Genomic DNA, 57,671 nt, shown 5'->3' with positions numbered 1-57,671 from the left:
TGACGACCTGGATCCGCCCATGGAACTGCGCACCCCGGCACAGGGAACAAGTTCCCAGCCGGTGTGGATCGGACTGCCGTTCAGGCAGGACTTCGACGACGAAGGTGAACTCGGCTGGCAGACTGATGCATTGTGCGCGCAAACGGATCCGGAAGCCTTCTTCCCGGAGAAGGGCGGATCCACGCGCGACGCCAAGAAGGTCTGCGGTGCATGCAATGTGCGGTCGCAGTGCCTGGAATACGCGTTGGCAAACGACGAACGGTTTGGCATTTGGGGTGGCCTTTCCGAGCGTGAGCGCCGGCGGCTAAGGAAGCGAGCAATCTAATTCTTCAGGAAGTACATGTCACTGCCGTTGTGGTGTCCCACAACGGCAGTGCCTATCTCCCCAGAACCCTGGCTGCCCTCGCGGACCAGACCCGGCCCGCGGACTCCCTCATCGGAGTGGACACCGGATCCCGCGACGACTCCGCCGTCCTCCTGGAACGGGCCTTCGGCGCAACCAATGTGAGCACCTTTCCGCCCGGCAAGAGCGGCATGGGCGGCGCCGTGCGCGCCGGGCTCAACAAGCACACGCCCTGGGAAGGCCAGTCCCAGCGCGCCGCCACAGAGTGGGTCTGGCTGCTGCACGACGATGCGGCCCCGGCCCCGGAGGCGCTGGCCGAACTCCTCAGTGCGGTGGAGCGCGCACCATCCGTGACCGTGGCCGGCTGCAAGCAACTGGACTGGCACTCGGAACGCCGGCTGATCGACGTCGGACTCTCCACCAGCCGTTGGGCCGAGCGGCTTACCCTGATCGATGCCGACGAACTGGACCAGGGCCAGTACAACGGCCGCACCGACGCGTTTGCGGTGAACTCGGCCGGCATGCTGGTCCGCCGTGATATCTGGGAACTCCTGAAGGGCTTCGACCCCGCACTGCCGGGCACCGGCGACGACGTCGACTTCTGCTGGCGCAACCGCCTCGCCGGGCACCGCGTGGTGGTAGTTCCCACTGCACGGATGTTCCACGTGGCCCACCGGCCGCATGCCCAGGGAAACGCTTCCGCGGCGCGAAAAGCCCAGGTCCATCTGCGCCTCAAGCACGCCCCGCTGTGGAAGGTGCCTATCCATGCGGTCGGTGCGCTGCTTGGCAGCATGTTCAAACTCGTGCTCAGCATTGCGGTCAAGGATCCCGGGCACGGTTTCTCCCAGCTTGTGGCCACATTCGCTGCCCTGGCCCGGCCCGGTGCCGTGGCAAAGGCCCGCCGGACCGCGGCAAACAGCCGACGGATCCGGCGGTCCGTCATCAAGAAGCTGCAGACGCCACGGCGTGAAGTCTGGAACCACCGCCGCTCCCTGATGGAAGCCCTGGGCGCCGACAACTCCACGGCCGATGGCCTTGTCCATGACCCCCTGGCGGACCAGCCCACGGGGGACTCATCGGATGACTTCGCTGCCCTGACCACCACCGAACGGGGATGGGTGGGGACAGGCGCCATCGCCGCCATCATCATCGCGTCCGCAGCTTCCCTCACAGCGCTCAGCGGGATGTTCCGGGCCGACGCTGTTTCCGGTGGAGGCCTCATTCCGGTGTCCTCCACCCTTGGCGAAATCTGGCACCACGCCTCCAGCTGGTGGATCAGCCTGGGGGCAGGGCTTCCGGGCAAGGGCGACCCCTTCGGCTATGTGCTGTGGATCCTTGGCCTGCTCGGCGGGGGAGACGCCAACGCGGCCATGGCCTGGCTCCTGCTGCTCGCCGCCCCGCTTTCCGGCCTGACCGCATGGTTTGCGGCCGGGGGCCTGACCATCCGGCGCCGCTTCCGCCTCGTTGCCGCACTCTTCTGGGCGGCCGCTCCTGCCTTGCAGATAGCACTGAACCAGGGCCGGGCCGGTGCCTTGGTGGCCCACATCATGATCCCGCTGCTCGTCCTGGCACTCCTGCGTGCCACCGGGTCCGCTGTGGGCCACGGACGGTTCATTGTCCCGTCCCCGGGTGACGGGCGTTTCACCGAAAAACCACCCGCACGGCCTGGGATCAACGGCATGCCGTCCTGGACTGCTGCCGCCGCCGCAGGGTTGACGCTGGGTGTTGTGACCGCGTCGGCGCCTTCACTGCTAGTCCCGGCCGTTGTGGTTATTGTGCTCTGCGGGCTGATGCTTGGCCGTCGTGGCCGCACCGTGTGGTGGGCTCTTTTGCCCAGCGCCGCGCTCTTTCTTCCCTTCGGGCTGTCCGTTATCGACCGGCCGCGGGCATTGCTGGCAGACCCCGGTGTTCCGCTGGGATTCGAGGCGGCCCCGCTGTGGCAGCAGTTCCTGGGCCAGCCGCTGCTGTTCTCCGCCGACGGTGGCCTGTCCGGCCTTCCGTTCTTCAGCGGCCAGGCGATCCCATGGGCACTCGTGCTCGCATTTCTGCTGGCCGTTCCCGTCCTGCTGCTTGCCGTTGCCGCCCTGTTCCTCCCGGGTATGCGCAGCAGGACAGCACGTGTTCTCTGGGTGGCGGCTCTGGTGATCTTCGCCGGTGGCCGGCTCGCAGGGCACGTTGCCACCGGCGCAACTGCCGACACCCTCGTGACCCCGTTCACCGGACCAGCCGTCTCCGCCGCAGGGTTCGCCCTGCTCGGAGCCGCCCTGATTGGTGCCGAGCGTTTGCTTGATGCCGCGGACCGGGCAGCCTCGCCCAGTATTCGGCGCAACGTGGCCCTTCGCTCCGCGACGGCCCTTGCCATGGTGGTGCTGCTGGCCGGTCCGCTGGCCGGCATGGCGGTGTGGTCGGCCCAGAACCTGCTACGTTCCTCAGCCGTTGCACTCCCGGCCGACGTGCCGGCAGGGCCCGCGCTGGGAACGCCACGGCTGGTGCAGCCAGGCAGCGCCAGGACGCTTCCCGCCACCGCCATAGACCGTGGCACCGGACCGGAGCAGACACGCACGCTGCTGATCGGCACCCAGGAGAACGGCTCCTTTGACGCGGCCCTGATGCGTGGCGCCGGGACCACCCTGGACAGCTTGTCAACGATTGCCGCCGCCCGGAACATCCTGGGCGCGCCCGACCAGGAGACGGTCAGGGAGGACGACGACGTCACGGCGTCCATCCGCAGCGTGGTGGCCACGCTGGTGGCCGGCCAAGGCGTGGACCCCCGTCCCGAGCTCGAGCGCCTTGGTGCCGGATTCGTGGTGCTGCGCTCGGCAGATACCGCCGCCCAGCTCACGGCCAGCAGGATGGACGCAGTTCCGGGGCTCGTTGCCGTCGGCCAGACGGATGTCGGCTGGCTCTGGCGGATCACGCCGCTGAACCCGCCGGTACTGCAGCCCGCCGACGTACCCCATCGCGTCAGGATCGTGGACGGCACCGGCGCCACTGTGGCACTGGTGCCCTCCAAATACGACGACGTCGACACCCCCGTCGCCGAGGGACCGGAGGGGCGGCTGGTGGTGCTCGCCGAACGGGCTGACCCGGGCTGGAGCGCCTGGTTCGACGGGCGGAAGCTCACTGCCACAACATCCGGCTCGGCCCAGGCCTTTACCTTGCCTGCCACCGCCGGCCAGCTGACCATCCGCTACGACACCCCGTGGGCCCTCTGGTCCGGAATCGCACAGATCACGGTGATAGGACTCACTGTGATGCTCGCCATTCCCATGCCCGCGCGCCGGCCCAACACAGGGCTCTCGAGGGACGAGGGATCTTTGCGTAAGGAACATCAGAATGCATAAGGACGCAGCCCGCAGGACCCCTCGCAAGCAGATGCTGGCAGGCCTGGTCTCGGCCGTGGCGATTGTGGCCACAGCCGGCGCGGGACTCGCAGCCTCCTCGGTCGCCCCGCAGCCGGCGGGGAGCCGCAGCATCCCGGCCGTGCTGGCTGCAGTTCCCGCAGGCGCCAGCACGGGGGTATGTCCTGGCCCGGCCCGCCTGCTCGAAGGAACAGAGGCGGGCACCGACCCCCAGTTCAGCCCCGAATCCGCGACCGCCAAGAGCGCTGTCACGGGCGCCGTCCTGAGCGCCCCCGGCGGTGTCCTCCCCGGCAGCAGGCTCGCCGCCCTTGACGGGACGCCCGCCGTCGAGATCGCCAAGGACGGCAGCCAGCCCGGCCAGGGGACAGGTCCCCAGGACCTGACCGCCGGCGTCGTCGCCGGGCACAGTGTGGATGATGCCAGCTTCCTGAGCGCCGACGCCCAGGCAGGCCAGAAGCCCTCAGCCGCCGGGCTTATGAGATTCACCGCCACCGACGGTGACTTGCAGGGCTCGGCGGCTGCCAATTGCCAGCCGCCCGCCAACGACCTCTGGCTGTCCGGTGCCAGCACCACCGTGGGCCGCACCTCCCTTCTTGTCCTCAGCAACGCCTCAAGCACACCTGCCACCGTCAGCCTGGAGCTCTTCGGCAGCAAGGGTCAGATCCGGGCCCCGGGCAGCAGGGGGCTGCTGGTCGCGCCGGGAGGTACCCGCTCAATCGTGCTGGCTGGCCTGGCCCCTGGTGAAGCCCAGCTCACCGTCCATGTCCGGAGCGCCGGCGGTCCGGTGGCCGCGTCTATCCAGCAGAGTGTCCTGAGGGGACTGACGCCCGGCGGCGTCGACTTCATTGCTCCGGGCGCCGCACCTGCCGCACGGCAGGTCATGACCGGAGTGGACATCCAAGACGCCGGCGCGATCTCCGCATTGACGGGAAACAGCGGCTTCAACGACGCCGGCCCCGCGCTGGCCATCACGGTTCCGGGACCGTCGGACGCGGTAGTGGAGGTCAAGCTCTTCGGCCGGGACGGCCAGAAAGCCCTCCCCGGCGGCGGCGTTGTCACGGCAAAAGCCGGGTCCGTCACCGAGATTTCCCTGGCTGGCGTCCCCGCCGGCCACTACACGGTGTCCACCAGTTCGGACGTGTCATTTGTGGCCGCAACCCGCGTCACCCGGGGCGTCACGAACGAGAAGGCCTCGGACGTCGCCTGGGCTGCCTCCGGTGTCCGGCTGGGAAGCCAGCATGTGGTGCCCGTGCCCCATGGCGGTGACCGAACCCTCGTGTTCGGCGTCCTCGAGAACCGGGCCACGGTCTCCTACGCTGCCATCACCGCGGACGGCAAGATCCGCGCGGCCGCCACTGCCGACGTCGCCGGCGGCACCACAACGTCCATCAAGGTCCCCGAGAAGGTGGACGAGTCGGTAGTGGTGGCGTACGTTGTCTCCGCGTCAGGTGACGCTGCCTACGGCGCGCTGCTCCTGCAGCAGGACGGCCGGGACGACATCTCCACGGTCGCCTTCACGCCGGCGGCTTCAGGGCAGGAAAAGGTGCCGGTCTCCCTGGGGTACTGACAGGACAGTACCGGCGGCGTCAGTACCGGCGGCGGTAGACCGGATCCAGGGTTTCCGGCGCTACGCCGAGCATTTCGGCGGTGTGTTCCACGACGACGTCGTGCACCAGGTCCTGGAGTTCCTCCCGGCTGGCGCAACCCTGCTCAACTACCCGGCGGTACAGGGTGATCACCGGGCCTTCCTCTGCCGTGGCGGGAGTGTAGGCGCCCATGGGAGGCGGTGCGGCGTCGGCCACCAGTTGCTCCAGCTGCGGGGGTATTTCGTCGACGGCAAACCGGACGCCGTCGAGCGTTTTGCCCCAGATGTCGTGGAGCCGCTGCGCGGAATCCAGCACCATGTCGTCAAAGCGGTCCGACCGTGTCCTGTAACCGGGGTGCGTTGGCAACACCAGCTCCCCGCGCAGGCCGCGACCGTGGCGGTTCCGGCGGCGCATCGCAAAGCTTCGGCCGGGCGAACCCGAACCCGTTTCTGCGGCGCGGTCATCCGGGTCAGCCAAACGGACCGTAAAAGCTGAATCATGGTTCGATGACTGCATACCTTGACTGTAAACCCGGGCGCAGAATTACGCGACATAACCCCGGTTTTCGCGCCAAGGCGCGGCGCCGATTCGGCAAATACTCCGAACAAGTTGGGATACGGAGTAGTCTGTGATGTCGTGGTAGCTATCCGTCAATGTTCAAGGTCAGCCTGCCGTCAGTCGGCGGTGGCAACTTTGACGTACGTCTATGCCGACTCCACCGCCGTCCTGGGTCCGCTTGCCACCTACGCCGAGCCGCATTGTTACGATTTGTGCGAGCAGCACGCCGGGTCGCTGACGGTGCCCCGCGGCTGGGAAGTGCTTCGCTTGGCGATGCCCACAAGCCCGCAGCAGCCCGGACCGGACGACCTCCTGGCCCTCGCCAACGCGGTCCGCGAAGCAGCGGCCCAGCCGCCCAAGTCGCAGACCACGCCGGGTCAGCGTGGCTCGCATTCAGCGCTGGAGGCCCCGGCCGGCACCGAAGGTGTCCGCCGGGGGCATCTGCGCGTCCTGCGCGAACCTTCCTGAGGCGGATCTGGCGGTAGGCTGGAACCTGCTAATCAGTCAGCCAACGGCGCGAACGCGCCCCTGTCGGGAGCACCAATCATGCCAAAGATCAGTCCTGAACTGTTGTCCGTCCTCCGCTGTCCCGTGACCGGATCGCCCCTTGTCCAGGAAGGCGAAGAGCTTGTGTCGACGGCGGCGGGAGATTCGGGCGTTAAGCTGCGCTACCCGATCGAGGACGGTATCCCGCTGCTGCTGCCGCCGGAACTTCTCCAGGCCGCCACGGCTGCCGGCTCGGACCAGCACGATCACGCCGTCCGGCCGGCCACGGACCCAAGCCCCGCCACGGACAAAACCGCAGCTACTGCCTAGGCAACGCCTGGACAACACGTACCACCACCAGCGGTCGACTTTCGCGCAGAGGCTTCAACGCCGTCGCCGCCGTCGGACAAAAGCAAAGGAACCCCATGACATTTGACTACAAGGTAGCCGACATCTCGCTGGCCGAAGCCGGCCGCCACCAGATCCGCCTGGCCGAGCACGAGATGCCAGGCCTGATGTCACTCCGCAAGGAGTTCGGACCCACCCAGCCGCTGAAGGGCGCCCGGATCGCCGGATCCCTTCACATGACGGTCCAGACTGCCGTCCTGATCGAAACCCTCACGGCCCTCGGTGCCGAGGTCCGCTGGGCCTCCTGCAACATCTTTTCCACCCAGGACGATGCCGCTGCAGCCGTCGTGGTGGGCACGGGAACGGTCGAGGACCCGCAGGGTGTCCCGGTGTTCGCCTGGAAGGGCGAGACGCTGGAGGAATACTGGTGGACTGCACAGCAGATCCTGGCCTGGCCCGGCGCGGACACCGATCCGGAGCTCGGCCCGAACATGATCCTGGACGACGGCGGCGACGCCACCATGCTGGTCCACAAGGGCGTTGAGTTCGAAGCTGCCGGCGCTGTACCGGCGGCAGGCGAAGACGAGTCCGAGGAAGGCAGGATCTTCCTGGACGTGCTGCGCGCCTCGCTGCAGGAAGACCCGCAGCGGTGGACCCGGATCGGGGCCAGCCTGCGCGGCGTCACCGAGGAAACCACCACCGGCGTGCACCGCCTCTACCAGCTGGCTGAACAGGGCAAGCTGCTGTTCCCGGCCATCAACGTCAACGACTCGGTCACCAAGAGCAAGTTCGACAACAAGTACGGCATCCGCCATTCGCTGCCTGACGGCATCAACCGCGCCACCGACGTGCTGATGGGCGGCAAGGTGGCCGTCGTCTGCGGTTATGGCGACGTCGGCAAGGGAGCCGCAGAGGCATTCCGCGGCCAGGGTTCCCGCGTCATCGTCACAGAGATCGACCCCATCTGTGCCCTCCAGGCAGCCATGGACGGCTACCAGGTGGCCAAGCTGGAGTCGGTGCTGAGCCAAGGCCACATCTTCATCACCACCACAGGGAACAAGGACGTCATCCTGGCCGAACACATGGCCGGCATGCGTGACAAAGCCATCGTGGGCAACATCGGCCACTTCGATAACGAGATCGACATGGCCGGTCTGGCGCGGATCCCCGGCATTAAGAAGGTGGAGATCAAGCCGCAGGTGCATGAGTGGGTGCTCGACGCCGGGACCGCCGAAGAGCGCTCCATCATCGTCCTGTCCGAGGGACGCCTGTTGAATCTGGGCAACGCCACCGGCCACCCGTCCTTTGTGATGAGCAACTCATTCGCCAACCAGACCATCGCCCAGATCGAGCTGTGGACCAAGCGGGACCAGCCCGAAGGCGAACGCGAATACAGCAACCAGGTCTATGTCCTGCCTAAGATCCTGGACGAAAAGGTTGCCCGCCTGCACCTCGACGCCCTCGACGTGGAGCTTACGGAACTCTCCAAGGAACAGGCCGACTACCTGGACCTGGACATCGCCGGACCGTACAAGCCCGAGCACTATCGTTACTGACGTGTGATGCCCCGGGTGCAGACCACGCCCGGGGCTGTTATGTCCAAGCATTAAGATCGGACTATGGAACCTGTTGTTAAGCCACGCCGGCGGGGGACCGCCAAGAAAATTCTCTTGGTGGCAGCCGTGTGTGTCCTTGCCGCAACGGGCGGCGTCTTCGCCGCCGTCGCGCCGGGTTTTGCGCGCGGTGGCCTGGAGTCCGAAGCCAGCTCGGCAGTCCGGTCCGTGCCGGGCGTCGCATCGCCCGTGGTGGCCCCGGCCAAGGTGGACGTCACGCCAGCCAACGCCGCAAACCAGGTGAACCCGGCAATGCCGGTGTCGCTTAAGGTGGGCAACGGCAGGATCGAGAGCGTCACGCTGACCAGCACCGCCGGCGAAGTAGTCCACGGCACCTTTGCAGGGGACGGCAGCACCTGGACAGCGACAGACCCGCTGAAATTCAACACCGAGTACAGCTACTCGTATGTGGTCACTGACGGGGCGGGACGGGATACCAACACAACAAACTCGTTCAGTACGGTTTCGAGCACGCACGAGGCGGATGCTGCCATCTACCCGCTGGACGGGATGAAGGTTGGCGTGGGCCAGCCGCTGCAGGTCATCTTCAGCGAACCGGTGGTCAACCGGGATGCCGTGGAAATGGCCATCAAAATCACCTCCAGCGCAGGGCAGGCCGGGGCCTTCCACTGGTTCAGCGACACCATGGTCCGGTACCGCCCGGAAGCCTTCTGGGCGGCGAACTCCACCGTCACCATGGACATGCAGCTTTTCGGCGTGGACCTCGGCAACGGCCAGATTGCCAACTTCAACAAAAAGGTCACCGTGAATTTCGGTGACAAGCGGGTGGCTATCGCCGATGCCGCCGCACACACTTTCACGCTCAGCGTTAATGACCAGGTAGTGAAAACCCTCCCGGTCAGCATGGGCGATCAGCGCTTCCCGTCAGCGCGCGGCTACGCGGTTCTGATGGAAAAGAACCGCTATGACCGCTTCCGGGCGGCCAGCATCGGACTCAAGCCCGGCGATCCGGCCTACTACGGCGAAGTGGACGTGGAGTATGCCATCCGCCTCACCCTGAGCGGCGCCTACATCCACCAGGCGCTGGAGTCCGCCTACCCCTTCATCGGCAACACGAACGTATCGCACGGCTGCATCGGATTCGCTCCCGACGGCGCCGCCTGGGTATTTGAGAACATGACCACCGGCGATGTGGTTCAGATCATCAACACCGAAGGCGACTACGCCGCCGTCGACGACGGCTATGGCGACTGGAACATCCCCTGGGCGGAGTACAACAACTAAGCACCGTTTGGCCCAGGACCAGGACGAGGTTAAGGCCTATGGCCCGAACGGCAGGCGGTCCAACCGCTCCGCCGTGGCCGCGTTCCGGCGCCGGGCCTGCTGCAGCCGCGCGAGTTCACGGTGACGGCGTTCGGCGGTGACGGCCGCCAGGTACTGGTCCGGGCTGGTTCCCGGGGGCGGCGGAGGGGCCACATGCCCGGCCAGTTCCGTGGCGATCGACGCTGCCATTCCGGCGGCGGACAGCGGTGACATGCGTCCGGCCTGCCGGATGAATTGGGCGGCCTGCCGTGCGGTCGCATCCGGGATCCGGCCGATGTCCGCAGCTGTGGCCCAGCCCTGAAGCTGTGGGGGAACAAAGACGCGGACCGGTACCTCTGCCGGCACGCGGCGGCGCAGCGCATACGTGCCGGCAAGGATGTCACCCAGCCGCTTGGAGCGGCTGTTGAAGAGGGCGACGCCGATGGCGAGGCCACCCAGGGTGAGGTAGATTTCCAGGAATCCAGTCAGCCCCCGGATCACGGCGTGGCGGAACCGGATGGCGCCGCCGTCGTCCCTGACCACACGCAGGCCGGTCGCCAGTTTTCCGAGCGAGAGCCCCCGGGTGAGGGTCTCCACGGCTACCGGGACAATCACGAAGCAGAAGACCACGCTCACCAGCGTCAGCGCCCGCATTGCTGCCTCGTCAAGGTCCTGGCCGGCGGCTGCGACGCCCAGCAGGATCAGGACCAGCAGGATGATGTTGAACAGGACATCCAGCAGCAGGCCAAGGGCACGGGCGGCGAAGGATGCGGGGCGCAGTTCCAGGACAACGGCCTCGCCGGTGATTATCGAACTCAAGCGGATACCCCAATCCCTGGTCAGCCATCCTGCGGACCTTCACAGTCTATGGCGGCTAGGCTGTTGCCGTGGATATGGATGCCTTCTCCGCCGCCAACGGGGACAAGTGGTCAAGGCTGCACCAGCTCGCCCATAAGCGGCGCCTCAGCGGCGAAGAGGCCGATGAACTGCTGCGCCTTTACCAGTCGACGTCGGCCCACCTTTCCTTCATCCGGTCGATTGCCCCGGAGAGCGGCCTGTCGGCTTCCTTGTCCGCCACCCTGGCCCAGGCCCGGACCCGTTTCACAGGCGCACGGTCCAACGTGATGGCGGACCTGGCCCGGTTCTTCGTGGCTGCCCTGCCGGCGGCTTTGTACCGCCTGCGGTGGCTGACGGTGGCCTGCGGCGCCGCATTTATCCTGGTTGCCGGCGCCTACGCGCTCTGGATCGGGACGTCCCCCGAGGCCCTGCGGTCCGTTGCCTCCGAGGCTGCGGTCCGGCAGTACGTCGAGAAAGACTTCATTGGCTACTATTCGGAAAATCCTGCGGCCTCGTTTGCGGGGGCCGTCTGGACCAACAATGCCTGGATCAGCGCGCAGGCGGTGGCCCTGGGCATCACCGGCTTCTGGGTACCCATGATCCTGTTCACGAACGCCCAGGGCGTCGGGATCGCCGCCGGAGTTTTCGCCGCCGTGGGCCGGCAGGATGTCTTTTACAGCTACATCCTGCCGCATGGCCTGATGGAACTGACGGCTGTTTTTATTGCCTGCGCGGCGGGCTTGAGGATCTTCTGGGCCATGGTGTCCCCGGGACCACGGACGCGGGGACGTGCCGTGGCGGACGAAGGCAGGTCGCTGATCACCGTGGCCCTGGGGTTGGTGCTGGTGCTGTTCGTTTCCGGATTAGTGGAAGGTTTTGTCACGCCCAGCCCGCTTCCGGTGTGGGCCAAGATCGGCATCGGCCTGGCGGTGCTGGCTGCCTACTGGGGCTACGTCCTGATATGGGGACGGCGGGCCTATGACGCCGGTGAACGCGGCGACTTGGTGGCTGGCGACGCTGGATACAGTGAAATCGCCGCATGAATCCGGGAGCGACGGGGTGGCTCCTCGCCCTTGTGGAGGAGCGGGCGGTAGGCTCGATATCAGATACACGGCGCTGCCCGGATCAGAGCCGGCGGCGTGGAACCCAACGGAAGTGACGCTGCTGTGAACGACAATTCGCCGACCCCTGCCAAACGCACGGAGCCGCAGCCGGATCCGGACCTGGATACTTCGTCGGACTCGGAAGAGCCGGCTTTTGCCTGGCTGAAAGACTCCGACTCCAGCACTCCCGACGTGTCCCCAGCACGTAGCGCCGGTGCCGGGCAGGGCGGTGTCACCCAGCCCGAAAGCCGCGCCGGCCGCAAAGCCGCGGAGGCCGCCGTCGAACCTCCCGCCGCGGTACCTTCCGTAGAAGAGTCGCTCCGCAAAGAACCGTCCGCCCAGGGCGCCACCCGAAACGGTGCCCACTTCAGCGAGCCGCTGCCCACGTCAGCGCTGCAGGTCCGTCCGCCGCAGGAGGAAGTGGAGCGCCGCAACGCGGAGCGCGAAAGCGCAGCCAACGCCAAGCCCGTGGCCCCGCGCATCTGGCAAGTCCTGCTGGCCCTTTTCTACCCGGTGATCCTGCTCGTGCTGGCCGTCCGTGCGGTCACCAGCCCGCTGTTCCTGTGGGCCGAGTACAACAGGCCCGGGTTCCCGGGCGACGGGTACGGGTTCAGCACCGACGACCGGATGACGTACGGTTCCTACGCGGTTGACTACCTCAGCAACTGGGCGGGGCCGCGGTATCTGGGTGATCTGGTCAATCGCAGTGGCGGGGACCTTTTCAAGGACGGCGAAGTCGGCCACATGGCGGACGTAAAAGTTGTCATCCTTTCCGCGTTTGGCGGGGGAGCACTCCTGATCGTCCTCAGCCTCGTGGCCATCGCCTACCTGCGCCGCCGCAGCACCGGCGGTGTGCGCCGCGGACTCTTCGCGGGATCCATTGTTGCGCTGGCGATCATTCTGGGCCTCGGCGCATTGGCCGTGCTCGGCTGGCAGCAGTTCTTCACCGAATTCCACCGGATCTTCTTCGCCAGCGGTTCCTGGACGTTTGCCCTTGAAGACACGCTGATCAGGCTGTTCCCGGGCCAGTTCTGGATCGATGCCGGTATTGTCATCGCCGCGCTGGTCCTCCTGGTGTCCCTGGTAACGCTCATCCTCACTTGGCCCACCCGCCGTCGTCGCGGCCTGGCCAAGGATGAGCCGATAGCCGCTGAGGCGTAGCCCCAAGCAACTGCACGTGCTCAGCCGTTTATTTTGGCGGGCAGGTTCTTGCGGCCGGTGATGGTCAGGAAGCCCTCCCGGTCCAGCTCGCCGAGGTCCCCGGTACGGAAGAACCCGTCCACAAAGGCCTCTGCGGTGGCCGCTTCGTTGGCGTGGTAACCCTTGAACACGCCGATCCCCTTGACCAGCACTTCGCCGTCCTCGGCCACCCGGATGGTGGTGCCCGGCAGGGGGACGCCCACGCTGCCCACCCTGGTCCGGGCGGGCGTGTTGGCCGTACAGGGGGCGGTTGTCTCGCTCAGCCCGTAGCCCTCAAGGACCGGGATCCCGGCGCCCCGGAAGAAGTGCGCGTCCTCAGGTGCCAGGGGGCCGGCCGCCGATACCGCGTAACGGACCCGGCCACCAAGGAGCTGGCGGAGCTTCGGGTACACCAGGCGGTCAAAGACGGCGTGCCGCGCCCGCAACGCCAGCCCTGGTCCGCTGCCCCCGCCGCGGGCGACGGTGTCCTGTGCCGTGGAGAAACGGACGGCGGCGGCTGACGCTGCCCTGAAGATCCCCGCGTTCCCGGACCCGGCAGCCTGGTGCGCGGCGTCCGCCCGGACCTTCTCGAAGATCCGGGGCACCGCCAGGAGGAACGTGGGTTTGAACGTGCCCAGATTCGCCCGCAGATCAGCAGGACGGCTGACGTGTCCCAGGGTGGCGCCCGCATGGAGGCACGCCACCTGGGCGGCGCGGGCGAGCACATTGGCCAGCGGCAGGAACATCAGGGTGCGCGCATTCTGCCCCTTGAGGATCTCCGGGAGAAAGGCGACGACGTTGACGGCCACGAGTGCAAAGTTGCCGTGGGTGATCACGCAGCCTTTGGGCCGTCCGGTGGTGCCGGACGTGTAGGCCAGGGACGCGACGTCGTCCAGGCCCGCGGCGGAGCGGTGGCGTTCCAGCTCGGCGTCCGTGACGCCCATTCCGGCAGCCGAGAGGCTGGCGAGGTTCGGGGCGTCGTCGTCGTCATCCATCCTCACCACGGGGACCAGCCGGTCCTTGAGCAGGATGGAAGACTCCATGATGCCTGTAATAAGCGACACCTTGCCGCGGTCCTGCGCGAACACGCGGCGCGCGCCGGCGTCGTGCAGGATCCACTCCATCTGGCCGGGGGTTGAGGTCTCGTCGATGGGGACGCTCACGCCGCCGGCAAACCAGATGGCGAAGTCCACCAGGGCCCACTCGTAGCGGGTGGCGGACATGACGGCCACGGTGTCGCCGGGCTCCAGGCCGCCGGCGATCAGTCCTTTGGCGAGGGCACAGACATCGTGCAGGAATTTTTGCGCCGGAACGTCGGTCCAGCCGTTGGGGCCTTTGCGCGCGTAGAGGGCGTGGGCCGGGTTGGCGGCTTCCCGCTGGCGCAGGAGATCGGTGACATTGCTGCCGGGCTCCAGCTCCACCAGGAGGTTTGTGCTCGCTTCTCGCACGGGGGCGTCTCCGTTCCGCTGCCTCAACGCAGTTCGCGGCTGGTCAGGGTTTCATGCAATCCTGCCTTAGATCCAGGACGGCATCCACATCCGGTAGCGCCATTCCTGATAGGGGATGGTCTCCGCGGTCCACACCGGGTAGAAAAATGCGGACAACAGGACTGCCCCGGCGACGAAGAGTGCCACCAGGTAAACACCGGCCCGCCGGCGCCAGAGCGGGTCGGTGTCCCGGCCCAGGACGAGGCCCAGGCAATACACCAGCGCGAGCACCAGGAAGGGCTCAAAGGAGACGGCGTAAAAGAAAAACATGGTCCGCTCCGGGTACAGGAACCACGGCAGGTAGCCGGCGCCCACGCCCGCAAGGATCGCCCCTGCGCGCCAGTCCCGGCGCCCGGCCCACCAGAACAGCAGGACCACCAGCGAGATGGCCGCTCCCCACCAGATCATCGGGTTCCCCACCGAGAGAATGGCGGAGGCGCAGTTGGGCACGTCGCATCCCGGGGCGCCCTGCTCCGGCTTCTGGTAGAAGAACGACGTCGGCCGGCCCATCACCAGCCAACTCCAGGCGCTTGCCTCGTACGGGTGTTCGGAGCCCAGTCCCTGGTGGAACTTGTACGCCTCCAGATGGTAGTGCGCCAGCGAACGCAGGGAGTCCGGCAGCCAGCCCCACTCCGCTGAGGGGTTGCTCTGGGCCCACCTCCGGAAGTAGGCGCCCTCGGAACGGAACCAGCCCGTCCAGGTGGCGGTGTAGACCACCGCCGCAACCGGAACCATGCTGGCAAAGGCAGGCAGTCCATCCTTGATGATTCCGCCGCTGACCCAGCCGCGGATTCCCGCGACGCGCCGTGCGTTGAGGTCCCACAGGACCGTCAGCACGCCGAAGCCGGCGAGGAAAAACAGGCCCGACCATTTGGTGCCTATGGCGAGTCCCATGCACACGCCCGCGGCGAGACGCCACCAGCGGATCCCCAGCCACGGTCCCGCCAGCAGTTGGCTGGCTGCGGGCCGAGCGTTCCGGGACGCGGCCGCGAGCCGTCCGAGCCGTGCGGCCAGCCGCCGTCGTCCGTCATCGCGGTCCAGCAGCAAAGCCCCGAAGGCCGCCAGGAGCCAGAACATCAGGAAGATATCCAGGAGGGATGTCCGCGACATCACCAGGTGGTGGCCGTCGACGGCGAGCAGCAGGCCCGCGGCGGCAGCCAGCGGCACTGAGCGGAACAGTTTCAGTGCAATCAGCGTGAGCAGCAGGATGGACAGGGTTCCGGTCAGTGCGGCCGCGAACCGCCAGCCGAACGGATTATCGGCTCCGAAGAGCCACATGCCGCCGGCGATCATCCACTTGCCCACGGGCGGATGGACCACGTACTCGGGAGTGTCCAGGAGGATGGCCGGGTTGCCTGCGTTGAAGGAGTCGTTGGCCTTGTCCGGCCAGCCCCGTTCGTAGCCGCTGACCACGTAGGAGTAGGCGTCCTTGACGTAGTACGTTTCATCGAAGACCAGGCTGTGCGGCGTGTCCAGCCGGACAAAGCGGAGGACGCCGCCGATCACGGAGGTCAGGGCGGGCACCAGCCAGAACCAGAGACGCAGCGACGGCGGGTAATCCCGCCAGCTGCGCGTGCTGCCGTTCAGGCGCTCGCGGAGGGCTGTGGCAGAGAAGGCCTCCGCCGGACGGGCGATCCACGGGCCTCGTGCCGGCGCGATGGTCTGGACGGCCTCGGCAGGCCGCATGGAGGTCTGCGTCACGAGCCCCATGCTACCTTTTGCAGCTTGGGCCGCCGGCCAGCAGTACGCTGGGGGAGTGGACCCTAACCCCAGCACCTTCGCCGATTCCCGCCCCGCAGAACCTTCCCTTGCCGCCGGGGAGGAGCCAGAGACAGAGGTTCACGTGGCAGCGGACCCGGCTGCAGCGGCACCCGTCGCCACGGGGCCGGGCCGGATTGTACTGGCGGCAACGCCCATCGGGAATACGGGAGACGCGTCGGCCCGCCTGATCGAGCTCCTGGGGACGGCGGACATCGTGGCCGCCGAAGACACCAGGCGCCTGCACCGCCTTGTCCAGAGCCTCGGAGTCACCGTCGCCGGGCGGGTCATCAGCTACCACGAGCACAACGAGGCCACCAAGACCGCGGAACTGCTGGAGCACGTCCGGTCCGGCAAAACCCTGGTCATGGTCACAGACGCCGGCATGCCTTCGGTCTCGGACCCGGGGTTCAGGCTGGTGGAAGGCGCTGTGGCAGCCGGACTCACCGTGACCGCCGTCCCTGGCCCGTCCGCGGTACTGACCGCCCTGGCACTGTCCGGTCTGCCCACCGACCGCTTCTGTTTTGAGGGATTCCTGCCCCGGAAAGCCGGCGAACGGGCCTCGCGGTTGGCGGACCTTTCGGCCGAACGCCGGACCATGGTGTTTTTTGAGGCCCCGCACCGGCTGGAATCGATGCTGCGGGCCCTGCGCGAGCGTTTCGGTGCCGAGCGGCGGATCGCCGTCTGCCGGGAACTGACCAAGACCTACGAGGAAGTTATCCGCGGGACGGTCGGGGAACTGTTGCTGTGGGCCGAAGGCAACGAGGTGCGCGGCGAGATTGCCGTGGTGCTGGGCGGCGCCCCTGAGCAGGCGCCGGGCACCCCCGAGGACCACGTGGCGGCCGTCAACGAGCTGGTGGCCCAGGGAATCCGGCTCAAGGAAGCCGTGGCCGCCGTAGCCGAGGACGTCCGCGTCAGCAAGCGGGAGCTGTACTCGGCGGTCCTCGCGGCACGCTGAGCGTACTAAAGGCCAGCTGTGCAGCTGCACAACGAAATCTCGCTTCAGCAGTGCGTCCAGGCGTAGACCCTCTGGCGGCCGCGGCAGTAGTGTGACAGTAAATCAGCCAAACGGCAGGCCGCCCAGGCCCTGCGCCAAGGCTGAACCAAACCTTACTGACGAGGGAGTCACCGTGACTGTCACCGCACAGCCAGCTGTTACCGCGGAGCGCGAAATCGCACTGCTGGCCTCTGTTCCCACCGGATTGCTGATCAACGGCGAATGGCGCCCGGCGGCGTCAGGCAAGACATTCGACGTCGAGGACCCCGCCACGGGCAAGGTGCTCCTCAGCATCGCTGACGCCGGCGCCGAAGACGGCAAAGCTGCTTTGGACGCGGCCGCCGCAGCGCAGGAATCGTGGGCGAAGGTCCCGGCCCGTGAACGCGGCGAAATCCTGCGCCGTGCCTTTGAGATGGTTACGGCCCGTGCCGAGGACTTCGCGCTGCTGATGACCATGGAAATGGGCAAACCGCTGGCCGAGGCCCGCGGCGAGGTCGCCTATGGCGCCGAGTTCCTGCGCTGGTTCTCCGAGGAAGCTGTCCGTGCGTTTGGCCGCTACTCGGTCTCGCCCGATGGCAAGTCCCGCCTGCTGGTCACCAAGAAGCCGGTGGGCCCGTGCCTGCTGATCACGCCGTGGAACTTCCCGCTGGCCATGGCCACGCGCAAGATCGCCCCTGCTGTCGCGGCCGGCTGCACCATGGTGCTGAAGTCGGCCAACCTCACGCCGCTGACCTCGCAGCTGTTCGCGGCAGTCATGCAGGAGGCCGGCCTGCCGGCCGGAGTCCTGAACGTCATCCCCACGTCCACGGCAGGGGCCACCACCGGCCCGCTGATCAAGGACCAGCGCCTGCGCAAACTCTCGTTCACGGGCTCCACCGAGGTGGGCCGGCGCCTGCTCGCCGACGCGTCCGAGACCGTCCTGCGGACCTCCATGGAACTCGGTGGCAACGCCCCGTTTGTGGTGTTCGAGGACGCGGACCTGGACGCCGCCGTCGCCGGTGCCATGCTGGCGAAGCTGCGGAACATGGGCGAAGCCTGCACCGCGGCGAACCGGTTCATCGTCCACGAGTCCGTCGCCGACGAATTTGCCCAGAAGTTCGCCGCGAAAATGGGTGAGATGACCACCGCCCGGGGCACCGAACCGGAGTCCAAAGTGGGTCCGCTGATCGATGCCAAGAGCCGGGATAAGGTTCATGAGCTGGTGTCCGATGCCGTGGCCTCCGGCGCCAAGGCTGTCCTGGGCGGCGCCCCGGCCGAGGGCCCGGGCTACTTCTACCCGCCCACCATCCTCACCGGCGTCACCGAAGGCACGCGGATCCTGTCCGAGGAAATCTTCGGCCCCGTCGCCCCGATCATCACCTTCGGCACCGAGGACGAAGCCGTCCGCCTGGCCAACAACACCGAATACGGTCTGGTGGCGTACGTCTTCACGCGCGACCTGAACCGCGGCATCCGGATGGGCGAACGGCTCGAGACCGGCATGCTCGGCCTGAACGCCGGTGTCATCTCCAATGCCGCCGCACCGTTCGGCGGCGTCAAGCAGTCCGGGCTGGGACGTGAAGGCGGCCTCGAAGGCATCGAGGAATACCTCTACACCCAGTACATCGGCATCGCGGACCCCTACGCCGGCTGAAAGGATTGACCTCCGGCTGACAGGATTATCCTCCGGTCAGCCGCTTCCTCCACCGCCAGTAGGGAGCCGCCGCGGCGAGCCGCTATTGGCTACCACGCGGCCGGAACAAGCCGCCGCGTGCCCTCGACCAGGAGCGTGCGGCGGCTTTTGCCGTCCGGCGCGCCAGCCTGTTGAGCCCTCTGAACGGGGCAGCCAGGAGCCAGGCCCACCGGCCCAGAACCGACGGCGGGAGCCAGTCGGCACGGAGGCGTCGAGGGAGCGAGGCGTTGGCACGCAGGGAATGCTGCACCGCCGCGATGCGTGGGGCAATGGCCCCTGTCCTGCCGCGGCCGGCTGTGTCCTGGACAGGCGGGCCGTAGTGCCGGCGTTCAAAGTCGGAGGTGAGGCTGCGGATGGCTTGGTGCGCGGCGTCGTCCATGCCTCCATGTTCGCCGAGCAGCGATGAATGGCGGAGCCGTGTGGAATACGTCCGGGCTGTTTCGCTGGCGTCCGGTGGCAGTCCGTAGTCGGTTCCGAGATCACGGATTTCGGCCCACGCCAGCGGAATCACGTCCTCCCGCGCCCGGCCCTCGGTGCGGAGCCACCGGGCACGCCGCCCCATCCTCACCAGCCGCGGCGAGGCCGCCAGCAGGACGAGGCCCAGCGCGGCCGCCGTCCCCAGCAGCCATGGCAGGAGCAGCTGCCCGAGGTCCCCTGCGCCGCCACCTGCACCGGGGAGGGGCACGGCCGTGGCGCTTGGTGTGGGGGTCGGGGCGGTTGCGCCGGGAAGGAGGTCCTCGTTATTACCCAGCGAACCGGGGATGCCGGGTGTGCTGGTTTCCGTGGCGTACGCGGGTATGACACCACGCGACGGCGTGGGTTCGAAGGGCACCCACCCCAATCCCTGGAAGTAGAGCTCGGGCCAGGCGTGGGCGTCCCGGGCGTCCACCTCATACTCCGGCAGCGCCCCTTGCCCGGCCACTGAAACCGTGGAACCAGTGCTTCGGCCCGGCGCGTAGCCAACCGCGATGCGGCTGGGGATACCTTCCAGCCGGGCCATCACGGCCATCGCGGACGAGTAATGGATGCAGTATCCGCTCTTCTGGGTCAGGAAATCGGCCAGCACCGAGAGCCCGTTACCGTCGTAGCCGCCCTGGACAGGTGACTGGAGCGAGTAGGTGAACTCCCCTGAGCGAAGGTATTTCTGGATGGCCATGGCCTTGGCGAAGGGTGTGTCACTCGAAGCTGTCACCGTGTCAGCCGTGCTGCGGACGATGTCCGGGACGTTGCCGGGAACCCTGGTGAAGTCGGCCGGGATTCCCTGCACGGCCTGCGACGACTGTTGAAGGAGGGTGGCCGTGAGCTTCGGCGCCGTGGACACCACAAGGTATTGCTGTGACCGCGTGTTGGTGTTGGAACCCTTGACGGCCAAGGTGGCCGGGTCCCATGTCCAGGCGCCATTGAGCCCGCGGATTGTTTCCGGCGCGTACGGCAACGGCAGGTACGGGCTGGTGAACGTGCCCGTATCCACGGCAGTCACCTGGCGGAGCTGCTCCTCGGCGACGATCTCGTGGCCCGTCTCAAACTGTCCGGCCACGGGGCGGCGCTCTGCGTCGCGGTCATCAGGTCCCCAGGATTCGCCGTCGAAATTGTCAACTGTGACGGACCGCAGATACAGCGGCCCGGCCGCGTTGGTGGCATAGGTGATCCGCCCGCTGCCGGCCGGTGCCCGCAGGCTGTTTCCCAAGGTAATTATGGGGTTCAAGCCGGTCCCGGCGCCCCACGGGTTCAGCCGGGAGCCCTGCGGAAACGTGCCGTGGTCGAACCCGGGGATGGCCGCCGGCACTGCCAGTGTTGCCACCAGTGCCACGGTTCCGGTCAGCATGGCCCGCCGGAACTGGCCGGGATTCCGGCCGCTGTCGGCCGCAGTGCGGGAATCCGGTGCAAACCACTGGCTGAACGCGAGGATCAGGAGGTACCCGGCCGCCGTGGCAGTGAAGCCCCAAACCCCCACGCTCTGGGGCTTCACGGTGGCGGGGACTACCAGGATGGCCAGCAGGCCCAGTCCGGTTGTTGCCGGCATGCCAAGCGGTACGGCCAGCGCATCGATGAGGATGGCTGTCAGGCCCAGGGCTGCGCAGCTGACCATAACGATTCCGGCGTTCGGGGCCACCGGGGCACTTTCCGCAAGTACCGTCTCGCTCGCCCGGCGGACGAACCTGTCCACTTCAGCCAGGGTTGCCCCGGACGGGATGAAACCGGCAATGCCCGTGCTCCGGAAGAACGTCAGGGTGAGAATCGCGATCAGGGAGGCAAAGCCGCCGGCAGCCACCACGAGAGGATGGGCCCGCAGCGCGCGGAGCGTGGCGATGGTCAGGCAGACCACCACCACCGTGGTCAAGAGGGGCAAGTACCAGGCCCAACCCCGCAGGACACCGTTGAGGGAAATCGCGGCGCCGGCCACGGACAGGGCGACGGCGCCGGCCATGGCCCAGTGGTACGCCCCGACCCGCGTCCGTGCCGGAACCTGGCCCGGGGCACCTGTGGCTGCCTGCCCGCGGGACGCGTTGCGTTCCGGTGCCAGTGTCACCGTCCCACCGCCGCTCCGCGGCGTACGTCTGCCGCTGCCGTGGCCGGCGCAGCACCACCCTGGTCGAAGTGCGCCCAGGCGTCCGGGACCGGAACCGAGGTTGGCACCGCCACTGCCCGCCAGCCGCCCCGGCGGAGGGCCTCCAAAGAGTCCTCGGAATCCGCGGGCCTCTCGGAAACGATGATGGCGAAGGCATTCGCGCCATAACCCGCCGCCGGAGCGAGGGCTCTGGCCTCGCTCGGAGAGATCCTGCCGAGCACGGCAATAAGGGGCCCCCGCATCCGGTGGGCGGAGAGTTTGTCCATCAGGTGATCGTCGAAAACGGCCGGTCCGGCATCCTGGCCACCGTGGTCCCGGGCAGCGTGGTGCGGACCGGACAGCTGGATGGCGGCGAGGCTTTCGGCGATCGACTGGAGCCCGGACACTCCGCTGAACTCTTCCGCTTCCGGTTCCGGTGCGGACGGGGAGCGGAGGAACGCGGGTTCGCCGCGGGGGCCCAGGAGGCGGAGGGCGTAGTTCCGCTCCGACAGGTGCCTGCAGATGGAGATCGCGGCCACCACGGCCCACTCGAACGTGCCGCTGGTGATCATCTCGTGGCCGTCCACGGCCGCATTGCCCCCGAAACCGGATCCGTGCCCGCCGGAAAATGCCGCGAACCGTTGGTCAAGGATGATGGTGGCCTCCGGCGTCGTGACGGACTCCTCCTGGCGCACCATCAGGGCGCCGTGGTGCGCGGTGGCCGCCCAGTGCACCCGGCGCATGGGATCGCCCGGGCGGTATTCGCGGGTCATGACGTCATCGTCGCTGGGGTTGGCGCGGGTACGGGTTGCTGTGATGCCGTCGTTGCCGCGGGCTCCCGCGAGGCCCGTCACGGGAAGCTCGACGGCGGCGGGCGTCACGGTGAGTGTGTCGCCGTCGTCAATTGACCGCCTGTGCAGGGACAGCCCGAACGGATCCGTGAACTCTGCGGTTACCGGGCCGATCAGGTACTGTCCGCGTTTGGTGGAGCGCAAGTGGTATTCGTACCTGCTGGTCCCGCCCTTGGCCGAGCGGGCGGGGAAATGGAAGGCCGGGGACTCGCCGAACCGTGGCGGCAGCCGTTCCTCCATGATCGCCCGGCCGCCCCCGTAACCGGTCCGCGCCACGGCGAGCCGCACTGTGGTGGCGGCGGAGGTCTCCACCGGGGACGGGTTGAACTCGCGGTAAACCTGGAACCGGGGCTTGAGGAGCCTGATCCCGGCCAGCGAAACCAGGGGAAGGACGATGAGCAGGACACTCAGACTCAGCAGGTCCCGCCGCCCCATGATCTGCGCAGACAACAGGCAGACGGCGCCGGCGGCCAGGAGCCCCCAGCCACGCTGGCTGAACAGGTGCCGGGGCAGTCGGTCACGCAGCGCCATATGACGGCCCTGCCTAGTGGTTCCGCCGCAGTCCGGCCGGCGGGGCCGGGTTGTTCACCGGGTCCTGGTTCACCGGGAGCCGGGAGAGGATGCCCCGGATGACGCTGTGCGGGGTCTCGCCGGCGCCGGCCGCCTTCCGGTCCAGGATGATCCGGTGGGCCAGCACGGATTCCGCCACGCTGACGACGTCGTCTGGCAGCACAAAATCACGGCCGTCCAGCGCCGCCGTGGCCTTCGCGGCCCGGAGCAGCTGGAGCATGGAGCGAGGGCTGGCGCCCAGCCGGAGCAGGGGGCTTTCGCGCGTTGCGCGGCCTACTGAGACGGTGTATTCCTTGATGGCCTGGGAGACGTAAACCTGTTGGACCGTGGCGATCATCGCTGCGACGTCCGCCGAGGTGACCACAGCGGAGACCTTGGTCAACGGGGAGGTTGCCTGATGGGTCTCCAGCATTTCGATTTCGGAGTCCTTGTCCGGATAGCCCATGGAAATCCGCGCCATAAAGCGATCGCGCTGGGCCTCGGGGAGTGGATAGGTGCCTTCCATCTCGATCGGGTTCTGGGTGGCCACCACCATGAACGGTTCGTCGAGTTTGTACGAGTCCCCGTCCACGGTCACCTGGTGTTCCTCCATACACTCCAGGAGGGCGGATTGGGTCTTGGCGGACGCGCGGTTGATTTCATCGCCAATAACAATGTTGGCGAAGACGGCACCCGGGCGGAACTCGAACAGCCGCGACGCCTGGTTATAGATGGACACGCCCGTCACGTCCGAAGGCAGCAGATCAGGAGTGAACTGAATGCGGCTGACCGTGCAGTCAATGCTCCGGGCGAGGGTTTTGGCCAGGAGGGTCTTGCCCACACCTGGCACGTCCTCCAGGAGCAGATGGCCCTGGGCCAGCAACACCGTCAGGGCAAGCCTGGCCGCATCCGACTTTCCGTCAATGACGGTGTTGATCGAGGCCAGGATCCGCTGGCTGGCCGCGTGGAATGAGTCCGCGTCCATGGCTGCTGCCTTGTAACCGTTGAGATGGCCCACCTGCTCCGTCACGGGGGTAAAGTTCCGGCTGGCAGGGGTTACCTCGTTGACGGCGGTGCGGCGGTGGGAGTCCATCTGCAACCTTTCAGTCCGGGGATCACCCGGAACGGGACAGCAGGCCTGCCTTCGCCCGGCGGTGGGCGTTCGCATCTGTTCGTACCAGCCTACTAACACAACTGCCCTTGCTGACAGAGAGTTCCGGGAATTCTGCCGCGATCCGCCGCCGCTAGGCTTGAGGGATGTGCAATTCGCTGATTCCCGCCGCTTACCGTGCCGCCGGGGCGGACCCTGCAGACGCCGGCCGGCAGGCGCGGCAGGACTATCCGCCGGCGCCGGAGCCGCTGCCGGTCCCCGTGATGGACAACCATACGCACCTGGATTTCCCCGATGGCGAGAGCCCGGTGGGCATCGCCGCGGCGTTGGATGCGGCCCAGGCGGTCGGAGTGCAGGGGGCCGTCCAGGTGGGCTGCGACCTGGAGTCCTCCCGGTTCACGGTCCGCGCCGTTGACCTGGACAGCCGGTTGCTTGGGGCAGTGGCATTGCACCCCAACGACGCCCCGGACTATGCCAGGCGCGGCGAGCTGGAAGATGCGCTGGCGGAGATTGAGCAACTGGCCGCCCACCCCCGGATCCGGGCTATCGGCGAGACCGGCCTTGATTTCTTCCGCACCGAAGGGGAGGGCCTGGCCCACCAGCGCTATTCGTTCCGACGGCATATCGATATTGCCAAGCGCCTGGACCTGACGCTGCAGATCCATGACCGCGATGCGCACGACGACGTCGTGCAGGTCCTGCGCGAGGAGGGGGCTCCGGAGCGGGTTGTGTTTCATTGCTTCTCGGGTGATGAGGCGCTCGCCAGGATCTGCAATGCCGCAGGCTGGAACATGTCCTTTGCCGGCACGCTGACCTTTAAGAATGCGGCTAACCTCCGCGCCGCGCTGGGAGTGGCGGACCCGGACCTGGTGCTGGTGGAAACGGATGCCCCGTTCCTGACTCCGCATCCGCACCGCGGCCGTCCCAACGCCAGTTATGTGGTGCCGTACACCGTCCGCGCCATGGCCGAATTGACAGGAACTGACCTCGCGGAGCTCTGCACCCGGATTAGCGAAAATACCGTGCGGGCGTACGGATCGTGGGACTGACCTGGGCCTCGTCACATTGCTTGGTTCACATACCTCGTATGTAAATTTCTTGGCCGCTTTATAACGCTACGGTTACAGTGGAGAACTATTAGCCGGGGTCGGGGAAGGCCTTCGGATAATTTCACTTCATGCGCAGCAGGACCAGACAGGGCTTTGATGCCCTCTGCCTGCCGCGCGGAGTGTGGCGGCGCAACGGTGCCCGGAGCTTGTCCCCAGGGTCATGCGCCGGCTATTTCACTGCGTTTTTCCCCGTGCCCGGATGGATCTAAAGTTACGGGCAATCGTGGTCAAGCTCTTCACAACGGACGGTAAGTTCAGTTTTATCAAGGTGGGCACCCAACTGGTGGTGCTGTGTGCACTGGTGTTGGGGCTCGTGGCCTTCGTCGGAAATAACAAAACCGTTACCCTCAACGTCGACGGAAAAGTGACTTCGGTCCAGTCCTTCGGCGGCACCGTGGGCCAGGTCGTAAAAAGCGCCAACGTAGAACTGAAGCCGGCTGACCGCGTCTCGCCCTCGGCGGACGCCAAAGTGGAGAACGGCACCGTGATCAACGTCAACATGGCCAAGGCCGTGAAGGTCAGCCTGGACGGTTCCGAAAAGACCATCAACACCACGGCGCCGGATGTTGCGGGCCTCGTCACCGAACTGGGAGTGGCCAGCTCCTCCTCCGTTTCCGTCCCGAAGGACGCCCAGCTCGCCGTGGCCGGATCGTTTGTCTCCATCTCCACGCCCAAGACAGTCAGCATCGTTGCCGACGGCAAGGCCTCCACGGCCACCACCACCGCGGGGACCGTCGCCCAGGTGCTGGAGGACGCCGGCATCACCCTCGGCGTCGACGACCGTACTTCCCAGCCGGGCAACGCGCACGTGGTCAACAACATGGTGGTTAAGGTCTCCCGGGTGGATACCAGCCAGACCGCGGCCACTACTGAAGATGTTGCTTTCGACAGCATGACCACTGAGAGCGCTGAGCTTCTCAAGGGCGAGAAAGAGGTCACCCAGGCCGGCGTGGCCGGCAAGGTGGATAAGAGCTTCAAGCTGGTGATGGTTGACGGCCGTGAAGCCTCGCGGACGCTGGTCTCCGAAACTGTTTCCGTCCAGCCCGTGACGGAAAAGGTCACGGTAGGCACCAAGGCAAAGCCCGCAGCCGCCGCCGGAATGAACACCGGCGCCTCGGCCCCGGCCATGATGAACGAGGCCATGTGGGACAAGATCGCCCAGTGTGAGTCCACCGGAAACTGGTCCATCAACTCGGGCAACGGCTACTACGGCGGCCTCCAGTTCGACATCCGGACCTGGATCGGCTCCGGCGGCGGCGCCTACGCCCCTAACGCCAGCCTCGCCACCAAGGCACAGCAGATCGACATCGCCAACCGCGTGTACGCACAGCGTGGCCTGCAGCCGTGGGGCTGTGGCTGGGCCGCTACGAGCTAGGCACCAATGAGCACCTGCGCTGGCGGCAGCTGACCACAGCCGCCAGGCAAGCAGATGACAGCGGCCGGCCCCGGATTGTCCCGGGGCCGGCCGCTGCCGTTAAGCGGAAACATACACCGCGAAACACGCATGATCCGCGCGGAAAGCGGATGGCCCGTCACCGCGGCCGGGATAGGATGCCTAGGTGACTGAACCGACTGCCGCCGCGCCCGCACCCCTCTTCGGTGCTTCCGACATACGCCGGCTGGCGGAAGAAATCGGTATCCGGCCCACCAAGACACTGGGACAGAACTTCGTCATCGATGGCAACACCATCCGCCGGATCGTCTCCGTTGCCAACATCGGGCCAACCGAGACGGTGCTGGAAGTCGGGCCGGGCCTTGGTTCCCTCACGCTGGGCCTGCTGGATGCCGCGCAGACGGTGGTCGCCGTCGAAATTGATCCGGTCCTGGCGGCAAAGCTGCCGGAAACCGTGAAAGCATGGCGGCCGGACGCGGCGGGCGCTTTCCACCTGGTCCAGGCGGACGCCATGAAGGTCACATCGCTTCCCGTTGAGCCCACCGCCATTGTGGCGAACCTGCCCTACAACGTGGCGGTGCCGGTGGTCCTGCACCTGCTCCAGCATTTCCCCAGCCTGCAGCACGGTCTGGTGATGGTCCAGGACGAGGTGGCTGACCGGCTGGCCGCGGGGCCAGGATCAAAAACCTACGGGGTGCCCTCGGTCAAGGCGGCCTGGTACAGCAGCATGCGCAAGGCCGGGGTGATCGGCATGAACGTCTTCTGGCCTGCGCCGAAGATCCAATCCGGGCTCGTGGCCTTCACCCGGCGGGAACCGCCTGAAACAACCGCCACCCGTGAGCAGGTGTTCGCCGTGATCGACGCCGCCTTCGCCCAGCGCCGGAAGACGCTGAGGGCCGCCCTGGCCGGCTGGGCGGGCGGCGCAGCCGAGGCCGAGCGCTGCCTCATCGCCGCAGGAGTGGCTCCATCGGCCCGGGGCGAAGTCATCGACATCCACGCCTTCGCCCGGATTGCCGAAGCCCGCGAGGCCGGGTCGTGAAGGCAGCCGCCGGGAAGTTTCCCGCACGGACGGTCCGTGTGAAGGCGCCCGGCAAGGTCAATGTTTCCCTGGACGTGGGGCCCTTGCGCGCTGACGGCTACCACTCAGTTGCCAGCGTGTACCTGGCCGTTTCCCTCTATGAGGAAGTGGCTGCCACCAGCACGGAGATGCCGGGGATCACCGTCAGCATCAGTCCTGACAGCACCCTGGACCTGGACGGCGTGGATATTCCGCTGGACGAGAAGAACCTGGCCTACAAGGCCGCAGCCATCATGGCCGATGTCTCCGAGCATTCGACCGGCGTGCACCTTGAAATCACCAAGCGGGTCCCCGTGGCCGGGGGCATGGGCGGCGGCTCGGCCGATGCCGCAGCCACCCTGCTGGCCTGTGACGCGCTCTGGAACAGCGGGCTGTCGCGGGATGAGTTGGCCCATCTGGCCGCCGAATTGGGTGCCGACGTTCCTTTCTCCCTCCTCGGCGGAACCGCCGTCGGGCTTGGCGTTGGCGACGACCTTTCGCCGGCACTGGCCAAGGCCCAAACGGACTGGGTCCTCGTGGCGGCGGACTATGGGCTGCCCACCCCCGAGGTCTTCCGCGCCCTGGACCGGCTCCGGGAGGCAGAAGGACTGGACGTTGCCGAGCCCACGGCCGTGGATCCCAAGATCCTGCAGGCGCTGCGGAGCGGGGACGCCGATGCCCTGAGCCGGGTCCTGGTGAACGATCTGCAGCGGGCTTCCATTGAACTTTCCCCCGCGCTCCGCGATACGCTGGGACGAGGTGAAGCGCTCGGCGCCCTGGCCGGAATCGTATCCGGTTCCGGACCCACCGTGGCGCTGTTGACCCACAATCCCGCCGCAGCCGAAAACCTGGCGGAGGACCTGCGGCACTATGGGCTGACGGCATTCCCTGTCCACGGGCCCGTGCATGGGGCGCGCATCATCTCCGATACTCTCCTTTAAGAGTCCCCTTCCTTACTGAGCAGCAGAAAGCAGTCCCTCTTGGCACACCTTCTTGGCGGCGAAAACCTTACGGTTTCGTACGCAACGCGCACCGTCCTGGACGGCATCACCCTCGGACTCGAGGAAGGTGACAGGATCGGCATGGTGGGCCGGAACGGCGACGGCAAGTCCACGCTGATGCGCCTGCTGGCCATGCGCTCCACCCCGGACTCGGGCCGGGTGACCAAGCGCAGCGAAGTCAACATCGGCTACCTGGACCAGAGCGACGTGCTCGACGGCGACCTCACAGTCGGCGCTGCGATCGTCGGCGACCAGGCCGACTATGAATGGGCCCGCAACCCCCAGATCCGCGAAGTCATGGGCGGCCTGGTGTCCGACGTCGACTGGCATGCGAACGTCCACGCCCTCTCCGGCGGCCAGAAGCGGCGGGTGGCGCTGGCCAAGCTGCTGATCGAGGACCATGACGTCATCATGCTCGACGAACCGACCAACCACCTCGATGTCGAAGGAGTCGCCTGGCTGTCCCGGCACCTGAAGACCCGGTGGCGGGCCAACCAGGGCGCCTTCCTGGTGGTCACCCACGACCGCTGGTTCCTGGACGAAGTCTGCACCAAGACCTGGGAAATCCACGACGGCATCATGGACCCGTTCGACGGCGGCTACGCGGCCTACGTGCTGGCCCGTGCCGAGCGTGACCGCGCGGCGAATGTTATGGAAGGCAAGCGTCAGATGCTCGTGAAAAAGGAGCTCGCCTGGCTGCGCCGCGGCGCTCCGGCCCGCACGGCCAAGCCGAAATTCCGCATCGAGGCCGCCAACGCCCTCATTGCCGACGTCCCCGAGCCGCGTGACTCCACAGCCCTGAGCAAGATGGCCACCGCCCGGCTCGGCAAGGACGTCCTGGACCTTGAGAACGTCTCACTGGACTTCCTCGGCGGCGACCCCGGACAGAAACTCTTCGACAACATCACGCTGCGGCTTGCCCCCGGTGAGCGGCTTGGCCTCGTGGGCGTCAACGGCGCCGGCAAGACCACCCTGCTGAAACTCCTCAACGGCGAGATTGAGCCGTCATCCGGCAAGGTCAAGCGCGGCAAGACGGTGGTCACCGCCGTGCTGACCCAGGAGGTCAAAGAGCTCGACGACGTCTCGGACCTGCGCGTGATCGAAGTCATCGAGCGCGAAAAGCGGTCCTTTAACGTGGGCGGCAAGGAATTCACGGCGGGCCAGCTCGTGGAGCAGCTCGGCTTCACCAACGAAAAGCAGTGGACCCCGGTCAGGGATCTGTCCGGTGGTGAGCGCCGGCGCCTCCAGCTCCTGCGCCTGCTGGTGGGGGAGCCGAACGTGCTGATGCTCGATGAGCCCACCAACGACCTCGACACCGACACCCTCGCCGCCGTCGAAGACGTCCTTGACGGCTGGCCTGGCACGCTCGTTGTGGTCAGCCACGACCGTTACCTGCTGGAACGCGTGACGGACCACCAGATGGCGCTGCTTGGTGACGGCAAGATCCGCGCCCTGCCGCGCGGCGTGGACCAGTATCTGGAACTCCGCGAATCCGCCCTGGCCGGCTCCACGATCACCGGCGGCGGCAACCCCGTCAGCGGTCCGAGCGGCAGCTCCGCACCCGCTGCCTCCGGTTCCTCCGAAGCCGAAAAGCGCGACGCCCGGAAGGCCAAAAACCGGATCGAGCGCCAGCTGGGCAAACTGGAGCAGCAGGAAAAGAAGATTCACGACCAAATGGTCAAGAGCACCGCAGCATCCGACTTCGACGCCCTCGCCGACCAGAACAAAAAACTCAAGGACCTCGCCACCGACCGCGAAGCCCTGGAACTCGAATGGATGGAAGCCCTGGAAGTCCTCGGCGAGTAGCCCGGCGCTACTTGGGTTGGGTTGGGTGCCGGAGCCGGCCCTTCCGCGTCGCTTAGACACAGGGCAAAGGGGACGCTCCGGTCGCTGGGCGACCTCCGCGTCCCGATGCCCTGCGATGCGCTCCTTGCGGAAGGACCGCCTCCGGCGAACGTGAGCCCGGCTTCCAGCGCGAGGGGACACTTAAGCCCCTCCGCCTTGGCGCGAGGGGACACTTAAGCCCCTCCGCCTTGGCGCGAGGGGACACTTAAGCCCCTCCGCCTTGGCGCGAGGGGACACTTAAGCCCCTCCGCGTTGGTGACGGTCGCTCACGAGGGGAGTCACCACTGTGCCGTGGAACAGCGGGCAACCCGTCGGCAACTGCGGTCGGCGGAGATCGCCGACCGGAACTTTCGGCAATAGCGGGGCGGGGGACCTTCGCGTAGTCGCGCATCGCGGGCCATCGGGCACACAAGGTCGCTCAGCGACCGTTGGGCCCCTATGGCTCGAAGCGTCGTCCCGAGGGCCCCGACGCGAGCTTGCGAGTGTTGGGAAGGGACCAACGCGCTAAGCGACGGCGAAGGGCTCCTGCGCCGCGTAGGTGACCACGAGCGCACGCAACCCCGGGACACTTCGCTCGCGCAGGGGCTTAAGTGTCCGTTCGCGCTGAATCTTCGGTGCGGAGCTCGGGGTCTTTTTGGAGGCCGGTGAGGCCGTTCCAGGCGAGGTTGACCAGGTGGGCGGCGACGGTTTGTTTGTCGGGCTGGCGGCTGTCCTGCCACCATTGGCCGGTCATGGCCACCATGCCTACGAGCATCTGGGCGTACATCGCGCCGTCCTGGGCGCTGAAGCCGCGGCGGTGGAATTCGTCGGACAGGATGTGTTCCACGCGGGCGGTGACCTGGGACAGCAGGGTGGAGAAAGCGCCTTCGGGCTGCGATGGCGGTGCGTCGCGCATGAGGATCCGGAAGCCCTCCGCCCGGTCCTCGATGTAGGTGAGGAGGGCCAGGGCGGCGCGTTCCACCAGGACACGCGGTTTGCCCTCTTCGGTCAGGGCAGCGGTGATCGAGTCCAGCAGGATGTGGAACTCGAAGTCCACCACCTGCGTGTACAAGCCCTCCTTGGAGCCGAAATGTTCGTAGATCACGGGCTTGGAAACGCCGGCGCAGGCCGCGATTTCCTCAATGGTGGTCCCGTCGAGCCCGCGAGCGGCAAAAAGGCCACGGCCGACGTCTACCAGCTGGCCGCGCCGCTGTACGCCTGTCATCCGTGTCCGGGGTGGGTTGTTGCTCACATTTCCATCATGCCCTAGCGCTGCTGAAACAGTTGGAACCGGTGGCGGTGCACTGGCCTGGCTGCCGTGATTCCTGCCAATGTCGCGGGCTGCCCTGAAGCCATGGCAAAATAAATACTTGTGCCTTGGCCTTTGCGCCTGTGGCATGGTCCGCCCTGGTGTAATGGCAGCACCCCGGCCTTTGGAGCCGTGGAGTATAGGTTCGAATCCTATGGGCGGAACTGCTGTGCGAAGACCGTCCAGTAGGATGAACTCGGTGCCCCGCCGTGAATTTTGGCCGGACAGGCACCGCGCCCAGCGCAACGCGCAACCAAGCAAGGAGAACCCGTACGTGATCCCCGAGAATACCGGCCCAGCCGCCGTCATTGTTCTGGCAGCAGGCGCCGGTACCCGGATGAAATCCCGTACCCCGAAGATCCTGCACGAAATCGGCGGCCGGTCCATGGTGGGCCACGCCCTGCTGGCAGCCCGCAGCATTAACCCCGGACGTCTGGCCCTCGTGGTCCGCCACGAGCGGGATCTGGTTGCCCGCCACCTGAACCAGCTGGACCCCGAAGCCCTGATCGTGGACCAGGACGACGTCCCCGGCACCGGCCGCGCCGTTGAGGTGGCCGTGCAGGCACTGGACGCCCAGGAAAAACTTGCAGGCACCGTCGTGGTCACTTACGGCGATGTTCCGCTCCTGACCGGCAGCCTGTTGGCGGACCTGGTGGCCACACATGAGCGCGAAGCCAATGCCGTTACCGTGCTCACCGCGCTGCTGGACGACGCCACGGGCTACGGACGCATTCTCCGCGGCGATGACAGCTCCGTGACCGGCATCCGCGAGCACAAGGACGCAACGGAAATCGAACGACTGATCCGCGAGGTCAATTCCGGGATCTACGCCTTCGACGCCGACGTCCTCCGTGACGCGCTGGTCCACATCACCACTGATAACTCGCAGGGCGAAAAGTACCTCACCGACGTGCTGGGCCTCGCGCGGCAGTCGGGCGGTCGGGTGGCCGCCGTCGTCACCGAGGACCGCTGGCAGGTGGAGGGCGCCAACGACCGCGTGCAGCTCTCCGCCCTCAGCGCGGAACTGAACCGCCGCACCGTTGAAGCCTGGATGCGCGCCGGGGTCACCGTAGTTGACCCCGCCACCACCTGGATCGATTCCACTGTCACCCTGGACGAGGACGTCCGCATCCTGCCCAACACGCAGCTGCACGGTGCCACCACCGTGGCGAGGGACGCCGTCGTCGGCCCCGACTCCACCCTGACCGATGTCCGCATCGGCGAGGGCGCCAAGGTGACCCGCACGCACGGTTCCGGCGCCGTGATCGGTGCGGACGCCGCCGTCGGCCCTTTCACCTACCTGCGTCCCGGCACAGTGCTCGGCGACACCGGCAAGATCGGTGCGTTCTACGAAACCAAGAACGTCACGATTGGCCGCGGCTCCAAACTTTCCCACCTCGGCTACGCAGGCGACGCCGAAATCGGCGAGGACACCAACATTGGCTGCGGCAACATCACGGCCAATTACGACGGCGAGAAGAAGCACCGCACGGTGATCGGCTCGGGCGTCCGCACAGGTTCCAACACAGTCTTTGTTGCACCGGTCACCGTGGGGGACGGTGCCTACAGCGGCGCCGGCGCGGTGATCCGCAAGGACGTCCCGGCAGGGGCGCTCGTCGTGTCCGTTGCAGCGCAGCGCAACGACGAGGGCTGGGTTGTGGCCAACCGCCCCGGCTCACGCTCGGCGGAACTGGCTCAGGCCGCCGCCTCAGATTCCTCACATACCCCAGCATCGACAGAAGAGGACCAGCGATAATGAGCGAAATTACGGCACGCGGCGAGAAGAAGCTGGTACTTGCCGCTGGGCGGGCGCACCCCGAGCTGGCGCGGGAAATCGCCAAGGAGCTGGGTACCGAGCTGCTGCCCGTGGATGCCTACGACTTCGCCAACGGGGAGATTTACGTCCGCGCGGGAGAAAGCGTCCGGGGAACCGACGCGTTCGTCATCCAGGCCCACCCGGCTCCGCTGAACAACCACCTCATGGAACAGCTGATCATGATCGATTCGCTGAAGCGGGCCTCCGCCAAGCGCATCACCGTGGTGTCCCCGTTCTACCCGTATGCGCGGCAGGACAAGAAGGGTCGTGGACGCGAGCCTATTTCCGCCCGCCTGGTGGCGGACCTGTACAAGACCGCCGGCGCTGACCGCATCATGAGCGTTGACCTGCATACCTCGCAGATCCAGGGTTTCTTCGACGGGCCTGTGGACCACCTCATGGCCATCCCGCTCCTGGCCGATTACATCCGTACCCGCGTCGCCGCCGACAACGTCACCGTGGTGTCGCCGGACACGGGCCGCGTGCGCGTCGCGGAGCAGTGGGCCGAACGCCTGGGCGGAGCGCCGCTGGCGTTTGTGCACAAGAGCCGTGACCTTACCGTTCCCAACCAGGCCGTCTCCAAGACTGTCGTGGGCCAGATCGAGGGCCGGACCTGCGTCCTGATCGATGACATGATCGACACCGGCGGCACCATTTCCGGAGCGGTCCAGGTCCTGAAGAACGCCGGGGCGAAGGACGTCATCATCGCCGCGACGCACGCTGTGTTCTCCGAGCCCGCGGCCCAGCGGCTGTCCGAATCCGGCGCCCGCGAAGTGGTGGTCACCAACACGTTGCCCCTCACCGCGAATCAGCAGTTCCCGCAGCTGACGGTGCTATCCATCGCACCGCTGATCGCCCGCGCCATCCGCGAAGTGTTCGACGACGGTTCGGTCACCAGCCTGTTCGACGGCAACGCCTGATTCCAGCAGGGGGCTGGTGGAGACCGCCGTTTTCAGTAATTTGGCCCGGCGCTGGTAAGCTTTTTCACGATACCTTGGCGAGGGAGAGCATCCGGGAAACCGGACTGCAGGTCTCCGTTATCGACTGGGTCTGAATCTCCCTTCTGGAAGGGCGGCCTCACGGCCGCCCGGCGTTGAAGGTCGTAACAGACCTCCGCCCTTGCTGAACACCTTTTAGTCTTCCGAGGAGATACACATGTCTGAGCAGAAGCTCGCAGCAGAAGTACGCACCGAATTCGGCAAGGGCTTCGCCCGCCGCGCGCGCATGGCCGACCTGATCCCCGCCGTCATCTACGGCCACGGCGCCGAGCCGATCCACATCACGCTTCCGGCCAAGGCCACCACGCTTGCAGTCCGCAAAGCCAACGCCCTGCTGTCCCTGGACGTCAACGGCGAAGAGCACCTGGCCCTGGTCAAGGACGTCCAGCGCGACCCGATCAAGCAGATCATCGAGCACATCGACCTGCTGACCGTCATCAAGGGCGAAAAAGTCACCGTGGACATCCCGGTTCACATCGTTGGCGAACTGGCTCCGGGCAGCGTCTTCAACCAGGAACTCACCGTCATCTCCCTTGAGGCTGAGGCAACCCACCTGCCCACCGCCATCGAGGTCGACATCGAAGGCCGCTCCGCCGGACAGCACATCCACGCTTCCGACCTGGTCCTGCCGAAGGGTTCGGTCCTGCTGGCCGACGCCGACGCCCTGGTTGTCCACATCTCCGAGGCCACTGAGGTCTCTGAGGAAGAGGCACAGGCTGACTCCGCAGCCGCAGTCGCCGGCGAGTAATAACGGCACAGTTTGATATGTGGCCGGGCCCTGTCGGGGGTCCGGCCACTGCCATGTCCGGACCACCTTAGGATTGAATAATGACTGACACCTGGCTGATCGTTGGCCTCGGAAACCCCGGGGCCGAATACAAGGGCAACCGGCACAATGTCGGCCAGATGGTCCTGGACGAACTCGCGGGCCGGATGGGTGGCAAGTTCAAAACCCACAAGGCACGCGCCCAGGTGCTCGAAGGACGGCTGGGGATCGGCGGTCCCCGGGTGGTGCTGTCCAAGCCGATGAGCTACATGAATGTTTCCGGCGGCCCGGTGTCCGGCCTGGCAAATTTTTACGGCATTGACCCTGACCATGTTGTCGCGGTGCACGATGAGATTGATATTCCGTTTAACACCATAAAGCTGAAATGCGGCGGCGGTGAGGGCGGCCACAACGGCCTCAGGGACATGTCCAAGGCGCTGGCCACCAAGGATTACCTCCGGGTACGGGTAGGCGTGGGGCGCCCTCCAGGGCGGATGGACACTGCAGACTATGTCCTGCGCGATTTTGGCACTGCAGAGCGCAAGGACCTTCCGTTCCTGCTCGATGAGGCGGCTGATGCCGTGGAGATGCTGGTCAGGGAAGGGCTGACTGCGGCCCAGCAGAAGTTCCATCCGGTCAGGTCAGACGTTCAGGAATAAAACTTAAAACCGCCTGTCCCTGTTTACCTGCGTGTGCCAAGGGGTAGTCTTCTTCCTAAGCGGGGGAGCGATGGGGCTTATCCCGCTTTAGTGGGATGTAGGGGACAAGTTCATGTCAATCGAGCCACTCAGCTGGGGACGTGGGTCACCGCTCAACGACCTTGAGCTGCGCACCGACACTGCAGGCGTGTCAGAGCCGCAGCGATGGTCCGTGCCCGCACGGAGTGCCAACCTCGAAGCGGTCCGCGCCGCCCTGACCAGCCTCGACTCCCTGGGAGTCGTCATCACCGGCGGACGCGGTGTAGGTAAGTCATCCTTGGCCAGGACAGCCGTCGCCGAGCTTGGCCCGGATATCTGGACGTTGCAGCTGCGCAGCGGACCGTCGTCCGGCACAACACCCTACGGCTGCCTGGCTTTCCTGCTGGCGCGTCTTCCCCAGGCGTACATGGGGTCGCCCACAGCCATCCTCCGTGGCATTACGTCCCTCATCAAAAGCGATGCCGCGGGGCGCCAGTGTGTCATCACCCTGGACACCGCCGGCAGCATTGATGATATGAGCGCCGGCGTCCTGCTCAACATCCTCCTGACCGGGACCGCCCGCATGGTGGCCGTGGCGCCCATGGTCAGTGATCTACCCGCCGACTTCCACTGGCTCCTCAACGACCGCCGGCTCACCGAGGTCAGGCTGGACAACCTCAATGAGCTGCAGACCCGCCAGGTGCTGCTTTCCCTGCTGGGCCACCGCGTTTCGGCCTCCCTGGTCAGCACTTTCCACACCATGGTTGGCGGCAACCCCCTGCTCCTGAAAGCGCTTGTAACCGAGCAGCAGCATTCGGGGAACCTGGTTCTGTCGGACTCCGTCTGGACTCTTCGGGACAAGGTGGTGCTCGACGGCGCGGCCAGCCTCGACGACATCGTCCGGTCCCAGTGGACCCGGAAGTCTCCGGAGGAACGGGACGTCATCGAGATGCTCTCGTGCGCCCGCAGCGTGGAACTGTCCAGGCTGACCAAAGTGTACGGTGCCGGCGTGGTGGCGGACATGGAAGATTCGGGCCTGCTGGAGATCGATTCCTCGGACAACCGATGGGTTTCACTGCGTGAAAAGTACCTCGGCGACGTTGTCCGCTCCTGGCTCAGCATCACTCGGCGAAGGGAACTGCGGAGCCTGCTCCTGGGCGGCAAGGAACCTGACCCTGCCACGATGACGATGGAAGAACTGATGGCGTTCGGCGCCTGGACCCAGGAATGCGAGGCCGAGCTGAGTCCGGCCATGGCGCTTGCCGCCGCCGAAGCCGCAGTGCAGCTCTTTGACCCCCATTTTGCCCTCAAGTATGCCGACACGCTGAAGCGGAATGACCCTCAATGGGTGCCTGCCCAGCGGCAGAAAGCCGCAGCGTACCTGCTCATGGACCTCCCGGTGCAGGCCATGGCAGCACTGGACGATATTTCCCAGCCGCAGCTGGACAACTTGGACGTTGAGGAGTTCGCCCGGGTGGTCGAGGCCAAATCTCGGGTCATGGTCTGGCTCCCCGAACACACCGCCCGGGTGCCGGCGCTGCTGCAGACGGCACGGGAGCGGCTGGGCGTGGAGCCAGGAATTGCGAAGGGCTGGCCGGAGCCGCTGGCTGCTGCGGCCAACCGGATCAGCCTCAGCGAATTCGAGTACCAGGCTTTTGTGGGGGACTACGCCTCCGCCTTGCCGGCACTGGAAGCCGCTGCCGACCCCGGGCAGAATCCGGACACCTGGTTCAGGATGAACTCAGCGGTGATCCTCATGAGCGCCCTGTCCATGGCCGGGCGGGAAATGGACGCCCTGAGCCTGATGAGGCAGCTGGGCGGGCAGATCTCGGACGCCGCCGAGATCGTGGGGCTGCGCGAGAGGTTCGCCGGCCGGGCGTACAACGTGCTCCTGATGGCAGGGCAATGGCGCCGGTGCATCGACCTCCTGGATCCGCCTTCCGCGCGCGAGTTCCACCGGCTCCCTTACCGGAGCGCCGCCGCGGAGCTAGCGGCCGGCATCGCCTATGTGTACTCGGGCCGCGGCGCCGTTGCCCTTGATTCGCTGCTCTCGGCCGCTGCACAGCTGGAACTGCGGCCCGTCCAGAACCTGCTCCGCGCCGCCTACGCCGCCATCGCCTTCGCGTATGCGCAGATCGGCAATGCCGGGCAGTCCCGGCAGTATCTTGACCGGCTGCAGCGGACGGCAGGTGCCGCTGACCATGCCACCCGGAGCCGCATTGAATTCTGCGCTGATATGGCCGCCCGATGGCTGGGGGACAATGACGCAGCCACCCGCCTCAAGCAGTCAGCCCGCCGTGACATCGCGGCAGGCAGGTTCACCCTGGCCGGGATCAGCCTGCTCGGAGCCACGGTCAACGGCACGGAAGCGGACTTCCGGCTGATGGAACAAGTGGCCGGGCAACGCCAGGGCCCCTTGGCGGAAATTTCGCGTCTTGTCGCCGTGGGCAGCCGCACCCACGACGCCAAAACGTTGCTTGCCGGCGGGGAACTGGCGGCCACCCTGGAACTGGATGCCGTTGAGGCCCGGTGCATGGCGCTGGCCGTTGACTACGCCCGGCAGGCCGGTGACTCGGTTTCCGCCAGGAATGCACAGGCCCGACTGGACATCCTCGCAGCCACCGTGGCAAGCCTGCCGATCGTGCCGAGCAGCGGCAGCCCTCTACTGACTGCCAGGGAGAGGCAGATCGCGCGGCTGGCCGGCCGGGGCGCGTCCAACCGCGATATCGCCGTGGAGATGGGCGTGTCCGTGCGCACTGTGGAAGGCCACCTTTACCAGGTCTTTACCAAGCTCGGAGTTACATCCAGGGGTGATCTGACTGGACTCGTCTAACGGCCACGCTGCCAAACAGGGAACGCAATATCGGCTGCTCACGGGCCGGCGTGAGCCGCTGGACCGGATCTGCAACATCATTCGCAGCCGCACGAGCCAGGCCGTGTTCCTCATGGCGGGCCCGGGCATCGGGAAGTCAACGCTGACCGAGGCCATCACCGAGCGGCTTTCCCAGGAGATGATCATTGTTCAGATCCATGGAAGTTCGTCGCTGTCCGGCGTTCCCTTTGGAGTTTTGGCGCCCTACACGGCGGAGCTGACGGCCGAAGACTCCGTGTCTTCGGTGGCTGTGCTGCGGTCCGTGTGGAGGTACTTTGAGAAGCTGAAAGCCGGCAAGGATACCCCGTTGCTTCTGATGATGGATGACGCCCATCACCTGGACGAGGCAACGGCCAGCATCGTGGCCGACATGATCTCCGCTGGCTGGGCCACAGTGCTTGCTGCCGGCAGGCCGCGGCCCGGGCTGCCCCAGCCGCTCGCTCAGCTCTGGTATGACGGCCTGGCTGACCGTGTGGATCTCCGACCCATGAACCGGGAGCAGGTCGAGGAAGTCCTCTCCCACGCACTTGATGGAACAATCCCCTCCGGAACCATTGACACAATCTGGAGCGCGTCTGGCGGAAATCCGCGGATTCTTGATGCCTTGCTGCATGATGCCGCAGAGCGGGGCGAACTCGCAAAGCGTAACGGGATCTGGATGCTGCTGGGCCCGTTGCCTGCCGACGGACCCAGGCTCGCCGAGGTGGTGGTGAAGGACATGCTCCGCCGCAGCCCGGAAGAGCAGGAAGTCCTGAAACTTGTCGCCCTCGCAGGACCCGTGAGCCGGAAGGTGATCGAGGATATTTTTGGCGCTGAAGTAGTGCGCACGCTGCTGGACCAGCAGATGATGGTGGAAAGTTCCGGCATTCCAGCCGATCTCCGGATCTGGAACTCCGTGTTCGGCGAGGCGCTCCGCACAAGTATCTCGGTGTCCCGGAGCCTGCAGCTGCTTGAAAAGATCCGGGATCAGCTGGGAACCGCTCCCGAAGGGTCTGAAGGCAGGATGAGGGCCGTGGAATGGGCCCTTGAATGTGGATTGAAAATATCCGATCCCGAGCTGCTTGAGGCGGCCGGCACTGCCTTGGTCCACTCCCGGAACCGGAGCAGCCGGATGATGGCGGCGAAGGTCGTGGACCCGGACCTCGTGCCGCAGGCACAGGCCGTCCAGGGACGCGCCTTATTCAATGAAGGCGACTTTGCGGGTGCGGCCAAGCTCCTGGACGGATGCTGGCTGCAGCTGGGGAACGGTGCCTGGGCTGTTCCGGTCCTGATGCTCAGGGCCATGGCACACCAGGCTCTGGGAACGCCGCTGTCAGTATTCGCGGCCGATTCCCGTGATGCGCTTCAGGGCGCAGGCGTCATGACGGCTGGCCCGGATGCTGTGCCGCCGGATTCCCAAGAGACCGCCGGCGCGCCGGCCGGGCCCTGGCAGGAGCGCTTGCTTCGCCTGCTGGAACTTTGCGAAGCAGGCAACCACCAGGCCTTGGAGGCCGAGGTCCAGGACCTTCGGAGCAGCCGCGCCGGCGATGCCACGGACGACGCCCTGCGTGCGGTGGGCCTGGCGCTGCTGGCCCATTCGCTCGCCCCGGCCGGACGGGCCGTCCAGGGGCTGGATGCCGCATTGCGGGCAGTCTCGGAACTTCCCTCACTGCAGGGTGGCGTGTTCTTCTTCAACGAATTTGTCCTTGGCCGCCTGGTGGCAGATTACCTGGCCATGGGGGAGTGGGACTCGGCGGAACGGGAGTCGGCGAACTATGCTGCCGGGCAGCCGCGGGGTGTCGCCTATTTCGGCGGCAGCCTCGAGGTGCTCCGTGGCTACTCGCTCCTGCGGCAGGGGCGGATGGAACGCGCCTATCAAACGCTGTTGCCGGCGGTGGAGACCCTGAGGCTCAACGATCCGCTGCAGATGTTCCGGTTTGGTTCCGGGCTGGCGTTTTATGTAGCGGCGAGGCTCGGCGACGCCGCCCAGGCCGGCCGGCTTGAGCTGGATTACAAGGATTCACCGCAGGGTTCCCCCGGCTACGGACTCCTTGCGAGGGCGTACGCGGCAGCGGCATCGGAGTATGTGGCGCATGACGGAAAAGGCCTGGCGCGCCTCCACACACTGGCCACCACACCCGAGGTGACCACACGGGCCGGGACACTCCTGGAACTCTTGGCTCTCTGCTGGGACCTGGGCGACCATTCCGTGATCCCGTTGGTCCACTCACTGGCGGGGAGCGTGGAAGGCCGCTGGGCCGCGGCAATGCTCACGCTGGCGGGGCATTGGGAGTCCGAGGACGCCGATTCCATCATGGAAACGGCAGCCATGCTTGAAGGCGCGGGATTCGTTAACCTTGCGCGGGAAGCCTACGCGCGGTCGAGCACCGTCCTTGAGAGCTCCGGTGAGCGCCGGCGGGCCCGTCAGGCGGTGGCCCTGCGGGAGAAGTGCGACCACGAACTGGGCGAGCGGTTCCGGGAAGGCCACTTCATCGCCGCAGCACCCAGCGTGCACCTCACCCGCCGGGAACAGGACATCGTAGAGCTCGCCGTGAAAGGTCTCACCGACCGGGAGATCGCACAAAGACTCATGGTGTCCGTGCGTACTGTGGAGGGCCACCTCTACCGCACGTACGTCAAACTCGGCGTGCGGAGCCGCGACGAACTGGCTTCGGCCCTTCCGAACTAGGCCTGCGTACGGACGCCATGCGTCCGGGACCCTGTGTAAGGACGTCCGGAAACGCGTAGCCCCGGCCCCAAAAAGTAGAGTACTGCCTACTCGTGTGCTGAGCTTCAGCATGCGATTGACTTAGTGCGGCAGGAAAACACGGAGCCACCAAAACCGCGGACCGGCCAACAGACTTTCAGGCCTCATTTTGAAGCAAACTTCCGGCCCTGGGGCTGGATCGAAGCGGGGCCGGCGACGTCAGAGTCTTCTGAGACCGAGACTCTCCCCCCAGCCGTCGCCGGCCCTCACCTCCGCGGGCTGAAGCCCGGAGCTGCTGTGGCGGTTGCCCATCGGGCCGCCGCCATAGTGGTGTTGTGGGACAATTGAGTGTCAATCCATTGGCATCTCAAGGAGTTTAGCTTTGGCCCTAGTATCAACGCCTGCCACGCTGGAACGCGCAGTGCCGGCCATGGATAACGCCGAAGTCCTCAGGATTCGAAACGACTTCCCCGTACTTGGCCAGCTGGTGAACGGCCAGCCCCTGGTATACCTCGATTCGGGCGCCACCTCGCAAAACCCGCTCAGTGTCATCGAAGCTGAGCAGGAGTTTTACGAACAGCGCAACGCTGCCGTGCACCGCGGGGCCCACTACCTTGCCGTGGAAGCAACAGAGGTGTTCGAAGGTGCCCGCGAGACCATAGCGGAATTCATCGGTGCCGGCTACGCGGAAACGGTGTGGACCTCCAACGCCACCGAAGGCCTGAACCTGCTCAGCTACTCGCTCTCCAACGCCGCGCTGTGGGCGGCGCAGGGGCGCGGCGACGCCCGGCTGAAAGACCTCGCAGTGGGCCCGGGTGACCAGATCGTGGTGACCGAAATGGAGCACCACGCCAACCTGATCCCTTGGCAGGAACTGGCGTTCCGCACAGGCGCCACGCTTCGTTACATCCCCATCGACGACGCCGGTGCCCTGCGGCTGGATATTGCGGCCGAGATCCTGGGAAGCAAAACTAAGGTCCTCGCGTTCACCCACGCCTCCAACGTGTTGGGCACAATTAACCCCGTACAGGAACTGGTTGCGCTGGGGCGGCAGGCCGGAGCCCTGGTGGTCCTGGACGCCTGCCAGTCGGCACCGCACCTGCCGCTGAACGTCAAGGAGCTTGACGTCGACTTCGCCGTGTTCTCCGGCCACAAGATGCTGGCGCCTACCGGAATCGGGGTCCTCTACGGCAAGCAGGACCTCCTGGACGTGCTGCCACCGTTCATCACAGGCGGTTCCATGATCACCACGGTGACCATGGAACGGGCCGAGTACCTGCCCGCGCCGCAGCGCTTCGAGGCCGGCACCCAGCGCATCTCGCAGGCCGTTGCCCTGGCCGCCGCAGCCAACTACCTCACGGAAACCGGCCTGGACCGGGTGCACCGCTGGGAAGCGGAGCTCGGCCAGCGGATGGTGGCGGGGCTGGAGTCCATTCCCGGCATCCGCGTGCTGGGGCCTGCCGCCGGACAGGAACGGATCGGCCTTGCCGCGTTCCACGTCGACGGCGTGCACGCGCACGACGTCGGGCAGTTCCTGGATTCCAGGGGCATCGCCGTCCGCGTGGGTCACCATTGCGCCCAGCCGCTGCACCGCCGCTTGGGCCTGACCGCAACCACCAGGGCAAGCGCCTACCTGTACAACACCACCGACGACGTCGATGCCTTCCTGGAAGCCGTCGCCGGAGTCCGCTCCTACTTCCGCGTCTAGCGCGATCACCGAAGGTACACCACCATGAGCCTTGACCAGCTGTATCAGCAGATCATCCTTGACCATTCCAAAGCCCGTCACGGCAGCGGACTGGCCGGCATCGCCGTGCCGGCGGGGGCGTCCACGGGCCAGTCCCACCAGCTCAACCCGGTCTGCGGCGACGAAGTCACGCTGCGGGTGGCCGTGGAAGACGGCAAGGTGGCGCAGATTTCCTGGGACGGCGAAGGGTGTTCCATCTCGATGGCATCGGCGTCGGTCCTCAGCGAACTCGCGGAGGGAATGACCGTGGACGAGCTCCACGCCGTCATTGGCAACTTCCGCGAAGTACTCCGCTCGCGCGGGAAGATCCACGCCGATCCCGAGATCCTGGGCGACGCCGCGGCTTTCGAGGGTGTGGCCCGCTACGCCGCGCGCGTTAAATGCGCCATGATTTCCTGGGTGGCCGCCGAGGACGCCCTGAACCAGGCAGCCTAGGCACGCACGGGCCGAAGCCGGGCCGAGGCCCGGCCGCGCCGCTGTCAGCCCCGGTGCTCGAAAACGTCCGGGATGCCGTCGCCGTCAGCATCATGCCGTTCCGCAAGTTCCACTGCGCGGTAATGCCGGTTCCGCAGCCGGAGCACCACGGTGGCGAGCAGGGCGGCAACCAGTGATCCGGTGAGGATGGCCACCTTCGCGTGGTCATCGTAGGCCGAGCCCGCACCGAAGCTCAGCTCGGCGATCAGCAGCGACACCGTGAAGCCCACTCCGGCCAACATCGCAAGGCCGGCAACATCGATCCAGGCCAGACCGTCGTCGAGCTTTGCCCTGGTGGTCTTAGTGATCAGGTAGGTAGTACCGAACACGCCAATCGTTTTGCCGGCCACCAAGGCAGCCACAATTCCCACCGCCACGGGATCCGCCAGGGCCGATCGGAAGCCGTCGAGGCCGCCCACGGCAACTCCGGCGGAAAAGAAGGCGAAGACCGGGACGGCGAAACCTGCCGAAAGCGGGCGGAGCCGGTGTTCCAGGGACTCAGCCATACCGGAACCCGCCTCACCGCGTTTCTGCGACGCCAGCACCGGCACGGCAAAAGCGAGCAGCACACCGGCCACCGTGGCGTGGATACCGGAAGCGTGCACGAGTCCCCAGGTGGCGGCGGCCAGCGGCAGCAACAGGTACCAGCTGCGGACCCTCCTCTGGACCAGCAGGGTAAACAGCCCCAGCGGAACCAGTGCCGCCAACAGGAAGAGCGGCTGCAGTCCGGACGAGTAGAAGAAGGCGATGATGCCGATGGCCAGCAGGTCATCCACTACGGCCAAGGTGAGCAGGAAGGTCCGGAGGGCCGCAGGCAGGTGGGTGTTTATGACGGCCAGCACGGCCAGGGCAAAGGCGATGTCGGTGGCTGTGGGAATGGCCCATCCCCGCAGGCTCTCGGCGTCCTGGCCCAGGTTCACCAGCGTGTAGATCAGGGCCGGAACTGCCACGCCGCCCACGGCCGCGGCCACCGGAACCACCGCCTTGGACACTTTGCGGAGTTCACCGGAGACAAACTCCCGCTTGAGTTCCAGGCCGGCCAGGAAGAAGAAGATGGCCAGGAGACCGTCCGACGCCCAAAGCCCCAGGGAGAGCCGGAGGTGCCAGGGCTCATAGCCGATTTTCAGGTCACGCAGCGCGAAGTAGCCCTCAGCCGCAGGCGAGTTGGCCCAGACGAGGGCCGCGGCTGTGGCCAGCAAAAGGAGGGCACCGCCGGCTGTTTCCAGCCTGAGGATCTCTGAGATCCGCAGGAATTCGGGGTAGCTTGAGCGGCTGAGGACTTTGGCAGCGAAGGCGGGGCGGGAAGGGCGCTTGGCCATGGGTGGCTCCTGGAATTAAGGGGTCGGCAAAACTGTTGCCGACCAGACTTCCCGGCGCACCTGTGTCCAGCCTACCCGAGCAGCCCCATAACCCCGATCACGGCAGTGGCGGCTCCCAGCACCATGGAGATGCTGACCAGCACCACGTGGACGGTGAGGAACTTTGTGGCCTTGCCGGCGGCGTCCCGCGCCCTGGGATCCTTCATCACGCGGCGCAGGAACTGCGGCCAGATCACCAGGGACCAGAGGCCGGCGATAATCAGGACCAAGCCCGCAAACAGGGGGAGCTGCATGGCCTAGTGGCTTTCGAGCCAGGCCTGGGCCTGCTGTGACTGGATGTTCAGGGCCTTGGCCACCATGGGTTCAGCTGCCTCGGCGATCTTGCCGCCCAGGAACGGGACGGAGGAGGTCACGTTGCCTTCGAGTTCAATGCGCGTGCTGCCGGCCTCCGCGACGAGCCGCTGGACCGCGGTCACATCAAGAGGGGCGCCGGCGATCTTCAGCGTGATGTTGCTCTGGCGGGAACCGTCGGCCGCCGGGGCGTCCCAGTTCTCCACCTGCGTCACCGTGAGCTTTTCGCCCACGAACTTACGGGCGATCTCCGGCAGCCGGGTGGTGGGCAGCGTGCGGACCGAGGTGGTGCTGAATACTCCGTCAACGTCTCCGGCCACCTCGAAGGATTCAAGTGTGCCGCCAACGAATTGGCTCGTGTGCCGCTGGAAGTCCTCGTTGATAAAGACGGCAGCGACGCTGTCGACGGCGTGCGGAAGGGTAGTGGTTGCACTCAGTGCCATGGGTCCTCCAGTGATGTGTAGGTCAGAACGCTTTTTGCTCCCCACATCCTACGGGGAGCCTTGCGTGTTGTTGGAACCGGCCTCCGCACTGTCGGCGCCGGCGATTTTCTGCGCCGCCGTGGTGATGTTCCGTGCCATCGCCGGAAAAATGAGGCTATGGAACGGCAGCACGGCAAGCCAGTAGAGCTTTCCGCTGAGGCCCTTGGGGAAGAAAATGGCCCGCTGCCGGTAGCGGCTGCCCGTCCCGTCAGGTTCTACGGACAGTTCAAGCCAAGCACGTCCGGGGGCGCGCATCTCCGCGCGGAGGCGCAACAGTTTTCCGCGCTCAATCCGTTCCACGCGCCACCAGTCCACCACTTCGCCCGAGGCCAGGGTGCCTGGGTGCCTTCGTCCCCGCAGCAGGCCCGCGCCGCCGGTGAGCTTGTCCAGCCAGCCACGTACCCACCATGCCAGCGGCAGGGAATACCAGCCGTTCCGGCCGCCGATTCCTTCGATGATGGTCCACACGTCGGCGGGATCAACTTCGCCGTGGAAGGTCCGTTCATCCACGTAGACCGTGTGGCCTGCCCAGTCCGGATCGCTGGGCAGCGGATCGGCGTCGGCCCCGGCATTTGACCATGTGGTTTCCACCTGGCCGTCACGCTCCTTGCCCAGGGCGAGGGCAACGGCCCGCCGGTACGGGGTCAGGCCGCCCGCCGGCACCGGGATATGGGCGTCGATGTCGTGTTCGCGGGACACGGCATCGTGCTGCAGCGACTCGACGAGCGGGAGCGACATGGACAGCGGGATGGGCGTGGTCAGGGCCACCCACACGCCGGCGAGCCTCGGGGCGGGAATGGGCAGAGCCAGCACCACCCGGTACGGCAGCCCGGCCTCGGCGGCGTATTCCTTCATCATGCCCGCGTAGCTCAGGACCTGCCGGCAGCCGATGTCGAAGGTGCGGTTGACGGGCCCGTCCAAGGATGCGGCGCCCACAAGGTAGTGCAGCACGTCCCGGACGGCGATTGCCTCGATCTTGTTGCGCACCCAGCTCGGGGCCGGCATCAGCGGAAGCGCTTCGGACAGGTGGCGGATCATTTCGAAGGACGCGGACCCGGAACCGATCACCACCCCGGCCTGGAAGACCACCGCGTCCACGGTGCTGTCCAGGAACACCTTTCCCACGGCTTCCCGGGACCGCATGTGAGTGGACAGTTCCACGTTGGCCGGGTGCAGGCCGCCCAGGTAGACGATCCGGCCTACGCCGGCGGCGGCAGCGGCTCTGGCCGCCGTTTCCGCCATGGCCTTTTCCTTGGACTCGAAGCCGGCGCCGGAGGCCATGGAGTGGACGAGGTAGTAGAGCACGTCGACGCCGGCCAGCGCCTGCTCCAGGGCTCCGCCGTCGTCGAGACTGCTCTCGATGACCTCAACCTTGCCCAGCCACGGCACGCCGGCGATCTTTGCCGGTGTCCTGACCAGGACCTTGACGGTGTGCCCGGCCTCCAGCAGCCGGGGGACCAGGCGGCCTCCGATGTAGCCGGTGGCGCCGGTCACCAGGACGGTTCGCGCCGTCCCCGCTGCCACCGTGGGTGGAGTGTCGCTCGGACTATTGCTATCGCTCACTGAAAGCTCCTCAGGCCAGGCGGGCGGAGGCGCGCAACAGGCGCGCTTCCTCAGCAAGCTTAGCAACGGGGTGCCCGGCGGGCCCCGGGGCAGGGGTAGGCTGGGATGACCCGGGATTCGAAGTGAATTTCGGGCTTTCGTGTTGCCTGCGATCCCATGAACCCACAGGCATGAACCCACAGGAGTTTCCGCCATGAGCCCCACTGGCCCGTCCCATCCTGGCCCGTCCAACGGTGGTCCCTCGCTGACCGGACTGCGCCGTGTCCTGGCAGAAGACCAGACGTTCGCGCGGGTCCAGGCGGAGGCGGCCAGGGGTTTTGACGTCCGGGGCCAGGACTACCAGATCAGCGCGCCGGCCGGACTCCGCGCCGTCCTGCTGGCGGAAATGGCAGATGGCCTGGACGCCGGCTCCGACGAAGGAACTCCCGACGGCGGGCTCCCTCCTGTGGTGCTGGCGGTCACCGCGACAGGACGCGAAGCAGAGGATCTGACAGCGGCCCTGCGCGCTTACCTGCCGGCCGATTCAGTGGCCGAGTTCCCCAGTTGGGAAACCCTGCCGCACGAACGGCTCTCGCCCCGCTCGGACACCGTGGGCCGCCGGCTGTCCGTCCTGCGCCGCCTGGCGCACCCGGAAAGTTCGACGGCGGGCCGGCTGCGTGTGGTGGTGGCACCGGTCCGCGCGGTGGTCCAGCCGATCGTCGCCGGGCTGGGCGAGCTGGTTCCGGTCACGCTGAAGGTGGGACAGGACATGCCGTTCTCCAGCGTGGTGCGGAGCCTTGCCGATGCCGCCTACGCACGCGTGGACATGGTCACCCACCGTGGCGAGTTTGCCGTCCGCGGCGGCATCATCGACGTCTTCCCGCCCACTGAGGACCATCCCATCCGCGTGGAGTTCTTCGGCGACGAGGTGGACCAGATGCGCTGGTTCGCGGTGGCCGACCAGCGCTCGCTGTCGGCGCCCGGTGTGCATCACCCCACCGAGCTCCACGCCCCGCCCTGCCGCGAAATCCTCATCACGCCGTCGGTGATGTCGCGCGCGGCCACCCTGAAGGCGCAGCTTCCCGCGGCCGCGGACATGCTGGAGAAGATCGCCGGCGGCATCGCAGTGGAAGGGATGGAATCCCTGGCCCCGGTGCTGGTGGACGCCATGGTTCCGTTCGTGGAGCAGCTGCCCGCCGGGTCCATCTCGGTGATCATTGAACCGGAAAAGGTCCGCAGGCGCGCACATGATCTTGCGGCCACCAACGAGGAGTTCCTGGAAGCAGCCTGGTCCACGGCCTCGGATGGCGGCACGGCTCCGCTGGACCTCAGTTCGCAGGCGTCGGCAGCGTTGCATTCCGCCAGCTTCCGTTCCCTGGCCGAAACCCGGAGCTTCTCGCTGGAGCATGAGGTGTCCTGGTGGTCCATCACGTCGCTGGCCACTGACGAGGAGCTGCTGCCCGAGATCGACGTTCTGAACCTCCGCGCCCGCGAACCGCGCGGGTACCAGGGTGATGTGGCCGAGATGATGGACTTCATCGGCTCCCACGTCCGGGACCAGTGGCGGATCGTAGTGGCCACGGAGGGTCCCGGCCCGGCGCAGCGCCTGGCGGAACTTTTCCACGACGCCGACATCCCCTGTGCCCGGGTGGACACGCTTGAGAAGGAGCCGCAGGCGGGCATCATCGAGGTGACCACTGCCGCCGTCGGACGCGGTTTTGTCCTGGACAGCCTCAAGCTGGGGCTGCTCACTGAAGCGGACCTGCTGGGAAGGACTTCCGCGGGCTCCACCAAGGACATGCGGCGTATGCCGTCCAAGCGGCGGAATGCCGTGGACCCGTTGCAGCTGGTCAACGGCGATTCCGTGGTGCACGAACAGCACGGCATTGGCCGCTTCATCGAACTCATCCAGCGCAAGGTGGCGGGCGGCGGAGACGGCGTCCGCGAGTACCTGGTCCTGGAATACGCCCCGTCCAAGCGCGGCGCCCCCGGGGACCGCCTGTTTGTCCCGACCGACCAGCTGGACCAGGTGACCCGCTACGTTGGCGGCGATACCCCTGTGCTCAGCAAGATGGGCGGCTCCGACTGGGCCAGCACCAAGTCCAAGGCACGCAAGGCCGTCAAGGAGATCGCCGGCGAGCTCATCCGGCTGTACTCCGCGCGGATGGCCTCAAAGGGCCACGCGTTCGGACCGGACACCCCGTGGCAGCGTGAGCTGGAGGAGGCCTTCCCGTACGTGGAGACGCCGGACCAGCTGACCACCATCAATGAGGTCAAGGCGGACATGGAGCGCGAGATCCCCATGGACCGCCTGGTGTCCGGCGACGTGGGCTACGGCAAAACCGAGATCGCCGTCCGGGCCGCGTTCAAGGCGGTCCAGGACGGGAAGCAGGTGGCGATCCTGGTGCCCACCACCCTGCTCGCCCAGCAGCACTTCGAAACGTTCACCGAGCGCTTCTCCGGGTTCCCCCTGCGGGTCAAAGCCCTGTCGCGGTTCCAAGGGACCAAGGAAACCAAAGAGACCGTTGAGGGCGTCAAGAGCGGCTCCGTTGACGTCGTCATCGGCACCCACCGGCTGCTGTCGAAGGACTTCGCGTTCAAGGACCTGGGCCTGGTGATCGTGGACGAGGAGCAGCGCTTCGGTGTGGAGCACAAGGAAGCGCTGAAGAAGATGCGGACCAACGTGGACGTGCTGGCCATGAGCGCCACCCCGATTCCGCGGACCCTGGAGATGTCGTTGACCGGCATCCGGGAAACCTCCACGCTGGCCACCCCGCCGGAGGAACGCCATCCCGTGCTGACATATGTGGGACCGTACACGGACAAGCAGACCTCGGCGGCCATCCGGCGTGAGCTGATGCGCGAAGGCCAGATGTTCTTTGTGCACAACCGCGTGTCCACCATCGACCGGACGGCCGCGAAGATCCGTGAACTGGTTCCGGAAGCACGTGTTGAGGTGGCGCACGGGCAGATGTCCGAGAGCCGGCTGGAGCAGATCATTGTGGACTTCTGGGAAAAGCGTTTCGATGTCCTGGTATGCACCACCATCATCGAGACCGGCCTGGACATCTCCAACGCCAACACCCTGATCGTGGACGGGGCGGACAAGTACGGCCTCTCCCAGCTGCACCAGCTCCGCGGGCGGGTGGGCCGCGGCCGTGAACGCGCCTATGCCTACTTCCTGTACCCGTCCGAGAAGCCCCTGGGCGAGGTGGCCCTGGAACGGCTCAAAGCCGTGGCCACCCACAACGAGCTTGGCGCCGGCATGCAGCTGGCCATGAAGGACCTCGAAATCCGCGGGGCGGGCAACCTGCTGGGCGGTGAGCAGTCCGGCCACATCCAGGGTGTTGGCTTCGACCTTTACATCCGCCTCGTGGGTGAGGCGGTGGCCGACTTCCGCGGGGATGCCGAGGAAAAGGCCGCCGAAATGAAGATCGAGCTGCCGGTCAACGCCCACCTCCCGCACGATTATGTGCCGGGGGAGCGGCTCCGCCTGGAGGCCTACCGGAAGCTGGCCTCCGCGGTGACGTACGAGGCCATCGAAGAGGTCCTGGCCGAGCTTGTGGACCGCTACGGCGAGCCGCCGCTGCCGGTCCAGAACCTCATCGCCGTGGCCCGCTTCCGGGTGGGGGCCCGCGAAGCCGGCCTGTCCGACGTCGCGCTGCAGGGAAACTTCATCAAGTTCTCGCCGGCGCAGCTGCCGGAGTCGAAACTGATGCGGCTGACCCGGATGTACCCGGGTTCCCAGTCCAAGCCGGCCTTGGACGCTGTGCTGATACCGAAGCCCAAGACGGCAAGGATCGGCGGCCGCGACCTGCAGGACGCCGAGATCCTGGAGTGGGCCAACGGGGTTATCCGCAACATCTTCTCCGACGCGCCACTGGTGGTGAGTTAGAGCTTGATGGGAGGACATCACGCCGCGTCGGGAGCCGCGGCGTGGGTAGCTATTGCCTCAACGGGTCCGTACACGCTGGGCTGGTATCCGCTGGACGCCACGGGAATCCTCATCGGCGGGATGGCGACGGCGGGGACAGCGCTCGTGTGCGACTGGGACCACCGCCACAGCACCGTGGCCAACTCGCTGCCGCCGCTGTCCAACCTGATCGCCGTGGGTATTGAGAACGCCAGCGGCGGACACCGGCAAGGCACCCACTCGGTGCTCGGTGCGGCGTTCTTCGTGCTGCTGGCCATGATGGCCGGGCAGTTCCAGCTGCAGACGGACTGGGGCCTGCTGTCCGTGGGTGCCGGCCTGCTGTGCATGTTCATGATCAACATTGCGGCCAAGGCGCTGAAGCTGTTTCCCAAGTCGGGATTTATCAGCAACTGGATCTTTGCCCTGGCCATGGCCGGACTGGTGACCTGGTTCGCGCCGGAGCAGTGGACCTGGCTGCCTGTGTCGATGCTGAGCGGGGTAGTGGTCCACATAGTGGGGGACATGATCACCACCGGGGGCGTGCCGCTGCTCTGGCCGATCGTCATCAAGCCACCAAAGTTCCTCCGGAAGCTGCCGGTGCTCAACGACGTCTGGAAAGCCAACGGCGCCTTTTCCCTGCCGCTGCTGGGCAGCGCAGGTTCCCGGCGCGAGTGGCTGGTGCTGATCCCGGTCAGCGCCTACGCGATGGTGGGCATGTGCGTCGCGGCCTGGTCGTTGGCGAAAACACATTTCCCAGCCGCCATGGCGATCGGAAATACCGCGGTCAGCCGGCTGCTTGGCGCGGGCTGACGCGGCCGGTCCTCGAGCGGCCAGTATCCAGGCGTATGTGACTTAAAAGGCTGGGGCCCCGGAAATGATCCGGGGCCCCAGCCTTTTGAGTAACAGAGGGTGCTTACTTGCCGCCGGCTGAATCGGAGCGACCGGTGATGGTCTGCGGGATCCAGAACGCCAGGAAAAACATGCCCAGGCAGGCGGCCATCGGCCACGGGTTGCCGAGCGTGAGGAAGGACAGGGAGTAGATGGAGCCCAGGAACAGCGCCATAATGGGTACAAACAGAAGGACGCTGCCCAGAAGGCTGTTCTCGTTCTGGGGGGTCTGTACCGTGGCGTTGCCGGACTCTGTGGTCTTGCTGGACATTCGTTCCTCCTCGGCCCCGCGGGGCTCAAACTGTGGCGGCTCCGGGCCGGCGTCAGTAGCCGGATGAACCCTGTTCACCCTTGACGATGGCGATGCCGGAACTGGCACCAATACGTGTTGCACCTGCAGCAATCATAGCCTGCGCATCGGCCAGGGAACGTACGCCGCCGGACGCCTTGACGCCGAGATCGGGGCCGACGGTGCGGCGCATCAGGGCGATGTCCTCGGCCGTGGCACCCCCGCCGTTGAACCCCGTGGACGTCTTGACGAAGTCCGCCCCGGCTTCAACGGACGCCTGGCAGGCAAGAACCTTCTGGTCATCGCTGAGCAATGCGGTTTCGATGATGACCTTCAGGATGGCCCCGCCCGCGTGAACCGCGTCCGCGACGGCGGAGATATCGTCCACCAGCGCACCCTTGTCACCGGCGCGGGCGGCCGCGATGTTGATGACCATGTCGATTTCGTCCGCACCGTCCAGCACTGCGCCGCGGGCTTCAAAAGCCTTCACGTCGCTGGGCGTGGCACCCATGGGAAAACCGATCACCGAGCACGTCAGTACACCGGACCCTTTGAGCGCGGTTTTGACCGTCTTGACCCAGACGGGATTCACACAGACCGACTTGAAGTGGTACTCGGCAGCCTCGGCACACACTTTGAGGATCTTCGCTTCGCTGGCCTCGGGCTTGAGGAGCGTGTGGTCGATATAGGAAGCGATGTTGCCCGACGCTGAGACCGTACCGGCTCCAGTCTGGTCGGCAGGAGTGGCTGCGTTGCTCATGATGGTCCTTTCCATGTGGCCTTGTGGGCCGCCGGAGCCACACGCTGCGTGGCTGTTCAGGTGACCATCTTGTCACAGCGGGTGTCGCGGCGGGCGGACGCTTACGCGGCCGCAGGCACGCGCTCCGCCACACCCGTGGTCACGCCTTCCACAACGCGGGCTGCCAGGCTTTCCGCCGCTGATGTAGCCGTCATCAGCTGCGCGGCGCAGGCTCCGGCGGCAGAAGCCGCGGCGACCAGCAGTCCCAGCCGGACGCCGTCGAACGCTGCGGCGTCACCAATCGCCCAGATGCCGGAGACCGATGTCCTGAAGTCCTTGCTGATGGCGATTCCGCCGTTGGGGGCAGTGGCGAGTCCGGCGCTGGCGGCGAGTCCGTCGCGGGCAACCCGCTCTTCGGCCAGGACAACCAGGTCGCCGTTCATGCTGCTGCCGTCCTCGAAGACAACCCCGGAGGCGGTCAGGCCTGAGCCGTGGATGGAGTGCACCACGGCGGCCGGCCGGACCGTTGTGCGGATGGGCCTGACGCCGCGGGACCGCAGCACTGCTTCGGCCTGGCCCGCTGCCGCGCCGGTTCCCACAAGGATTCCCAGTGGCCGCCGGCCCAGTTCCCGCGTCACTTCCTTGACGGCGTCGCCGATCCGGGCGGCGTCGTCGATCGTGGAGTAGCTCAGGCAGCGGCCGGCGCCCGCCACGGGGGACGCGACGGGCGCTGATCCGGTGGCGATGACCAGTTCGTCGTAGCCCAGTTCCATGCCGTCGGCGGTGGTGACGGAGCGGTTCTCCGCGTCGATGAAGCTCGCTGGCTGGCCGAAGCGGACGGATACCTGTGGCAGCTCTGCGAGCTCCAGGAGTTCGGCGGGAGCGTCGTCCCGGTTGCTGAGGACGGTGACGGTGCCGCGGAAGCGTGCACCGTCCAGCTGGCGGACCAGCGCCTGTGCGGCGGGCCCTGCCCCGGCGATGACGATGCGCGGAGCCGGGGAAACTGAGGTGGACGGTGCCGGAGCGGACATGTGCTGGCCCTTTCGCTGGCGGCCGCTGGAGCGGCCGGGACTTCGTGATGAATCCCAGCGTAGGCGGCGGGCTTTTCAGGCGTGTTTCCCCGCTGTTGCTGGGAGAACACCCTTTGTTCGCCAGCGTTTACCGGCCGGTAACAAAACCCGTGACGTACCTCTCCCTGCGCTCCGGACTGACACAAAGGCGGCCGGAGCGCGTCCCTAGACGCGGATCCGGTAACCCCTCTTGACCACCGTCTCCACCAGGCGGCCGTCCGGCAGTGATGACCGCAGGCGGCTGACAGTCATGTCCAGGGCGTGGACCGAGCCCTTCAGCTCGAGCAGCTCCGACAGCGATTCCCGGGAAAGCACGGCCCCACCGGCCCCCAGGAGGGCACGCAGCAGCAGCAGCGGCGCAGGGGCCAGCTCAACCTGCGCTCCGTCGACCCGCAGGCTGCGGCCGCGCAGCTCAAGGTTGCCGGACGCGGTGTCCAGCCGCCGGACGTGGTTCAGGGCGAGGTGCTCGCACACCAGCCGGATGAGGGCGCCCATCCGGAACCGTTCCGGAACGAGCGGCGAGATACCGGCGTCGAGCAGGGGCTGGGCCGTGACGGGCCCCACCACTGCCGTGGTGACGTTGATCTTGAGGCTTTCGATGAGTTGCTTGTAGACGCCCATTTCGTGGGCTGTACTCCACATGGCGTCGACGGCGGGGGCGCTGGTGAAGGTGAGCACGTCCAGGTTGCCGCTGCACACAGCCTCGATGAGGCGCGGAAGCCGGTCTTCGCCGTCGGGCTTTACCCAGCGGTAGGGGGTGACCGTCAGGACTGTGGCGCCGGACATCCGCAGGCGTTCCAGCTGCCGGACGTCCGTGTAGCCGTGCAGCTGCACGGCCACGGTCTTGCCGCGCACGCCTTCGGCGAGCAGCATATCCACCAGCGTTGCGGTGGTTTCGTCGCTGCTGATTCCGACGTCGGCGAGTCCGGCCGCGCGGACGGCGCCGCGGGCTTTGGGGCCCCGGACGAACATCCGGCAGGCCCCGAGGGTTTCCAGCAGCTGCTCACCGATCCCAAAGGAATCAGCAGCTTCGCACCAGCGGCGCATGCCGTACGCCGTGGTGGCGATGCACAGGTCCGGGCGTGCGTCGATGATGGCCTTGGTGTCCTCGATGAGGCGGATGTCCTCCTGCACCGGGGCGATCTTGAGGGCCGGCGCGTGCAGTACTTCCGCGCCGCGGCGTTCCAGGGCCTCGATGAGGTCCCGGGAGCGACGGTGCGAGGTGACTCCGATGCGGAAGCCCTCCAGCGGGGAGTCCGCAGCCTCCGGCCCGGAGGTCTCTTCAAGCTGGGCAGGTTCAGCGGGTGCCAGTGCGGTCATGGGGGTCAATCCTTTCATGAACCGAGCAGCGAGGCCGCCAGCCGGTCGAGGTCGGCGGCGGCCTCAGCATGCCCGCGGTTGGCTTCCGCCACGCGAACCACCTCGCCGATGACCAGCACAGCGGGATTGCTGCACCCTGCAGCGGCGGAGGTGATGGTGCCCAGGTCCGCGATGGTGGTGCGCTGGCCGGGGCGGTAACCGCGTTCGACGACGGCCATGGGCATATCGGAGCGCATACCGGCTTTGCGGAGCCCGGCCGCGAGCTGGTGCAGGGTGCCGATGCCCATCAGGACCACAATGGTGCCGCCCAGTCCGACCAGGTGCGTGTGTTCCTTTTCGGTCAGCGGCGCGTGGCCGGAGACCACGGTGAACATGTGGCTGACCTCGCGGTGCGTGACGGGGATGCCGGCGGCCGCCGGCACGGAGATCGCGCTGGTGACGCCGGAGATGACACGGACTGGCACACCCGCCGCCACGCAGGAGGCAACTTCCTCGCCGCCACGGCCGAAGACGTAGGGGTCGCCGCCCTTGAGGCGGACCACGTTGTTGCCGGCGAGGGCACTTTCGACCATGAGCTTTTCGATGTCGGCCTGGCCCACCTTGTGGTGGCCGGGCTTCTTGCCCACATCCACCAGTTCGGCGGAGGTCAGGTCCGGCAGGTCCTGGCAGGGAGCCAGCCGGTCGAAGAACACCACGTCCGCATCGCGGAGGGCCTTCACGGCGGCGACGGTCAGCAGCTCGGTGGTGCCGGGTCCGCCGCCCACCAGGGTGACGTGGCCGACCGGTCCGGCGGCCGGCTCGGCCGCCACCGGGATGCCGGTGGCGGCGCAGCGCTCGAGCAGGGACTCCCAGCCGGGCTGGCCGTCGTCGACCGCCGCGACCAGGAACGGACGCTCGGGGAGCGGGCCGTCATGCGCTGCACCCGCAGGGGTGCTGAGGCGGTAGACGACGGCGCCCGCGGCCTCGTAGCGGCGGACCGCCTGGCGGGCGGCGTGGTCGGATCCGGTGACCAGGACTTCGCGGCCGGTGAGATCAATGCTGAGCTGCATGGCTATACCTCGTTCTCGGCGCGGGGCCGCATGGGGATGGAGGCGCCGATCAGGACCTTGCCTTTTTCCTCCGCAGTGGCAGGGCGCATCTGGCCACGCTCGTCGGAAACGAAGGTGATGGAGTCATCCTTCTGGTCAGGCGCGTTGACGAAGGAACGGAACCGGCGCAGACGCTCGGGGTCCTTCAGGGTGTCCGCCCATTCGTCCACGTAGGTGTCAACGTGCTTGGCCATGGCGGCTTCGAGCTCCTCGGCGATGCCCAGGGTGTCCTTGACCACCACGTCCTCGACGTGCTTGATGCCGCCGTCGAGCTCTTCCTGCCAGCGCGCGGTGCGCTGCAGGCGGTCCGCCGTGCGGATGTAGTACATGAAGTAGCGGTCGATGTACTTGAGCAGGGTTTCGTCGTCGAGGTCCTTGGCCAGCAGCTGGGCGTGGGCCGGGGTGGCGCCGCCGTTACCGCCGACGTACAGGTTCCAGCCGTCGGCCGTGGCGATAACGCCCACGTCCTTGCCGCGGGCCTCGGCGCATTCGCGGGCGCAGCCGGAGACGCCCATCTTGAGCTTGTGCGGGCTGCGGAGGCCGCGGTACCGGAGTTCGAGCTGGATGGCCATGGACACCGAGTCCTGGACACCGAAGCGGCACCAGGTGGAACCAACACAGGACTTCACGGTGCGCAGGCTCTTGCCGTACGCCTGGCCGGATTCGAAGCCGGCGTCCACCAGTTCCTTCCAGATTTCCGGCAGCTCTTCCAGCCGGGCGCCGAACATGTCGATCCGCTGGCCGCCGGTGATCTTGGTGTACAGGTTGTACTTCTCGGCCACGGCAGCGATGACGCCGAGCTTCTTGGGGGTGATTTCGCCGCCGGCGATGCGGGGGACCACCGAGTAGGTGCCGTCCTTCTGCATGTTGGCGAGGGCGCGGTCGTTGGTGTCCTGCAGGGTGCCGCGGCCGGCGTCCAGGACGTAGGCGCTGTTCTGGCTGGCCAGGATGTTGGCGATGGTGGGCTTGCAGATGTCGCAGCCGGCGCCGGTGCCGTACTTGGCCATGATCTCCTCGAAGGAGGTCAGTTCCAGGACGCGGATGGCGTCGAAGAGTTCCTGGCGGGACAGTTCGATGTGCTCGCAGAGTGCCTTGGAGACCTCGACGCCGGACTTGGTGAGTTCGGTTTCCAGCAGCTTCTTGAGCATCGGGACGCAGGATCCGCAGCTGGTCCCGGCGCGGGTGCAGCCCTTGAGCTCGCCGAGCTCCTGGACGGGGGCGTTGCCGTCGCAGGCACCGCACCCGTTGACGGTGTCGCGGATGGTTCCGGCGGAGACGTTGTTGCAGGAG

43 protein-coding genes, 1 tRNA gene and 1 pseudogene (2 of these 45 running past the window's edge) are annotated in these 57,671 nt (G+C 66.7%); 27 read left to right on the top strand and 18 right to left on the bottom strand.

What is annotated here, in order from left to right; translation table 11 throughout:
* The 3 genes in view from NG697_RS04915 to NG697_RS04905 are tightly spaced (at most 29 nt apart) and all read left to right on the top strand, a layout consistent with a single transcriptional unit that may run on beyond the window.
* Positions 1 to 325, top strand: partial view of a WhiB family transcriptional regulator gene (locus NG697_RS04915; protein ID WP_252607817.1) — the 3' portion only. 221 nt of this gene lie to the left of the window's left edge; the window shows 325 of its 546 coding nt (coding positions 222–546); its start codon lies beyond the left edge, outside the window; it ends in the stop codon at positions 323 to 325.
* A gap of 29 nt (positions 326 to 354) precedes the next feature.
* A complete protein-coding gene (locus NG697_RS04910) occupies positions 355 to 3,687 on the top strand; it encodes a glycosyltransferase family 2 protein (protein ID WP_252613709.1) in 3,333 nt (1,110 codons plus the stop codon).
* Positions 3,680 to 5,272 carry a DUF5719 family protein gene (locus NG697_RS04905; RefSeq protein ID WP_252601021.1) on the top strand — a complete coding sequence of 531 codons (1,593 nt, stop codon included), beginning with the start codon at positions 3,680 to 3,682 and terminating at the stop codon, positions 5,270 to 5,272. Before NG697_RS04910 ends, NG697_RS04905 begins: the two co-directional genes overlap by 8 nt.
* 19 nt (positions 5,273 to 5,291) lie before the next feature.
* Here the strand turns inward: NG697_RS04905 and NG697_RS04900 are convergent, their stop codons facing one another.
* On the bottom strand, positions 5,292 to 5,807 hold the full coding sequence (locus NG697_RS04900) for a metallopeptidase family protein (RefSeq protein WP_058929637.1): 516 nt from the start codon (positions 5,805 to 5,807) through the stop codon (positions 5,292 to 5,294).
* A 120-nt stretch (positions 5,808 to 5,927) separates the two neighbouring features.
* Here NG697_RS04900 and NG697_RS04895 point away from each other — a divergent pair, with 120 nt between their 5' ends.
* The 4 genes from NG697_RS04895 (at position 5,928) to NG697_RS04880 (ending at position 9,541) form a co-directional block, all read left to right on the top strand.
* Positions 5,928 to 6,317: a DUF3499 domain-containing protein gene (locus tag NG697_RS04895; RefSeq protein WP_252613708.1), complete on the top strand. Its 390-nt coding sequence runs from the start codon at positions 5,928 to 5,930 to the stop codon at positions 6,315 to 6,317.
* Positions 6,318 to 6,395: 78 nt separating this feature from the next.
* On the top strand, positions 6,396 to 6,665 hold the full coding sequence (locus tag NG697_RS04890; protein WP_104061004.1) for a Trm112 family protein: 270 nt from the start codon (positions 6,396 to 6,398) through the stop codon (positions 6,663 to 6,665).
* Positions 6,666 to 6,760: 95 nt separating this feature from the next.
* Positions 6,761 to 8,239, top strand: a complete 1,479-nt coding sequence (ahcY, locus tag NG697_RS04885; protein ID WP_248761945.1) for an adenosylhomocysteinase — start codon at positions 6,761 to 6,763, stop codon at positions 8,237 to 8,239.
* A 63-nt stretch (positions 8,240 to 8,302) separates the two neighbouring features.
* A complete protein-coding gene (locus tag NG697_RS04880) occupies positions 8,303 to 9,541 on the top strand; it encodes a L,D-transpeptidase (RefSeq protein WP_252613707.1) in 1,239 nt (412 codons plus the stop codon).
* Between the two features lie 36 nt (positions 9,542 to 9,577).
* Here NG697_RS04880 and NG697_RS04875 read toward each other — a convergent pair whose 3' ends face one another.
* A complete protein-coding gene (locus tag NG697_RS04875; protein ID WP_252601027.1) occupies positions 9,578 to 10,378 on the bottom strand; it encodes an RDD family protein in 801 nt (266 codons plus the stop codon).
* A gap of 68 nt (positions 10,379 to 10,446) precedes the next feature.
* Here NG697_RS04875 and NG697_RS04870 point away from each other — a divergent pair, with 68 nt between their 5' ends.
* Together NG697_RS04870 and NG697_RS04865 are read left to right on the top strand one after the other, a co-directional pair.
* Entirely contained in the window at positions 10,447 to 11,439 is a 993-nt protein-coding gene (locus tag NG697_RS04870; protein ID WP_252601030.1) for a stage II sporulation protein M, read from the top strand.
* A gap of 123 nt (positions 11,440 to 11,562) precedes the next feature.
* Complete coding sequence (locus NG697_RS04865; RefSeq protein WP_252607820.1) at positions 11,563 to 12,660, top strand: TIGR01906 family membrane protein; 1,098 nt, start codon at positions 11,563 to 11,565, stop codon at positions 12,658 to 12,660.
* A 47-nt stretch (positions 12,661 to 12,707) separates the two neighbouring features.
* On the opposite strand, the pseudogene NG697_RS04860 reads toward NG697_RS04865, so the two are convergent.
* Positions 12,708 to 14,126: pseudogene (locus tag NG697_RS04860) on the bottom strand (AMP-dependent synthetase/ligase); the annotation flags it as partial.
* A gap of 66 nt (positions 14,127 to 14,192) precedes the next feature.
* The gene (locus tag NG697_RS04855) at positions 14,193 to 15,875 is read right to left on the bottom strand and encodes a dolichyl-phosphate-mannose--protein mannosyltransferase (RefSeq protein ID WP_374209889.1); all 1,683 of its coding nucleotides are present in this window, start codon (positions 15,873 to 15,875) and stop codon (positions 14,193 to 14,195) included.
* Between the two features lie 46 nt (positions 15,876 to 15,921).
* Between NG697_RS04855 and rsmI the strand changes: the two genes are divergently transcribed.
* Together rsmI and NG697_RS04845 are read left to right on the top strand one after the other, a co-directional pair.
* The gene (rsmI, locus tag NG697_RS04850) at positions 15,922 to 16,881 is read left to right on the top strand and encodes a 16S rRNA (cytidine(1402)-2'-O)-methyltransferase (RefSeq protein ID WP_252601035.1); all 960 of its coding nucleotides are present in this window, start codon (positions 15,922 to 15,924) and stop codon (positions 16,879 to 16,881) included.
* Positions 16,882 to 17,053: 172 nt separating this feature from the next.
* Entirely contained in the window at positions 17,054 to 18,553 is a 1,500-nt protein-coding gene (locus NG697_RS04845) for an NAD-dependent succinate-semialdehyde dehydrogenase (protein WP_058929629.1), read from the top strand.
* Positions 18,554 to 18,635: 82 nt separating this feature from the next.
* On the opposite strand, the gene NG697_RS04840 is transcribed toward NG697_RS04845, so the two are convergent.
* From NG697_RS04840 to NG697_RS04830, 3 genes are read right to left on the bottom strand one after another with little or no spacing between them, the layout of a single operon-like run.
* Complete coding sequence (locus tag NG697_RS04840) at positions 18,636 to 21,122, bottom strand: transglutaminase TgpA family protein (RefSeq protein WP_252607822.1); 2,487 nt, start codon at positions 21,120 to 21,122, stop codon at positions 18,636 to 18,638.
* Positions 21,119 to 22,522, bottom strand: a complete 1,404-nt coding sequence (locus NG697_RS04835; protein ID WP_252601039.1) for a DUF58 domain-containing protein — start codon at positions 22,520 to 22,522, stop codon at positions 21,119 to 21,121. Before NG697_RS04835 ends, NG697_RS04840 begins: the two co-directional genes overlap by 4 nt.
* Positions 22,523 to 22,535: 13 nt before the next feature.
* The gene (locus NG697_RS04830) at positions 22,536 to 23,633 is read right to left on the bottom strand and encodes an AAA family ATPase (RefSeq protein ID WP_252601041.1); all 1,098 of its coding nucleotides are present in this window, start codon (positions 23,631 to 23,633) and stop codon (positions 22,536 to 22,538) included.
* 164 nt (positions 23,634 to 23,797) lie between these two features.
* Here NG697_RS04830 and NG697_RS04825 point away from each other — a divergent pair, with 164 nt between their 5' ends.
* The 5 genes from NG697_RS04825 to NG697_RS04805 all read left to right on the top strand — a co-directional run bounded on the left by NG697_RS04825 (position 23,798) and on the right by NG697_RS04805 (position 30,017).
* A complete protein-coding gene (locus NG697_RS04825) occupies positions 23,798 to 24,700 on the top strand; it encodes a TatD family hydrolase (protein WP_252601043.1) in 903 nt (300 codons plus the stop codon).
* A 283-nt stretch (positions 24,701 to 24,983) separates the two neighbouring features.
* Positions 24,984 to 26,135, top strand: coding sequence for a resuscitation-promoting factor (locus NG697_RS04820; protein ID WP_252607824.1), 1,152 nt, complete (start codon positions 24,984 to 24,986; stop codon positions 26,133 to 26,135).
* Between the two features lie 184 nt (positions 26,136 to 26,319).
* Complete coding sequence (gene rsmA / locus NG697_RS04815; protein WP_058929623.1) at positions 26,320 to 27,192, top strand: 16S rRNA (adenine(1518)-N(6)/adenine(1519)-N(6))-dimethyltransferase RsmA; 873 nt, start codon at positions 26,320 to 26,322, stop codon at positions 27,190 to 27,192.
* Positions 27,189 to 28,151 carry a 4-(cytidine 5'-diphospho)-2-C-methyl-D-erythritol kinase gene (locus tag NG697_RS04810; RefSeq protein WP_252601045.1) on the top strand — a complete coding sequence of 321 codons (963 nt, stop codon included), beginning with the start codon at positions 27,189 to 27,191 and terminating at the stop codon, positions 28,149 to 28,151. Before rsmA ends, NG697_RS04810 begins: the two co-directional genes overlap by 4 nt.
* Positions 28,152 to 28,190: 39 nt before the next feature.
* Positions 28,191 to 30,017 (top strand): ABC-F family ATP-binding cassette domain-containing protein, encoded by a 1,827-nt coding sequence (locus NG697_RS04805; RefSeq protein ID WP_252613706.1) that lies wholly within the window; start codon positions 28,191 to 28,193, stop codon positions 30,015 to 30,017.
* Positions 30,018 to 30,642: 625 nt separating this feature from the next.
* On the opposite strand, the gene NG697_RS04800 is transcribed toward NG697_RS04805, so the two are convergent.
* Complete coding sequence (locus NG697_RS04800) at positions 30,643 to 31,287, bottom strand: TetR/AcrR family transcriptional regulator (RefSeq protein WP_252601047.1); 645 nt, start codon at positions 31,285 to 31,287, stop codon at positions 30,643 to 30,645.
* Positions 31,288 to 31,436: 149 nt separating this feature from the next.
* Between NG697_RS04800 and NG697_RS04795 the strand changes: the two genes are divergently transcribed.
* The 9 genes from NG697_RS04795 to sufU all read left to right on the top strand — a co-directional run bounded on the left by NG697_RS04795 (position 31,437) and on the right by sufU (position 43,341).
* Positions 31,437 to 31,508 (top strand) — tRNA-Gln (locus tag NG697_RS04795).
* A gap of 110 nt (positions 31,509 to 31,618) precedes the next feature.
* Entirely contained in the window at positions 31,619 to 33,100 is a 1,482-nt protein-coding gene (gene glmU, locus NG697_RS04790; RefSeq protein WP_252607826.1) for a bifunctional UDP-N-acetylglucosamine diphosphorylase/glucosamine-1-phosphate N-acetyltransferase GlmU, read from the top strand.
* Entirely contained in the window at positions 33,100 to 34,080 is a 981-nt protein-coding gene (locus NG697_RS04785) for a ribose-phosphate diphosphokinase (protein ID WP_056348072.1), read from the top strand. Before glmU ends, NG697_RS04785 begins: the two co-directional genes overlap by 1 nt.
* A 235-nt stretch (positions 34,081 to 34,315) precedes the next feature.
* Positions 34,316 to 34,906: a 50S ribosomal protein L25/general stress protein Ctc gene (locus NG697_RS04780; protein WP_252607827.1), complete on the top strand. Its 591-nt coding sequence runs from the start codon at positions 34,316 to 34,318 to the stop codon at positions 34,904 to 34,906.
* Positions 34,907 to 34,986: 80 nt separating this feature from the next.
* Positions 34,987 to 35,583: an aminoacyl-tRNA hydrolase gene (pth, locus tag NG697_RS04775; protein WP_252607828.1), complete on the top strand. Its 597-nt coding sequence runs from the start codon at positions 34,987 to 34,989 to the stop codon at positions 35,581 to 35,583.
* 112 nt (positions 35,584 to 35,695) lie between these two features.
* Positions 35,696 to 38,434, top strand: a complete 2,739-nt coding sequence (locus NG697_RS04770) for a LuxR family transcriptional regulator (RefSeq protein WP_252607829.1) — start codon at positions 35,696 to 35,698, stop codon at positions 38,432 to 38,434.
* On the top strand, positions 38,421 to 41,141 hold the full coding sequence (locus tag NG697_RS04765; protein ID WP_374209892.1) for a LuxR C-terminal-related transcriptional regulator: 2,721 nt from the start codon (positions 38,421 to 38,423) through the stop codon (positions 41,139 to 41,141). The genes NG697_RS04770 and NG697_RS04765 overlap by 14 nt, the downstream gene beginning before the upstream one ends.
* 400 nt (positions 41,142 to 41,541) lie before the next feature.
* A complete protein-coding gene (locus NG697_RS04760; RefSeq protein WP_252613705.1) occupies positions 41,542 to 42,867 on the top strand; it encodes a SufS family cysteine desulfurase in 1,326 nt (441 codons plus the stop codon).
* 24 nt (positions 42,868 to 42,891) lie between these two features.
* Entirely contained in the window at positions 42,892 to 43,341 is a 450-nt protein-coding gene (sufU, locus tag NG697_RS04755; RefSeq protein WP_252607830.1) for a Fe-S cluster assembly sulfur transfer protein SufU, read from the top strand.
* A gap of 44 nt (positions 43,342 to 43,385) precedes the next feature.
* On the opposite strand, the gene nhaA is transcribed toward sufU, so the two are convergent.
* From nhaA to NG697_RS04735, 4 genes are all read right to left on the bottom strand, one after another.
* Positions 43,386 to 44,699 (bottom strand): Na+/H+ antiporter NhaA, encoded by a 1,314-nt coding sequence (gene nhaA, locus NG697_RS04750; RefSeq protein ID WP_252607831.1) that lies wholly within the window; start codon positions 44,697 to 44,699, stop codon positions 43,386 to 43,388.
* Positions 44,700 to 44,770: 71 nt separating this feature from the next.
* Complete coding sequence (locus tag NG697_RS04745; protein ID WP_252601070.1) at positions 44,771 to 44,992, bottom strand: SCO4848 family membrane protein; 222 nt, start codon at positions 44,990 to 44,992, stop codon at positions 44,771 to 44,773.
* Between the two features lie 3 nt (positions 44,993 to 44,995).
* Entirely contained in the window at positions 44,996 to 45,493 is a 498-nt protein-coding gene (locus tag NG697_RS04740; RefSeq protein WP_252613704.1) for a DUF2505 domain-containing protein, read from the bottom strand.
* A gap of 48 nt (positions 45,494 to 45,541) precedes the next feature.
* Positions 45,542 to 47,095 carry an SDR family oxidoreductase gene (locus NG697_RS04735; protein WP_252613703.1) on the bottom strand — a complete coding sequence of 518 codons (1,554 nt, stop codon included), beginning with the start codon at positions 47,093 to 47,095 and terminating at the stop codon, positions 45,542 to 45,544.
* 193 nt (positions 47,096 to 47,288) lie between these two features.
* Between NG697_RS04735 and mfd the strand changes: the two genes are divergently transcribed.
* Together mfd and NG697_RS04725 are read left to right on the top strand one after the other, a co-directional pair.
* Positions 47,289 to 50,969, top strand: a complete 3,681-nt coding sequence (gene mfd, locus NG697_RS04730; RefSeq protein WP_252613702.1) for a transcription-repair coupling factor — start codon at positions 47,289 to 47,291, stop codon at positions 50,967 to 50,969.
* Between the two features lie 6 nt (positions 50,970 to 50,975).
* The gene (locus NG697_RS04725; protein WP_252601077.1) at positions 50,976 to 51,797 is read left to right on the top strand and encodes a metal-dependent hydrolase; all 822 of its coding nucleotides are present in this window, start codon (positions 50,976 to 50,978) and stop codon (positions 51,795 to 51,797) included.
* A 103-nt stretch (positions 51,798 to 51,900) separates the two neighbouring features.
* Here NG697_RS04725 and NG697_RS04720 read toward each other — a convergent pair whose 3' ends face one another.
* The 6 genes from NG697_RS04720 to nirB all read right to left on the bottom strand — a co-directional run.
* Positions 51,901 to 52,146, bottom strand: coding sequence for a SoxR reducing system RseC family protein (locus NG697_RS04720; protein ID WP_252601080.1), 246 nt, complete (start codon positions 52,144 to 52,146; stop codon positions 51,901 to 51,903).
* 52 nt (positions 52,147 to 52,198) lie between these two features.
* Positions 52,199 to 52,924 carry a deoxyribose-phosphate aldolase gene (gene deoC, locus NG697_RS04715; RefSeq protein ID WP_252601082.1) on the bottom strand — a complete coding sequence of 242 codons (726 nt, stop codon included), beginning with the start codon at positions 52,922 to 52,924 and terminating at the stop codon, positions 52,199 to 52,201.
* Positions 52,925 to 53,025: 101 nt separating this feature from the next.
* Complete coding sequence (locus NG697_RS04710) at positions 53,026 to 53,934, bottom strand: FAD-dependent oxidoreductase (RefSeq protein WP_252601085.1); 909 nt, start codon at positions 53,932 to 53,934, stop codon at positions 53,026 to 53,028.
* Positions 53,935 to 54,138: 204 nt separating this feature from the next.
* Positions 54,139 to 55,293, bottom strand: a complete 1,155-nt coding sequence (locus NG697_RS04705) for a uroporphyrinogen-III synthase (RefSeq protein WP_252601088.1) — start codon at positions 55,291 to 55,293, stop codon at positions 54,139 to 54,141.
* 14 nt (positions 55,294 to 55,307) lie between these two features.
* Positions 55,308 to 56,342, bottom strand: a complete 1,035-nt coding sequence (cobA, locus tag NG697_RS04700) for a uroporphyrinogen-III C-methyltransferase (protein WP_252601091.1) — start codon at positions 56,340 to 56,342, stop codon at positions 55,308 to 55,310.
* A gap of 2 nt (positions 56,343 to 56,344) precedes the next feature.
* On the bottom strand, positions 56,345 to 57,671 hold the 3' portion of the coding sequence (nirB, locus tag NG697_RS04695; RefSeq protein ID WP_252601094.1) for a nitrite reductase large subunit NirB. The gene runs 1,304 nt beyond the window's last position; 1,327 of the gene's 2,631 nt are visible here — the last part of the coding sequence; its start codon lies beyond the right edge, outside the window; it ends in the stop codon at positions 56,345 to 56,347.

The sequence above is a fragment of the Pseudarthrobacter raffinosi genome (genome assembly GCF_023913835.1).
GTDB classification, from domain to species: Bacteria; Actinomycetota; Actinomycetes; order Actinomycetales; family Micrococcaceae; genus Arthrobacter; species Arthrobacter raffinosi.
The sequence above is the reverse complement of the archived record's forward strand: the minus strand, read 5'-3'. Positions and strand labels throughout refer to the sequence as shown.

Bases quoted from the DNA above. Each gene is read 5' to 3' on its own strand.
- pth (WP_252607828.1), top strand. From the start codon at position 34,987: ATGACTGACACCTGGCTGATCGTTGGCCTCGGAAACCCCGGGGCCGAA.
- deoC (WP_252601082.1), bottom strand. From the start codon at position 52,924: ATGAGCAACGCAGCCACTCCTGCCGACCAGACTGGAGCCGGTACGGTC.
- NG697_RS04855 (WP_374209889.1), bottom strand. From the start codon at position 15,875: ATGGGGCTCGTGACGCAGACCTCCATGCGGCCTGCCGAGGCCGTCCAG.
- NG697_RS04720 (WP_252601080.1), bottom strand. From the start codon at position 52,146: ATGTCCAGCAAGACCACAGAGTCCGGCAACGCCACGGTACAGACCCCC.
- nhaA (WP_252607831.1), bottom strand. From the start codon at position 44,699: ATGGCCAAGCGCCCTTCCCGCCCCGCCTTCGCTGCCAAAGTCCTCAGC.
- NG697_RS04740 (WP_252613704.1), bottom strand. From the start codon at position 45,493: ATGGCACTGAGTGCAACCACTACCCTTCCGCACGCCGTCGACAGCGTC.
- NG697_RS04905 (WP_252601021.1), top strand. From the start codon at position 3,680: ATGCATAAGGACGCAGCCCGCAGGACCCCTCGCAAGCAGATGCTGGCA.
- NG697_RS04745 (WP_252601070.1), bottom strand. From the start codon at position 44,992: ATGCAGCTCCCCCTGTTTGCGGGCTTGGTCCTGATTATCGCCGGCCTC.
- NG697_RS04705 (WP_252601088.1), bottom strand. From the start codon at position 55,293: ATGACCGCACTGGCACCCGCTGAACCTGCCCAGCTTGAAGAGACCTCC.
- NG697_RS04710 (WP_252601085.1), bottom strand. From the start codon at position 53,934: ATGTCCGCTCCGGCACCGTCCACCTCAGTTTCCCCGGCTCCGCGCATC.
- NG697_RS04780 (WP_252607827.1), top strand. From the start codon at position 34,316: ATGTCTGAGCAGAAGCTCGCAGCAGAAGTACGCACCGAATTCGGCAAG.
- NG697_RS04835 (WP_252601039.1), bottom strand. From the start codon at position 22,522: ATGGCGCTGCGTGACCGACTGCCCCGGCACCTGTTCAGCCAGCGTGGC.
- NG697_RS04830 (WP_252601041.1), bottom strand. From the start codon at position 23,633: ATGGACTCCCACCGCCGCACCGCCGTCAACGAGGTAACCCCTGCCAGC.
- NG697_RS04880 (WP_252613707.1), top strand. From the start codon at position 8,303: ATGGAACCTGTTGTTAAGCCACGCCGGCGGGGGACCGCCAAGAAAATT.
- ahcY (WP_248761945.1), top strand. From the start codon at position 6,761: ATGACATTTGACTACAAGGTAGCCGACATCTCGCTGGCCGAAGCCGGC.
- NG697_RS04900 (WP_058929637.1), bottom strand. From the start codon at position 5,807: ATGCAGTCATCGAACCATGATTCAGCTTTTACGGTCCGTTTGGCTGAC.
- NG697_RS04785 (WP_056348072.1), top strand. From the start codon at position 33,100: ATGAGCGAAATTACGGCACGCGGCGAGAAGAAGCTGGTACTTGCCGCT.
- mfd (WP_252613702.1), top strand. From the start codon at position 47,289: ATGAGCCCCACTGGCCCGTCCCATCCTGGCCCGTCCAACGGTGGTCCC.
- sufU (WP_252607830.1), top strand. From the start codon at position 42,892: ATGAGCCTTGACCAGCTGTATCAGCAGATCATCCTTGACCATTCCAAA.
- NG697_RS04890 (WP_104061004.1), top strand. From the start codon at position 6,396: ATGCCAAAGATCAGTCCTGAACTGTTGTCCGTCCTCCGCTGTCCCGTG.
- NG697_RS04770 (WP_252607829.1), top strand. From the start codon at position 35,696: ATGTCAATCGAGCCACTCAGCTGGGGACGTGGGTCACCGCTCAACGAC.
- NG697_RS04725 (WP_252601077.1), top strand. From the start codon at position 50,976: ATGGGAGGACATCACGCCGCGTCGGGAGCCGCGGCGTGGGTAGCTATT.
- cobA (WP_252601091.1), bottom strand. From the start codon at position 56,342: ATGCAGCTCAGCATTGATCTCACCGGCCGCGAAGTCCTGGTCACCGGA.
- NG697_RS04825 (WP_252601043.1), top strand. From the start codon at position 23,798: ATGTGCAATTCGCTGATTCCCGCCGCTTACCGTGCCGCCGGGGCGGAC.